General features: G+C 47.5%; 65 protein-coding genes, 10 tRNA genes and 1 rRNA gene (1 of these 76 only partly in view). 6 read left to right on the top strand and 70 right to left on the bottom strand.

The window, feature by feature from the left end:
- From ABCW45_RS14650 to ABCW45_RS14635, 4 genes are all read left to right on the top strand, one after another.
- Positions 1-716 carry the 3' portion of an Nramp family divalent metal transporter gene (locus ABCW45_RS14650; RefSeq protein ID WP_015553811.1) on the top strand. 526 nt of this gene lie to the left of the window's left edge, so 716 of the gene's 1242 nt are visible here — the last part of the coding sequence; its start codon lies off the left edge, out of view; it ends in the stop codon at positions 714-716.
- A gap of 39 nt (positions 717-755) precedes the next feature.
- The gene (locus tag ABCW45_RS14645) at positions 756-944 is read left to right on the top strand and encodes a glutaminase (RefSeq protein ID WP_117484627.1); all 189 of its coding nucleotides are present in this window, start codon (positions 756-758) and stop codon (positions 942-944) included.
- Positions 945-1022: 78 nt separating this feature from the next.
- Positions 1023-2015, top strand: coding sequence for an agmatinase family protein (locus ABCW45_RS14640; RefSeq protein ID WP_015553813.1), 993 nt, complete (start codon positions 1023-1025; stop codon positions 2013-2015).
- A 122-nt stretch (positions 2016-2137) separates the two neighbouring features.
- Positions 2138-2608 (top strand): L-2-amino-thiazoline-4-carboxylic acid hydrolase, encoded by a 471-nt coding sequence (locus ABCW45_RS14635; protein ID WP_117470163.1) that lies wholly within the window; start codon positions 2138-2140, stop codon positions 2606-2608.
- 256 nt (positions 2609-2864) lie between these two features.
- Here ABCW45_RS14635 and tsaB read toward each other — a convergent pair whose 3' ends face one another.
- From tsaB to ABCW45_RS14610, 5 genes are all read right to left on the bottom strand, one after another.
- Positions 2865-3578, bottom strand: a complete 714-nt coding sequence (gene tsaB, locus ABCW45_RS14630) for a tRNA (adenosine(37)-N6)-threonylcarbamoyltransferase complex dimerization subunit type 1 TsaB (protein WP_015553815.1) — start codon at positions 3576-3578, stop codon at positions 2865-2867.
- On the bottom strand, positions 3579-4004 hold the full coding sequence (tsaE, locus tag ABCW45_RS14625; protein WP_015553816.1) for a tRNA (adenosine(37)-N6)-threonylcarbamoyltransferase complex ATPase subunit type 1 TsaE: 426 nt from the start codon (positions 4002-4004) through the stop codon (positions 3579-3581).
- Positions 4001-4495 carry a YcxB family protein gene (locus ABCW45_RS14620; RefSeq protein ID WP_021905509.1) on the bottom strand — a complete coding sequence of 165 codons (495 nt, stop codon included), beginning with the start codon at positions 4493-4495 and terminating at the stop codon, positions 4001-4003. The genes tsaE and ABCW45_RS14620 overlap by 4 nt, the downstream gene beginning before the upstream one ends.
- The gene (locus ABCW45_RS14615; RefSeq protein ID WP_343221063.1) at positions 4492-5682 is read right to left on the bottom strand and encodes a MalY/PatB family protein; all 1191 of its coding nucleotides are present in this window, start codon (positions 5680-5682) and stop codon (positions 4492-4494) included. The genes ABCW45_RS14620 and ABCW45_RS14615 overlap by 4 nt, the downstream gene beginning before the upstream one ends.
- Positions 5683-5778: 96 nt before the next feature.
- Positions 5779-7929, bottom strand: a complete 2151-nt coding sequence (locus ABCW45_RS14610) for a Tex family protein (RefSeq protein WP_343221062.1) — start codon at positions 7927-7929, stop codon at positions 5779-5781.
- A gap of 250 nt (positions 7930-8179) precedes the next feature.
- On the opposite strand from ABCW45_RS14610, the gene ABCW45_RS14605 reads away from it, so the two are divergent.
- Complete coding sequence (locus ABCW45_RS14605) at positions 8180-8899, top strand: DUF4190 domain-containing protein (protein WP_117552444.1); 720 nt, start codon at positions 8180-8182, stop codon at positions 8897-8899.
- A 338-nt stretch (positions 8900-9237) separates the two neighbouring features.
- Here ABCW45_RS14605 and ABCW45_RS14600 read toward each other — a convergent pair whose 3' ends face one another.
- From ABCW45_RS14600 to ABCW45_RS14285, 64 genes are all read right to left on the bottom strand, one after another.
- Positions 9238-9774, bottom strand: a complete 537-nt coding sequence (locus ABCW45_RS14600) for a bL17 family ribosomal protein (RefSeq protein WP_015553821.1) — start codon at positions 9772-9774, stop codon at positions 9238-9240.
- A 144-nt stretch (positions 9775-9918) separates the two neighbouring features.
- Positions 9919-10881 carry a DNA-directed RNA polymerase subunit alpha gene (locus ABCW45_RS14595; RefSeq protein WP_117470158.1) on the bottom strand — a complete coding sequence of 321 codons (963 nt, stop codon included), beginning with the start codon at positions 10879-10881 and terminating at the stop codon, positions 9919-9921.
- A 112-nt stretch (positions 10882-10993) separates the two neighbouring features.
- Entirely contained in the window at positions 10994-11587 is a 594-nt protein-coding gene (rpsD, locus tag ABCW45_RS14590; RefSeq protein WP_015553822.1) for a 30S ribosomal protein S4, read from the bottom strand.
- 15 nt (positions 11588-11602) lie between these two features.
- On the bottom strand, positions 11603-12004 hold the full coding sequence (rpsK, locus tag ABCW45_RS14585; RefSeq protein WP_015553823.1) for a 30S ribosomal protein S11: 402 nt from the start codon (positions 12002-12004) through the stop codon (positions 11603-11605).
- Positions 12005-12091: 87 nt separating this feature from the next.
- Positions 12092-12460 (bottom strand): 30S ribosomal protein S13, encoded by a 369-nt coding sequence (gene rpsM, locus ABCW45_RS14580; RefSeq protein WP_015553824.1) that lies wholly within the window; start codon positions 12458-12460, stop codon positions 12092-12094.
- Positions 12461-12568: 108 nt separating this feature from the next.
- On the bottom strand, positions 12569-12682 hold the full coding sequence (gene rpmJ / locus ABCW45_RS14575) for a 50S ribosomal protein L36 (RefSeq protein ID WP_003022746.1): 114 nt from the start codon (positions 12680-12682) through the stop codon (positions 12569-12571).
- 232 nt (positions 12683-12914) lie between these two features.
- Positions 12915-13133, bottom strand: a complete 219-nt coding sequence (gene infA, locus ABCW45_RS14570; RefSeq protein ID WP_015553825.1) for a translation initiation factor IF-1 — start codon at positions 13131-13133, stop codon at positions 12915-12917.
- 5 nt (positions 13134-13138) lie between these two features.
- Positions 13139-13312, bottom strand: a complete 174-nt coding sequence (locus ABCW45_RS14565; protein ID WP_015553826.1) for a KOW domain-containing RNA-binding protein — start codon at positions 13310-13312, stop codon at positions 13139-13141.
- Entirely contained in the window at positions 13303-14088 is a 786-nt protein-coding gene (gene map, locus ABCW45_RS14560; protein ID WP_343221061.1) for a type I methionyl aminopeptidase, read from the bottom strand. Before map ends, ABCW45_RS14565 begins: the two co-directional genes overlap by 10 nt.
- A gap of 4 nt (positions 14089-14092) precedes the next feature.
- A complete protein-coding gene (locus tag ABCW45_RS14555) occupies positions 14093-14737 on the bottom strand; it encodes an adenylate kinase (protein ID WP_117470223.1) in 645 nt (214 codons plus the stop codon).
- A gap of 107 nt (positions 14738-14844) precedes the next feature.
- A complete protein-coding gene (gene secY / locus ABCW45_RS14550) occupies positions 14845-16167 on the bottom strand; it encodes a preprotein translocase subunit SecY (RefSeq protein ID WP_117470157.1) in 1323 nt (440 codons plus the stop codon).
- A 1-nt stretch (position 16168) separates the two neighbouring features.
- Positions 16169-16609 carry a 50S ribosomal protein L15 gene (gene rplO / locus ABCW45_RS14545; protein WP_015553829.1) on the bottom strand — a complete coding sequence of 147 codons (441 nt, stop codon included), beginning with the start codon at positions 16607-16609 and terminating at the stop codon, positions 16169-16171.
- Between the two features lie 26 nt (positions 16610-16635).
- A complete protein-coding gene (rpmD, locus tag ABCW45_RS14540) occupies positions 16636-16818 on the bottom strand; it encodes a 50S ribosomal protein L30 (protein WP_015553830.1) in 183 nt (60 codons plus the stop codon).
- Between the two features lie 15 nt (positions 16819-16833).
- Entirely contained in the window at positions 16834-17343 is a 510-nt protein-coding gene (gene rpsE, locus ABCW45_RS14535) for a 30S ribosomal protein S5 (protein ID WP_015553831.1), read from the bottom strand.
- Between the two features lie 18 nt (positions 17344-17361).
- Positions 17362-17730, bottom strand: a complete 369-nt coding sequence (gene rplR, locus ABCW45_RS14530) for a 50S ribosomal protein L18 (protein WP_015553832.1) — start codon at positions 17728-17730, stop codon at positions 17362-17364.
- Between the two features lie 18 nt (positions 17731-17748).
- Positions 17749-18291, bottom strand: coding sequence for a 50S ribosomal protein L6 (gene rplF / locus ABCW45_RS14525; protein WP_015553833.1), 543 nt, complete (start codon positions 18289-18291; stop codon positions 17749-17751).
- 165 nt (positions 18292-18456) lie between these two features.
- The gene (rpsH, locus tag ABCW45_RS14520) at positions 18457-18858 is read right to left on the bottom strand and encodes a 30S ribosomal protein S8 (protein ID WP_117470156.1); all 402 of its coding nucleotides are present in this window, start codon (positions 18856-18858) and stop codon (positions 18457-18459) included.
- Positions 18859-19109: 251 nt separating this feature from the next.
- Positions 19110-19295, bottom strand: coding sequence for a type Z 30S ribosomal protein S14 (locus ABCW45_RS14515; protein WP_008396318.1), 186 nt, complete (start codon positions 19293-19295; stop codon positions 19110-19112).
- A gap of 16 nt (positions 19296-19311) precedes the next feature.
- Entirely contained in the window at positions 19312-19851 is a 540-nt protein-coding gene (rplE, locus tag ABCW45_RS14510) for a 50S ribosomal protein L5 (RefSeq protein ID WP_021905519.1), read from the bottom strand.
- Between the two features lie 23 nt (positions 19852-19874).
- Entirely contained in the window at positions 19875-20180 is a 306-nt protein-coding gene (gene rplX, locus ABCW45_RS14505) for a 50S ribosomal protein L24 (RefSeq protein WP_015553835.1), read from the bottom strand.
- A 14-nt stretch (positions 20181-20194) separates the two neighbouring features.
- Complete coding sequence (rplN, locus tag ABCW45_RS14500) at positions 20195-20563, bottom strand: 50S ribosomal protein L14 (protein ID WP_015553836.1); 369 nt, start codon at positions 20561-20563, stop codon at positions 20195-20197.
- 25 nt (positions 20564-20588) lie between these two features.
- Positions 20589-20870 (bottom strand): 30S ribosomal protein S17, encoded by a 282-nt coding sequence (gene rpsQ / locus ABCW45_RS14495; protein WP_330579573.1) that lies wholly within the window; start codon positions 20868-20870, stop codon positions 20589-20591.
- 80 nt (positions 20871-20950) lie between these two features.
- A complete protein-coding gene (rpmC, locus tag ABCW45_RS14490) occupies positions 20951-21160 on the bottom strand; it encodes a 50S ribosomal protein L29 (RefSeq protein WP_021905521.1) in 210 nt (69 codons plus the stop codon).
- A complete protein-coding gene (gene rplP / locus ABCW45_RS14485) occupies positions 21150-21587 on the bottom strand; it encodes a 50S ribosomal protein L16 (RefSeq protein ID WP_015553837.1) in 438 nt (145 codons plus the stop codon). Before rplP ends, rpmC begins: the two co-directional genes overlap by 11 nt.
- Entirely contained in the window at positions 21587-22243 is a 657-nt protein-coding gene (rpsC, locus tag ABCW45_RS14480; protein WP_015553838.1) for a 30S ribosomal protein S3, read from the bottom strand. Before rpsC ends, rplP begins: the two co-directional genes overlap by 1 nt.
- A gap of 12 nt (positions 22244-22255) precedes the next feature.
- The gene (gene rplV, locus ABCW45_RS14475; RefSeq protein ID WP_015553839.1) at positions 22256-22642 is read right to left on the bottom strand and encodes a 50S ribosomal protein L22; all 387 of its coding nucleotides are present in this window, start codon (positions 22640-22642) and stop codon (positions 22256-22258) included.
- Positions 22643-22671: 29 nt separating this feature from the next.
- The gene (gene rpsS, locus ABCW45_RS14470; RefSeq protein WP_015553840.1) at positions 22672-22953 is read right to left on the bottom strand and encodes a 30S ribosomal protein S19; all 282 of its coding nucleotides are present in this window, start codon (positions 22951-22953) and stop codon (positions 22672-22674) included.
- An 18-nt stretch (positions 22954-22971) separates the two neighbouring features.
- A complete protein-coding gene (rplB, locus tag ABCW45_RS14465) occupies positions 22972-23817 on the bottom strand; it encodes a 50S ribosomal protein L2 (RefSeq protein ID WP_015553841.1) in 846 nt (281 codons plus the stop codon).
- Between the two features lie 75 nt (positions 23818-23892).
- Positions 23893-24192 carry a 50S ribosomal protein L23 gene (gene rplW / locus ABCW45_RS14460; protein ID WP_117470153.1) on the bottom strand — a complete coding sequence of 100 codons (300 nt, stop codon included), beginning with the start codon at positions 24190-24192 and terminating at the stop codon, positions 23893-23895.
- On the bottom strand, positions 24192-24812 hold the full coding sequence (gene rplD / locus ABCW45_RS14455; RefSeq protein ID WP_015553843.1) for a 50S ribosomal protein L4: 621 nt from the start codon (positions 24810-24812) through the stop codon (positions 24192-24194). The genes rplW and rplD overlap by 1 nt, the downstream gene beginning before the upstream one ends.
- Before the next feature lie 27 nt (positions 24813-24839).
- On the bottom strand, positions 24840-25475 hold the full coding sequence (gene rplC, locus ABCW45_RS14450; RefSeq protein ID WP_117470151.1) for a 50S ribosomal protein L3: 636 nt from the start codon (positions 25473-25475) through the stop codon (positions 24840-24842).
- A gap of 222 nt (positions 25476-25697) precedes the next feature.
- Complete coding sequence (gene rpsJ / locus ABCW45_RS14445; protein WP_015553845.1) at positions 25698-26015, bottom strand: 30S ribosomal protein S10; 318 nt, start codon at positions 26013-26015, stop codon at positions 25698-25700.
- 485 nt (positions 26016-26500) lie between these two features.
- Positions 26501-27898, bottom strand: coding sequence for a S41 family peptidase (locus ABCW45_RS14440; RefSeq protein WP_117552442.1), 1398 nt, complete (start codon positions 27896-27898; stop codon positions 26501-26503).
- Positions 27899-28032: 134 nt separating this feature from the next.
- Positions 28033-29265, bottom strand: coding sequence for a murein hydrolase activator EnvC family protein (locus ABCW45_RS14435; RefSeq protein ID WP_117567030.1), 1233 nt, complete (start codon positions 29263-29265; stop codon positions 28033-28035).
- 13 nt (positions 29266-29278) lie between these two features.
- Positions 29279-30193, bottom strand: a complete 915-nt coding sequence (locus ABCW45_RS14430; protein ID WP_117514248.1) for a cell division protein FtsX — start codon at positions 30191-30193, stop codon at positions 29279-29281.
- Positions 30183-30869, bottom strand: coding sequence for a cell division ATP-binding protein FtsE (gene ftsE, locus ABCW45_RS14425; RefSeq protein ID WP_015553848.1), 687 nt, complete (start codon positions 30867-30869; stop codon positions 30183-30185). Before ftsE ends, ABCW45_RS14430 begins: the two co-directional genes overlap by 11 nt.
- A 3-nt stretch (positions 30870-30872) precedes the next feature.
- Complete coding sequence (locus ABCW45_RS14420; RefSeq protein ID WP_015553849.1) at positions 30873-31961, bottom strand: PucR family transcriptional regulator; 1089 nt, start codon at positions 31959-31961, stop codon at positions 30873-30875.
- A gap of 369 nt (positions 31962-32330) precedes the next feature.
- Positions 32331-33431, bottom strand: a complete 1101-nt coding sequence (locus ABCW45_RS14415; protein WP_343221060.1) for an ABC transporter ATP-binding protein — start codon at positions 33429-33431, stop codon at positions 32331-32333.
- 341 nt (positions 33432-33772) lie between these two features.
- Entirely contained in the window at positions 33773-34147 is a 375-nt protein-coding gene (locus ABCW45_RS14410; RefSeq protein ID WP_015553851.1) for a RidA family protein, read from the bottom strand.
- A gap of 22 nt (positions 34148-34169) precedes the next feature.
- The gene (locus ABCW45_RS14405; RefSeq protein ID WP_343221059.1) at positions 34170-35012 is read right to left on the bottom strand and encodes a CvfB family protein; all 843 of its coding nucleotides are present in this window, start codon (positions 35010-35012) and stop codon (positions 34170-34172) included.
- A complete protein-coding gene (locus tag ABCW45_RS14400; RefSeq protein ID WP_343221058.1) occupies positions 35009-35761 on the bottom strand; it encodes an acyl-[acyl-carrier-protein] thioesterase in 753 nt (250 codons plus the stop codon). The genes ABCW45_RS14405 and ABCW45_RS14400 overlap by 4 nt, the downstream gene beginning before the upstream one ends.
- A 189-nt stretch (positions 35762-35950) precedes the next feature.
- Positions 35951-36023 (bottom strand) — tRNA-Gln (locus ABCW45_RS14395).
- 43 nt (positions 36024-36066) lie between these two features.
- Positions 36067-36139 (bottom strand) — tRNA-Gln (locus ABCW45_RS14390).
- Positions 36140-36211: 72 nt separating this feature from the next.
- Entirely contained in the window at positions 36212-37504 is a 1293-nt protein-coding gene (locus ABCW45_RS14385; protein WP_343221057.1) for an anti-sigma-I factor RsgI family protein, read from the bottom strand.
- A complete protein-coding gene (truA, locus tag ABCW45_RS14380; RefSeq protein ID WP_343221056.1) occupies positions 37501-38268 on the bottom strand; it encodes a tRNA pseudouridine(38-40) synthase TruA in 768 nt (255 codons plus the stop codon). Before truA ends, ABCW45_RS14385 begins: the two co-directional genes overlap by 4 nt.
- Positions 38269-38422: 154 nt before the next feature.
- Complete coding sequence (gene mscL, locus ABCW45_RS14375; RefSeq protein ID WP_343221066.1) at positions 38423-38872, bottom strand: large conductance mechanosensitive channel protein MscL; 450 nt, start codon at positions 38870-38872, stop codon at positions 38423-38425.
- A gap of 121 nt (positions 38873-38993) precedes the next feature.
- Entirely contained in the window at positions 38994-41648 is a 2655-nt protein-coding gene (locus ABCW45_RS14370; protein WP_343221055.1) for a cation-translocating P-type ATPase, read from the bottom strand.
- A 91-nt stretch (positions 41649-41739) separates the two neighbouring features.
- Positions 41740-43461 (bottom strand): single-stranded-DNA-specific exonuclease RecJ, encoded by a 1722-nt coding sequence (gene recJ / locus ABCW45_RS14365; RefSeq protein ID WP_117552433.1) that lies wholly within the window; start codon positions 43459-43461, stop codon positions 41740-41742.
- A 39-nt stretch (positions 43462-43500) separates the two neighbouring features.
- Positions 43501-44049, bottom strand: coding sequence for a M48 family metallopeptidase (locus tag ABCW45_RS14360; protein WP_117567023.1), 549 nt, complete (start codon positions 44047-44049; stop codon positions 43501-43503).
- 113 nt (positions 44050-44162) lie between these two features.
- Positions 44163-44236: transfer RNA gene (locus tag ABCW45_RS14355), tRNA-Arg, on the bottom strand.
- Between the two features lie 177 nt (positions 44237-44413).
- The gene (locus ABCW45_RS14350) at positions 44414-46021 is read right to left on the bottom strand and encodes an ABC transporter substrate-binding protein (RefSeq protein WP_181968019.1); all 1608 of its coding nucleotides are present in this window, start codon (positions 46019-46021) and stop codon (positions 44414-44416) included.
- Between the two features lie 51 nt (positions 46022-46072).
- Positions 46073-47791 (bottom strand): M28 family peptidase, encoded by a 1719-nt coding sequence (locus ABCW45_RS14345; protein ID WP_343221054.1) that lies wholly within the window; start codon positions 47789-47791, stop codon positions 46073-46075.
- A 299-nt stretch (positions 47792-48090) separates the two neighbouring features.
- Positions 48091-49527, bottom strand: a complete 1437-nt coding sequence (locus ABCW45_RS14340; RefSeq protein ID WP_343221053.1) for a M20 family metallopeptidase — start codon at positions 49525-49527, stop codon at positions 48091-48093.
- Between the two features lie 170 nt (positions 49528-49697).
- A complete protein-coding gene (locus tag ABCW45_RS14335; protein WP_343221052.1) occupies positions 49698-51134 on the bottom strand; it encodes a M20 family metallopeptidase in 1437 nt (478 codons plus the stop codon).
- A gap of 119 nt (positions 51135-51253) precedes the next feature.
- On the bottom strand, positions 51254-51736 hold the full coding sequence (locus ABCW45_RS14330) for a pyridoxamine 5'-phosphate oxidase family protein (RefSeq protein WP_181968018.1): 483 nt from the start codon (positions 51734-51736) through the stop codon (positions 51254-51256).
- Between the two features lie 281 nt (positions 51737-52017).
- On the bottom strand, positions 52018-52341 hold the full coding sequence (locus ABCW45_RS14325; RefSeq protein ID WP_015553864.1) for a branched-chain amino acid transporter permease: 324 nt from the start codon (positions 52339-52341) through the stop codon (positions 52018-52020).
- A 143-nt stretch (positions 52342-52484) separates the two neighbouring features.
- The gene (locus tag ABCW45_RS14320; RefSeq protein ID WP_015553865.1) at positions 52485-53177 is read right to left on the bottom strand and encodes an AzlC family ABC transporter permease; all 693 of its coding nucleotides are present in this window, start codon (positions 53175-53177) and stop codon (positions 52485-52487) included.
- 114 nt (positions 53178-53291) lie between these two features.
- Positions 53292-53375: transfer RNA gene (locus tag ABCW45_RS14315), tRNA-Leu, on the bottom strand.
- A 37-nt stretch (positions 53376-53412) separates the two neighbouring features.
- Positions 53413-53485, bottom strand: a tRNA-Val gene (locus ABCW45_RS14310).
- 35 nt (positions 53486-53520) lie between these two features.
- Positions 53521-53594: transfer RNA gene (locus ABCW45_RS14305), tRNA-Asp, on the bottom strand.
- A gap of 40 nt (positions 53595-53634) precedes the next feature.
- Positions 53635-53708, bottom strand: a tRNA-Ile gene (locus ABCW45_RS14300).
- A gap of 17 nt (positions 53709-53725) precedes the next feature.
- A tRNA-Thr gene (locus tag ABCW45_RS14295) sits at positions 53726-53798 on the bottom strand.
- Between the two features lie 7 nt (positions 53799-53805).
- Positions 53806-53877 (bottom strand) — tRNA-Glu (locus ABCW45_RS14290).
- Between the two features lie 53 nt (positions 53878-53930).
- Positions 53931-54003, bottom strand: a tRNA-Asn gene (locus ABCW45_RS14285).
- Between the two features lie 433 nt (positions 54004-54436).
- Between ABCW45_RS14285 and ABCW45_RS14280 the strand changes: the two genes are divergently transcribed.
- Entirely contained in the window at positions 54437-55024 is a 588-nt protein-coding gene (locus ABCW45_RS14280; RefSeq protein WP_015553866.1) for an HD domain-containing protein, read from the top strand.
- A gap of 179 nt (positions 55025-55203) precedes the next feature.
- Here the strand turns inward: ABCW45_RS14280 and ABCW45_RS14275 are convergent.
- A 23S ribosomal RNA gene (locus ABCW45_RS14275) occupies positions 55204-55299 on the bottom strand; the annotation flags it as partial.

Below are 55299 nucleotides of genomic sequence, written 5' to 3'. Positions count from 1 at the left end.
TGCTCATTGTTCGCCCCGATTTTGGCGAACTGCTCCGAGGCTGCATCCCGACAGTCCCGAAGGGCGGACTGATGACATGTCTTTCCCTCATCGGAACGACCGTTGTTCCGTACAACATGTTCCTGCATGCTGCAAGTGCCCAGAGAACATGGCATACAAAGGAAGAACTTCCGCTCTGTATGTTTGGCACAACCGTACCGATGATCATCGGCGGTGTTATCACAGGTTCCATTATGATCACATCCGCAGTGGTTATGCGCGGCATGAGCGTTAACAACGCAATGGATATGGCTGTACAGCTTGAAGGTACACTCGGACGTTTCGCTCAGCCTTTCATGGCATTAGGACTTCTCTCCGCAGGTATTTCCAGTGCGCTCTGCTCTCCGATCAGTGTCTCTTACGTATTAGCCGGACTTTTTGACTGGAAGACAGACGGCTCCGATAAACGTTTCTTAGGAACAAGCGCAATCATTCTGATCGTCGGAATTATTATTTCCGCAATTGGCACCAACCCGTTAGCACTGATCATGACTGCTCAGGCTGTAAATGGAATCGCACTCCCGGTCGTTGTAGGTGTTACTCTTTACCTTGCAAGCCGTCAGAGAATTATGGGTGAATATAAGAACTCCATGCTCCAGAACATTATTGGCCTGATGATCTTTGCAATCTCCCTGATCCTTGGTATTTCAAGTTTTATTGGTGTTTTTGCCGGTTAAAGCATTAACACATACATGCACATGAGAAGAGGTGAATATATGCTGGAGGAAGTTGCGAAAGATGCCTGGGAGTATGGGCGAAAATTCCTGCTGCAGGGAAAAGTCGCAGATTATATCCCTGAGCTTGGGAAAGCAAATCCAGTACATTTTGGACTATGTATTAAAACAGAAGAGCAAAAGAAACATAAAATTAAGTCTTTTAATGCGACATATACAGTTTTCATGTAACTGTTGACTGCTTCACAACCACAAATAAAAAATTGCCCTCAACAATGGGGCAATTGAGTAAAGAAAGGAAATAACATTATGAAAAACAGCAAACCAACGATTTATGATCCGGCGTTTTTACCCAACAACATTTACAGCGGAGTTCCGTCCTGGCTGAATCTTCCGGTTCTTGAAAAAGAAAGTGAACTTTCCTCCATGGATGCCGTTGTCACCGGTGTTCCGTGGGAAGGCGGATGCACGATCGGCGGATACTCTTCCTGCACAGAAGGACCGAAAGCAATCCGTTCTGTATCGATCCGCTATACCGGCTATCTTCCGGACTTTGACCTTGATGCATTCGATTACTTAAAAGTCGGTGATTTCGGCGATGTCGCATGCAGAAACGGCGACTATCCGCTCACCTTTGAAGCGATCAGAGAGAGGATCGGCCAGATTGAAGATGCCCACGCACTCCCGATCACATTCGGTGGTGACCATGGAATCGCTTATCCGATCATCAGTGAGATTGCAAAGCGTCATCCGAAACGCGTAGGTGTTCTCCACATTGACGCTCATCTCGACAACTACTCCATCTTCGGCGACGATGAATACTCCAGATGCTCTCCATTCTATCAGCTTTACAACGATCCAAACATGGACTCCACAAAGATTGTCCATATCGGTATCCGTGGTCCGCGTAACCATAAGGAAGAATTCGCAAACGCAAAGAAATACGGTGCAACTGTCATTCTTGCAAGAGAAATTAAAGAGAATGGCTGGAAAGAGTCCATCCGTAAAGCAATCGAGATTGCATCAAAAGATACCGATCTGATGTATATCACTGTTTGCGCTGACTGTCTTGACGCAGCAAGCATGCCGCAGGGACCGCAGGATATGTGCGGATTAACATCTTATGAATTGTGCATGATGCTTCACGAGGCCGGACTCGCAGGTGCAAAGGGCATGGATTTCGTGGAGATCTATCCAGATACTCTGAGCTACCAGACCGCCGCACACGATGCATGCTGGGCAACTCTCTATTACCTGAATGGACTTGCAGAGAGAAAGAAAAACGAGGGCGAACAGAAATAACTTCTGAAAGACGCAGCAGTTCAGCCAATCCGTGGTCGGACTGCTGCTTTTTTATAAAAAGAATCAATTTTCTTACCGGTCTGTAGCAGCCGGGACTTTGTACACATGAAGGAGGAAACCACATGAAGACAATTTACGATGTACCGATCATTTTGAGAAGAGAAATTGAAGCGCTTATGGTCAAGCCATTTATCGACGCGTTTGAAAAGGAACTCGGACATGAAAAAACATATGAGATCGTAAAAAAAGTCATCTTCGACATCGCCTTTAAAGAAGGCCAGGAATATGCGGAGCTCTTCGGAAGAAATGACCTGCAGGCAATCCGTATGCAGATGGAACCCTGGTCATCGAACGGTGCCTTAAACCTTGCATGGAGCGGAGACGGAAAAAAACATCTTTGTGAAGACGTTCTGGAATGTCAGTATGTTGCCATGTATGAACGTATCGGGATGAAGGATCTCGGAGCTGTCTTATCCTGCGGACGCGATGAACCGTTTTATAAAGGCATGAATTCCAAGATCAAAATGACAAGAACAAGAACTCTGATGCAGGACGGTAAATGCTGTGATTTTGTATTTGATCTGGAGGAATAGCTGTGGACGTTCTGAAATTCGTAAAAGCGAAAAATGACTATCTCGGCAAGATCGAGGGCGGTGGACTTTCTTGAAAATTCAAATAACGAATGACATCATATTCCCCTATATACCCCATTCCTTGCTGGGGAAATTTTCAGAATTCCATGACAGTTAAAAAGTGGGACTACTCACCGACGCTTTGCTCGCCGGACAGCAATCCCACTTTTTATTTATTGATTTCTCTGTATATGATTTTTATTATTTTTGCGAAATATCAGGCGTTCTTTTCCTTCTCTTCTCTCTCCTCGCGCTCCCGCTCCGCCTGGGACTTTCTCAGATAGTCCGGCTTATGCTCCATGGCGGTCTCCGTCTTTCCTTCCGCAAAGTAGACAGCACCCAGAGCGGCCACAGAAGCGGCTCTCTGTCGGTTTACATGGGCTGGGGCAAGATCGTAGGGCACGGTCATTTTCTCCGCGATCTGCTTCTCGTAGACCGGCACACCGTCACCTAAGAAGATCACGCGCTCGCCCATCGCGTTCAGTTTTTCGATCAGCTCACCCATATCCATCGCATCCTGATCCATCACGGTCTCAAATTTCTTCTCAAAGCGATAGATTCCCGTGTAGACCTGGTTTCTTCTCGCATCCATGATCGGACAGATCAGTCCGGATGCACCGAACAGGTTGTACGCTGTCGCGTCAAGCGTCGGAACATGGATCAACGGTTTATTTAATGCCAGTCCAAGTCCCTTCGCCGTCGCAGACCCGATTCTGAGGCCCGTAAAGGATCCCGGACCGCCGGATACTGCGATGGCGTCGATCGTATTCAGATCGATCCCCACAAGTTTTACCATCTCATCGATCATCGGCAGCAGGGTCTGCGAATGGGTCATCTTAAAATCCACCGTATATTCCGCCATCGTGATCCCGTCCTCATAGATGGCCGCCGATGCCACCAGTGAGGAACTTTCAATTCCTAAAATCCGCATCTATTTTTCCTCCACCGTGATCTTTCTGTAATCGAAGCCCTTTTCCAGGTTCTTCTCGATGGTGACAGTCTTCACATGCTCCGGCAGGATCTCCTCGATCATGTTGGACCACTCAATAAGAGTCACGCCTTCCCCGTAAAAGCAGTCTTCATATCCGACTTCATCCATCTCGCTGATGTCACCGATCCGGTACACATCAAAATGGTACAACGGCATTCTTCCGCTGTCATACTGCTGGACGATCGTGAAGGTAGGGCTGTTTACCGGCTCCGTGATCCCGAGTCCCTCAGCAAAGCCCTTCGTAAAAACTGTTTTTCCGACGCCGAGATCGCCGTTCAGACAGATCACTTCGCCTGGCTTTGCCTGTTCCCCAAGCATTTTTCCAAAGGCGAAGGTCTCCTCCGGTGCGTTTGTTTCCTTTATCATGCCTTTAATCCTTTCGTCTTCTTCGGCGGAAGATTCCGCTTGCAGAAATCGACAAACTCCTGTTTTCTCCCTTCAATAGACCGGAATGGCACAAGATATCCGTTTGTCGGTCCGACCTTGATGATATACATGTTCGGGATCCGAACGACTTTCCAGATCTGATCCCATTTCAATTCTCCGGTCACACCGGCCTGTTCGACCCCGATCTGCTCATCCGAAACGTCAAGATTGATCGGCGTTGAGTATCCGGTCGTTTTCGCATGCGCCTTTGCCTTCATCCAGATCATGATCGGCTGGACAAACACAAAAAGGATGATACAGCCCAAAAGCATGACTCTCTGCATCACTGCCACTGAGCTCCATGCGTATCCGAGGATCCCGATGACCAGGATCAGGAACACGAATGTAAAGATCCCGGCAAATCCCGAATACGCGCTGTACATGGAGAAATCAAAAATATCTCTCGCTGTCATTTTTACCTGAATTTTCATACCAGTTTTTCCTCTTCAAATGCCGTCCGGATCCGGTTCATACACTCCTCGATGACGCTGCGCGGGGAAGCGACGTTGATACGCTCAAATCCGCGTCCCTCCTCACCGAAGATATATCCCTCATCCAGAGCGACCTTTGCTTTCTTCTGCATCAGTTCTTCCAGTTTTTTCTCATCCCGGTCAACGTATCCGTTGAGATCAAGCCACGCGAGGTAGGTTCCCTCCGCCTTGACGAGATGAGCCTTCGGAAGATTTTTCTTTAAATATTCGTCGATATACGCGAAGTTTCCATCCAGATAGTCCTTCAGCTGCTCCAGCCACTCTTCCCCTTCTGTGTAGGCCGCGATCATCGCCGTCATGCCCAGAGCGGAAGCGCCATCCATGGACAGGCTGCCATTCACATAGTCTTTCCATTTTTTCTGAAGTTCCTTATTGTGGATCACGATGTTGGAGGTCTTCATTCCGGCAAGGTTAAAGGTCTTGCTCGGTGCCGTGCAGACAACGATCCGGTCCGCATACTCCGGAGCCACATTCATGATCGGTATGAATGTCACGCCACGGCGGATCAGGTCGCAGTGGATCTCATCGCAGATGATCCATTTGTCGTACTTTTTACAGATCTCTACCGTCTTTTTAAGCTCGTCCTCCGTCCAGACACGGCCTGTCGGGTTATGCGGGCTGCACACCACGAGAACCTTGTTTGACGGGTCCGCCATCTTCTTATCGAGATCCTCAAAGTCGATCCGGTAAGCACCGTTCTCATAGATCAGCGCGTTGTCCACCGGAACACGGCCATTGCTGTTGGCTTTATTTGTAAATGGATAGTAGATTGGCCGCTGGAGAACGATCCCGTCTCCCGGCTCCGTGAGGAGGTTGATGAGCGCCGCATAGGCAGCCACAATGCCCGGACAGAAGAACAGGTTCTCTCTGCTCTCATTCCAGCCGTAGCGCTTTTTCATCCAGCCTGTCACCGCATCCATGCACTCGTCCGCATCGTACATGGTGTATCCGAAGATTTTCCGGTCGATCCGCTCATGGAGAGCCTTTAAGATCGGTTCTGCGCAGGCAAAATCCATATCCGCGATCCAGAGGGAGAGTGAATCCTTGTCCGCTCCCTTTGGCAGGCGCTCAACCTTCACTGCATGGGTTCCTTTACGGTCGATCACTTCATCAAAATTATACTTCATGAATGACTCCTCCATTTCTTCGGCTCGCCGGAATATTCTCCGTCTGGCCCGTGTATTCCGTCAACTAAACGTTCCTTCGTATCGATAGTTTAAAATTTATTCCTCATCCAATATCATAGATAAGGAAATCCTCTTCTTCGCCATATCCACTCCGAGAACCTTCACCTCAACGATATCCCCAACGCTGACCGCCTCAAGCGGATGCTTGATATACTTCCTGGACATCTGGGAAATATGCACCAGACCGTCCTGATGGACACCGATATCTACGAAAGCGCCAAAATCGATGACATTTCTGACGGTTCCCTTTAAGATCATTCCCGGCTTTAAGTCCTTCATATCAAGGACATCGGTCCTTAAGACCGGCTTCTGCATCTCCTCACGCGGGTCGCGGGCCGGTTTTTCCAACTCTTTCACAATATCCTTTAAGGTCTCCTCACCGACTTCAAGCTCCTCGGAAAGTTTCTTGTAATCTGTGATCTTTTTGCTGATTCCAGCTGCGCCGCCCTTAGCGATCTCCTCCGGTTCAATCTTTGCACGCTTTAATAACTCCAGCGCTGCCTTGTAAGACTCCGGATGTACGGAGGTTCCGTCAAGTGGATTATCCCCACCGGCAATTCTCATAAATCCGGCGCACTGTTCGAATGCCTTTGGTCCAAGCTTTGCAACCTTTAAGAGCTGGCGGCGGTTCGTAAACGCGCCGTTCTCCTCACGGTAAACGACGATGTTCTTCGCGATCACCTTGGAGATACCGGAAATGTACTCTAAAAGGGAGGCGGACGCCGTATTTAAGTCGACACCAACCTTATTTACGCAGTCTTCAACAACATTTCCAAGAGCCTCGCTCAGATGTTTCTGATTCATATCATGCTGATACTGGCCGACACCGATGGACTTCGGATCGATCTTTACAAGCTCCGCAAGCGGGTCCTGGAGACGTCGTGCGATGGAAACGGCACTTCTCTGTCCCACGTCGAATTTCGGGAATTCCTCTGTGGCAAGCTTGCTGGCAGAATATACGGAAGCTCCTGCTTCATTTACGATCACGTACTGGACGTATTCCGGGATCTCCTTGATAAACTCCGCGATGATCTGCTCGGACTCTCTGGAAGCCGTTCCATTTCCGACGGAGATCAGGGAGATCTTGTATTTCTCGATGAGCTTTTTTAAGGTCTTCTTCGCGTCCTCCACCTTGTTCTGCGGTGCGGTCGGGTAGATGACCACGGTATCCAGGACTTTTCCTGTGGCGTCAACGACTGCTAACTTACAGCCGGTACGGAACGCCGGATCCCATCCCAATACCACGCGGCCTGCGATCGGAGGCTGCATGAGAAGCTGCTCTAAGTTCTTTCCGAAGATCTTGATGGCACCGTCCTCCGCCTTCTCGGTCATGAGATTTCTCACCTCACGCTCAATTGCCGGGGCGATGAGACGGTTGTAGCTGTCTGCGATCACTTCCTGTAAGACCGGAGTTGTCACCGGGTTCTCTCTGGTGATGACCATCTTATTTAAGTAGCGTAAGATCTTCTCCTCCGGAGCCGCGATCTTTACAGTCAGGATCTTTTCCTTCTCACCGCGGTTTAAGGCGAGAATCCTGTGTCCAGCGCACTTTCTTACAAGCTCCTCGTGATGATAGTACATCTCGTAAACGGACTCTGTCTTCTCGTCCTTCACCGCGGAGACGATAGAACCTTCCTCTTTTGTCACATTGCGGATGTAGGCACGGTATTTTGCCACCTCGGAGATGCGCTCCGCAAGGATATCCTTTGCGCCGTCAATGGCCTCTTTCGCGTTTGCAACGCCTTTCACCTCGGAGACATACTGGGCAGCCAGTGTCTCCATCGGTTCTTTTGTCATCTGCAGCAGGATCGTATCAGCCAGCGGCTCCAGACCTCTCTCCTTCGCCATGCTGGCTCTTGTCTTTCTCTTCGGGCGGAACGGCAGGTATAAGTCCTCTACCGCCACCATAGTCTCGGCTTCCTCGATCTTCTTCTTTAAATCAGCCGTCAGTTTTCCCTGATCCTCGATCGATGCGAGAATCTGAGTCTTGCGGTCTTCAAGACCTCTCAGATATTTTAATCGTTCATCCAGGTTTCTTAATACCTCATCGTTTAAGGAACCGGTTACTTCCTTCCGGTATCTGGCAATAAACGGAATCGTGTTTCCCTCGTCAATGAGCTTCACAGCCGCCTCGACCTGGCTCATTTTCACTCCCAATTCCGCAGTCAGTACGCCTAAAATGTCCATGTTCTTTCTCCTTCTAGTTCTACCCCGGAAAGCATAAAGCCGCCGGAGATGTCATTCTCCATTATAATTCAATCCATGCTCTTATGCAACTTAAATGTGGACATGGACGGCGTTTCATGTTAAACTATACGATAACTGTTCCGTATTATTTTTCTTAACCATCGAAGGGCTGACCGGCCTTTTTTATCAGGGAACAGTGCTATGAGCATTTTGGCGGCAGCGCCGCAGAATTACAACAGGAGGAATTTTCATGGCAGATTACGAAGATCAGAATTCATCTGAATATAAAGATATGAACCAGGAAACACAGGCTGCTGATCCGAATCCGCACAGCGCCGGAAACGTTCCGCAGGCTCCAGATCCGGCACAGCCGGACCAGCAGAATCCACCCCAGAATAACGGACAGGATCCGTATTGGCATAATCCACAGAACGGACAGCCGATCCCGCCTCAGAATAACGGACAGGATCCATACTGGCAGAGTCCGCACAACGGTCAGCAAGTCCCGCCTCAGAATCCTGGACAGGATCCATACTGGCAGAATCAGCAGAACAGCGGGCAGTTCCCGCATCAGAACGGTCAGCCACCATATTGGCAGAATCAGTACAATAACGGACAGCCGCCCTGCTGGCAGAACCAGCCGCAGCGCCCGAGACGCGAGAAAAACTCCTTCGCAACGATCTCTCTGATCAGCGGAATCTTCGCCCTCTTAACGCTCTGCTGCTTCGCCTTCCCGGTCGCTATCATCTGCGGCGTCGGCGCAGTCTGCTTCGCCATTATTTCAAAAAAAGGCCAGCCCTTCAGAGGCACTGCAGTAGCCGGAATCATCCTTGGCGTCATCGCCGTTCTTCTCGGCATCGGCGAGTTCTTCTATGTGCTGACTATCACAAACCTAATGAAAGACCCGGCAAATGCTGCTGCATTCAACGAGTTCTTTGAGCAGTTCCAGAGACAGCTCGGAATAAACTAAACACGAAAGTCACAAAGACCATAGACACATTATTTATCAGATAGTGTCTATGGTCTTATTTTGTACTATGAGTCCGCTCAACCTGGGCACCCCCCACTGGCAAACTCGCGCTGCACGCTCTGCTGCCTGCGAAGTTCGTTGGCCACCCGCTCACTCGCAAACTCGCGATTACGCGCTCTATTGCCTGCTTCGCAGGCTGTTTGCACGTTAGTAGCGCAGGGAAAGTAAATCTCTGCTTCGCAGCCGCTTGTATTTCCTCTGCGCTCACTAAAAGAAGACCGACAGAACACGCTCACACGTATTCTACCGGTCTTCAGCGATTTCGTATTAAATTAGAATTAAACGAGCTCGATCAGAACTGCCATAGCACCGTCGCCCTTACGCTGACCGATCTTGATGATTCTTGTGTAACCACCGTTACGGGAAGCGTACTTCGGAGCGATCTCGTTGAACAGCTTGTTTGTAAGATCAACTTTCTTTGTGTTTTTCTTCTTACCAGCTGCTGCTGTCGGAACCTCTGTTACGTCATAAAGAGCTTTTACCATCTGTCTTCTTGCATGAAGTCTGGACGGCATGTCCTTCTTGATTTCCTTCTCAACTTCGTCGTATACAGTAACTTTCTTACCGTCAACAACTTCTTTTACTCTCTTGCCGTCAGCGTCCTTGCGGGCAACCTTAGCTGTAACTTTAACAGTCTCGAAGTTATCTTTCTCTTTTACTGCAAGAGCGATCAGGCTCTCAACGATCTTTCTTACTTCTTTAGCTCTTGCCTCAGTTGTAACGATCTTTCCATGATATAAAAGGTTTGTAGCCTGAATTCTAAGTAATGCTTTTCTCTGACTGGAAGTTCTTCCGAGTTTTCTATAACCTGCCATGATTTAATTTCCTCCATTTGTGGAACAGCCGCCCACGCTTCTTTGGACTTACTGGACCGCCGCCTTTTTTTCCATAATGAGTCGCTCTACGCCCTTCTGCGCCCTTCGGACTTACCTTCCGGGTGAATGTATCACAACCAAAATTTACTGTTCGTCGCTGGAATTGAGCTGTAAGCCCAGTTCTTTTAACTTTGCAAGTACTTCCTCGAGGGACTTGCGACCAAGGTTTCTAACCTTCATCATGTCCTCAGAAGTGCGGCTGCAAAGCTCTTCAACGGTATTGATACCTGCTCTCTTGAGACAGTTGTAGGAACGAACGGATAACTCCAGCTCGTCGATGTTCATCTCAAGAACTTTTTCTTTCTCGTTGTTCTCCTTTTCAACCATAACCTCTGCAGTCTTTGCATTCTCAGAGAGGTCGATGAAGAGATTCAGATGCTCGCTTAAAACTTTAGCAGCAAGGCTGACTGCCTCGTCCGGATCCAGTGTTCCGTTTGTGTAGATCTCAAGTGTGAGCTTATCGTAGTCTGTCTGCTGACCAACACGGGTGTTCTCAACAGACATATTGACACGCTCAACCGGTGTATAAATGGAATCTACAGCGAGAACTCCGATCGGAAGATCGTCGCTCTTGTTCTTATCAGCGCTTACGTAGCCACGGCCGTTGGTGATCGTAAGTTCCATGTAGAACTTGCTGTCTGCGCCGCCGCTTAAGGTTGCGATAACCTGATCCGGATTCAGGATCTCGATATCAGCATCTGTCTGAATGTCAGAAGCGTGGATCACACCCTCACCCTCGAACTCGATGTACGCAGTCTTCGGCTCGTTTGTATCACTGTTGTTCTTAATTGCTAAGCTCTTGATGTTCATGATGATCTCAGTTACATCTTCCTTAACGCCGGCGATGGAACTGAACTCATGAAGTACACCATCAATTTTCACCTGGCTGACAGCAGAACCCGGTAAAGAAGAAAGCATGATTCTTCTCAGGGAATTTCCCAGAGTTGTGCCGTAACCCCTCTCAAGCGGTTCTACGACAAACTTTCCGTATCTTTTATCTTCGGAAATCTCAGCAATCTCAATGTTTGGTTTCTCAAAATCGAACACAAAAAGCCCCTCCTTTTGGGTATGCTTTGACAAATGCCACGAAGCGTTCTTTTAGAACACAAAGCATCCGGCCGGAAATGGCCAGATACTTTGTAAAAACCGCTCCGGTGAATTATTTGGAGTATAACTCGACGATGAGCATCTCGTTTACAGGAACGTCGATCTCTTCTCTTGTCGGAAGAGTTTTGATCTCGCCCTTTAAGTTCTCATGGTCAGACTCTAACCATGCCGGAACAAGACGGCCAGCTGTGGTCTCGAGAACCAGCTTGTAGTGGTTGTCGCCTTTGTTCTTTTCTCTGATCTCAACAACATCGCCAGCCTTTACAAGGTAAGACGGGATGTTTACGCACTTGCCGTTTACAAGAACATGCTTGTGGTCAACGATCTGTCTAGCTTCCTTTCTTGTTCTTGCGAAACCAAGACGGAAGATAACGTTGTCAAGTCTGCGCTCAAGAAGGATCATAAGGTTTTCACCTGTCTGTCCGTTTAAACGCTCAGCCTTATCGTAGTAGTTACGGAACGGCTTCTCCAGAACGCCATAGATGAACTTAGCTTTCTGTTTTTCTCTTAACTGAAGACCATACTCACTGATCTTCTTGTTTGCTCTTTTAGATTCTCTGTTGGATTTTTTATCTATTCCTAAATAAATGGGATCAAGGTCAAGGGATCTGCATCTTTTAAGAACAGGAACTCTATCAACTGCCATTTTACTTCCTCCTAATTAGACTCTTCTACGCTTTGGCGGACGGCATCCGTTGTGCGGAACCGGTGTTACGTCCTTAATGCTTGTTACTTCAAGACCACATGCCTGAAGGGCACGGATAGCAGCCTCACGGCCAGATCCCGGTCCTTTAACCATAACGTCTACGGATTTTAAACCATGTACAAGAGCTGCCTTAGTTGCAGTTTCTGCAGCCATCTGTGCTGCATATGGAGTAGATTTCCTTGAACCTCTAAATCCCAGACCGCCTGCACTTGCCCAAGATAAGGCATTACCCTGTGCATCTGTTAATGTCACGATTGTGTTGTTAAAAGATGACTGGATGTGCGCCTGTCCGCGTTCAACGTTTTTCTTTACACGCTTTTTTGTCACTTTTTTAGCAGTGGACACTTTTTTAGCCATTTTAAACTAACCTACTTTCTCATTTACTGAACCCTGTTTCCTGTCTTTAAAACATGCAACGTGATTCAAAACATTTGTTACTGATAATTATTTCTTCTTGTTTGCAACAGTCTTTCTCGGACCCTTGCATGTTCTTGCGTTTGTCTTGGTCTTCTGACCACGGCAAGGAAGACTCTTTCTGTGACGAATACCTCTGTAGCATCCGATCTCCTGAAGTCTCTTGATGTTTAAAGCGATCTCACGACGTAAGTCACCTTCAACAGTCTGAGTCTCAGCGATTACTGCTGCAATGTTCTTTACTTCGTCATCGGTTAAATCCTTTACACGTGTGTCAGGATTTACACCAGCCGCAGCAAGAATACGGTCTGCACTTGCTCTACCGATACCGTAGATATAAGTTAAGCCGATTTCGACACGTTTTTCCCTTGGTAAATCAACACCTGAAATACGAGCCATGAGTGGTACCTCCATTTAAATATTGTAGAAATAGTTATTGCCGACACAACAACGCACTCTCGCGTTTCATGTCAAAGCCGCGCGAAAAAATACAGGCAAATTGCGGCATCAGCCCTGTCTCTGTTTGTGCTTAGGATTTTCACAGATAATTCTGATACTGCCTTTTCTCTTAATAACCTTGCACTTCTCGCAAATCGGTTTTACTGATGATCTTACTTTCACAGTAATTCTCCTTTCCTTCGTAGTCCGCTTCCCTTTACTGCCGGAAACACACCGATTCCGTGCCATCTGGGAACGGCATTACGGGTTGCTATACCTGTATAAAAAGCACCTGAAAATGGGCATAATACAAGCGTTCCAACAAAGTTCGCTTGAGCATTATAACACTTCCTTGCCGGAAAATCAAGCGTTTTTATTGGTTTTCTTCAACTTTTTTAGCCCTTTGTCAAGGATACTATTTATCTCTCCAAATAATACGTCCCTTGGATAAATCGTAAGGGGACATCTCTAATGTTACCTTATCACCCGGAAGAATACGGATGTAGTTCATACGCAGTTTTCCACTGATGGTAGCTAATACCTTGTGACCATTCTCAAGTTCAACCTGGAACATAGCGTTCGGCAGCTTCTCAACAACGACGCCTTCGATTTCGATTACGTCAGCCTTAGACATAAAATTTACCTCCTGTTTCGTTTCTTAATGATCTGGACATGCTTTTTATTTTTCCGGAGGACCCGGCCGTTTTCTGCAAGCAGAGAAACGTATGTTCCAAGATCCTCCGATATGACATAAATTTTATCCTTGTCATTTCCGGCAATCGATCTTGCCAGGAATCCCGGGGTCATTTCCATGCTGGACCCTCCAATTCAAGGCCCGGGCGCAGGGAAAGGATCTCCGGCTCGCCCTCAGTGATGAGGATCGTATTCTCATAGTGAGCGGACAGGGCATGATCTGCTGTAACAACGGTCCAGTCATCGTCCATCCAGATTACATCCGGTGTGCCGGCATTGATCATCGGTTCAATGGCCAGAGTCATACCCGGCTGTAAAAGGATTCCCCTTCTCTTTGTCGCAAAGTTCGGGACCTCCGGATCTTCATGAAGGTGGGTACCAATTCCATGTCCAACCAACTCGCGGACAACGCCATAGCCGAATTTTTCGGCGTATGCCTGGATTGCCGTGGAGATATCATTCAGATGATTGCCTGCTTTCGCAAATTTAATACCTTCGTAAAAGCACTGTTTTGTGACATCCATCAGTTTCTGTGCTTCCGGGGAGACGTTTCCTACTGCCCAGGTGCGGGCTGCGTCGGAATGGTATCCCTTATAGATCGTCCCCGCATCAAGGCTGACGATATCGCCATCCTTTAAAATACGGTGCTTATTCGGGATTCCATGTACGATCTCATCATTTACGGACACGCAGATGGATGCAGGATATCCATTGTAATTTTTAAAGGAAGGAATACATCCATGGCTGCGGATCAGACGCTCTCCCAGCTTATCGATGTCCAGAGTGGACATTCCCGGGTGAACAGCTGCATGCAGCTCCTCGTGCACCTGCGCCAGAATTTCTCCGGCTTTTCGCATCAGTTCGATCTCTCTCGGCGATTTAATTGTTACTGCCATTATTTTAAGCTCCTAAAATCTTTGTGATAGCCTCAAATACCTGTTCCATATTCTGCGTTCCGTCTACGGTGTAGAGGACGTGCTTATCCGCATAGAAGCTGATGAGCGGGCGCGTCTGCTCATGATAAACAGAAAGACGTTTTGTAACAGTCTCCGGCTTATCATCGTCTCTTAAAATGAGTTCAGCGCCGCACTTGTCGCAGATGCCTTCCTTCTTCGGAGCAGCATATACGATGTGATAAGTCATTCCGCACTTTACGCATGCACGGCGGCCTGCCATACGGGTAACGATCTTTTCGTCCGGTACGTCAACATCGATCGCGAAATCGATCGCCTCTCCCTTTTTGGCAAGAGCCTCTGTGAGGGCCTCTGCCTGCGGGATCGTACGCGGGAAACCATCGAGAATGTATCCCTTTTCGCAGTCCGGCTGGCTGATTCTGTCCATAACAAGATCAACCGTCAGTTCGTCCGGAACAAGAAGTCCCTGGTCCATGAATGCTTTTGCCTTCTTGCCAAGCTCTGTTCCGTTCTTAATGTTTGCCCGGAAGATGTCTCCGGTGGAAATGTGCGGGATTCCGTACTTTTCCGCGATTCTCTGTGCCTGGGTGCCTTTTCCGGCTCCCGGCGCGCCCAACATAATGATTTTCATAATTGTAATTTCCTCCACTCGTCCTAAAAAACCGAAAAAGCGGGCGAAAAGCATCTTTCCGCCCGCTCCGATTTTCAGCACGCAGCTGCTGCTATTTCTCTATTTGATCAATCATTTAAGAATCCCTTGTAATTTCTTACAAGCATCATAGACTCCACAGCCTTGATCGTCTCGAGGATTACACCTGCAATAATGATCAGGGATGTGCCGCCGAAGGAAAGATTGCCGACAGAGAAGAGACCGGATGCGATGATCGGGATAATGCACACGATCACCAATCCGCAGGCACCGATAAATACAATATAGTTTAAGATATTGTTGAGGTAGTCTGAGGTTGGCTTACCTGGGCGGATGCCCGGGATAAAGCCGCCGGACTTCTTCATATTATTAGCAACTTCCAGCGGGTTAAACGTAATGGACGTATAGAAATACGCGAACAGTACGACTAATACGATATATACGAGCATACCAATGGAGTAAGCCGGAGCTTCCGGTTTAAACCAGTTGGATGAGCTCAACGCTAACAGGATCTTTCCACCGATGGTTGAATAATCAACGTGGAAGAACTGAGCGATCATAACCGGCATTGACATGATGGAAGAAGCGAAGATGACCGGAATAACGTTCGCGGTGTTTACCTTCAACGGAATGTAGGTAGACTGTCCGCCGATCATTCTGCGGCCCTGCATCTTCTTGCTGTACTGCACCGGGATCCGGCGCTCTGCATCGTTTAAAACGAGGACAAAGACAACGATCGCAACGATAATTGCCAGTACGATGATGCCCGATACAGTTGCGACTGCAACTGATCTGCCTGCCATAAAGCGCTCATATAATGTCATCATATCCTGCGGAGTACCAGATACGATATTGATCAGAAGTACGATGGAAATACCGTTTCCTACTCCATTGTCTGTAATCCTCTCGCCAATCCACATCAGAAGAGCGGAACCTGCGGTCATAGCGGCTACGACCGTAAGATATCCCCAGATGTTACGGTGGTCTTCGAGAAGAAGTCCCTTTCCGCCAAGGCCAACTGCCATTGCGCAGGACTCAAAGAGAGCCAGGCCGACGGTAAGATATCTGGTGTACTCTGCAATCTTCTTTCTTCCATCCTCACCGTCCTTCTGCATTTCCTCAAGCTTCGGAATTGCAATTGTGAGTAACTGCATAATGATGGAAGATGTGATATACGGGGTGATACTCAATGCGAAGATAGACATGGAGGAGAAAGATCCTCCTGTGATCGCATTAAAGAATCCCATTCCAGAGTTCTGCAGATTTGAAAAGAAATCATGCAGATAGCTCGGATCAACGCCCGGTATCGGAAGACAGCAGCCGATTCGGATGACTACAAGCATCATAAAGGTGTAAAGAAGTCTGTCGCGGACTTCTTTCACCTTAAATGCTTTCTGTAAGGATTTTAACATATTAGATCACCTCGCAGGTTCCACCTACTGCCTCAATTTTAGCTTTTGCGCCTTCACTGAAAGCATTGGCTTTAACGACAAGTTTCTTTGTTAACTCTCCGTTACCAAGAATCTTAACGCCGTCCTGCGGGTTTTTGATCACACCTGTCTCCAGTAATGTCTCAACGGATACTACGGAGTCATTCTCAAATCTCTCTAATACACTTACATTAATTCCAACGATCTCCTTGGAGTTGATGTTTGTAAATCCTCTCTTCGGAAGACGTCTGTATAACGGCATCTGGCCGCCCTCGAAACCAGGTCTCGGTGCGCCGGAACGTGCCTTCTGGCCCTTATGTCCCTTACCAGCTGTCTTACCATTTCCAGAAGCGTGGCCACGACCTCTTCTGAAACTATCACTATGCTTAGATCCTTCAGCAGGATGTAAATTAGATAAGTTCATCACTGCACCTCCTTACTTTATATCAATTAGATTTCTTCAACTTTAACCAGATGTCTGACATTCTGGATCATGCCTCTAACTGCACCATTATCCGGCATCTCGACAGTCTTGTGCATCTTCTTTAAACCAAGTGCTTCGATTGTCGCTCTCTGCTTCGGAACAGCGCCGATAGGGGATTTTACTAATGTGATTTTTAACTTCTCTGCCATTTTATTATCCTCCTATTAGCAAACAACGTCTTCAACAGATTTGCCGCGGTTCTTAGCAACCTCTTCTGGAGTCTTTAACTTTGTAAGACCTTCGATTGTTGCGAGAACTACGTTTGTCTTGTTGTTGGAACCTAAAGACTTTGTACGGATGTTCTTGATGCCTGCAAGCTCTACTACGGAACGAACCGGACCACCAGCGATGATACCAGTACCTTCCGGAGCTCTCTTGATCAGTACGGAAGCGCTTCCGAACTCGCCAAGGAAGTCGTGCGGGATGCTCTTGTTCTCATCCATCGGGATCTCTACAAGGTTCTTCATAGCAGCTTCTTTACCTTTACGGATAGCTTCCGGAACCTCACCTGCTTTACCAAGGCCTGCGCCTACGTGACCATTGCCGTCTCCTACTACTACCAGAGCGGAAAATCTCATGGTACGTCCACCTTTAACAGTCTTGGATACGCGCTTAATGGCAACAACTTTGTCATTTAACTCTAACTGACTTGCGTCAATGATTGTACGCTTCATGCTGTTTTCTCCTCTCTATTAGAATACGAGACCAGCCTCACGGGCTGCATCTGCTAATGCCTGAATCTTACCCTGATAAATGAAACCGCCTCTATCGAAAACGACCTCTTTGATGCCTTTCTCGATTGCTCTCTTAGCTACTACGGTTCCGATATATGCAGCTGCATCAACGGTATCTGTGTTCTCTAACTCTGCTTTGATCTCTTTCTCAAGAGTGGAAGCAGATACTAAAGTATGTCCAACGGAATCGTCGATGATCTGAGCATACATATGATTATTGCTTCTGAACACTGCTAAACGCGGTCTCTCTGCTGTACCAGCAAAGCGATTGCGTAATCTATAGTGTTTTTTTCTGCGGATTTCGCTTCTTGACTGCTTGCTAACCATTTTTACACTCTCCTTAAATTATTTCTTACCAGTCTTACCAACTTTGCGTCTGATAACCTCATCAGCGTACTTGATACCTTTGCCCTTATACGGCTCCGGTCTTCTCTTCTCTCTGATTTCAGCTGCATACTGGCCGACTTTCTCTTTGCTGATGCCCTTAACGATGATGATGTTCTGTCCATCAAGAACAGTCTCGATACCTTCCGGATCTTCCATCTCTACCGGATGGGAGTAACCAAGGGAAAGTGTGAGCTTCTTGCCCTGCTTCTGAGCTCTGTAACCAACACCGTTTACCTCAAGCTTCTTCTCGTAGCCTTCAGTAACACCCTGGATCATGTTATGGATTAGCGTTCTTGTAAGACCGTGTAAAGATTTCATCTTCTTTAAATCGTTCGGTCTTGTTACGACGATGTGTCCATCTTCTTCTTTGATTTCCATCTCTACCGGTAAATCTCTTACCAGTGTTCCCTTCGGACCTTTAACGGTCACATTGTTGTTCTCTGCGATTGTTACAGTTACGCCTGCTGGAATCGCTACCGGCATTCTACCAATACGTGACATGCCTTTTACCTCCTACTTAGATTCTCGGAAAGTGCTTTTACACTTTCTGTTTTCAGTTTCTATGTTATATCTGGTCTGAAGTTGCCTCCAGACGCACGCAAACTCCGCCCTGCTGGATCAATGTTCAGCTTTGCAGGCGGGGTGCGATAACATCAATGGGAATAATTACCAAACAAATGCAAGAACTTCGCCGCCGACACCAAGCTGTCTAGCCTGCTTGTCAGTGATTACGCCCTGGTTTGTGGATACGATAGCGATACCAAGTCCGCCAAGTACCTTCGGCATATCTTCCTTGCCAGCGTATACACGTAAGCCCGGCTTGGAGATCTTCTTGATTCCGGAGATGATCTTCTCGTTCTTGTCAGCGCCATACTTTAAGGAGATGCGGATTGTCTGGAATGCACCGTCCTCAACGATGTCATATTTCTTGATGTAGCCTTCTCTTACAAGGATATCAGCGATAGCTAATTTCATCTTGGAAGCCGGAACATCTACTGTATCATGTTTAGCAGTGTTTGCGTTACGAATTCTTGTAAGCATATCTGCAATCGGATCGCTCATTGTCATGATTATATTTCCTCCTAATGGATTGTTGGTTTGTCACTGTGGTTCGCGAATCATTCGCGCTGCACAGGAGTGTTGTTCGGCCTGGGGAAAACAAGTTTTCCTTATAGGCGTTGTTACGATGTATAGGGAAGTTCTTTTCCCTGTGGTCGAAGAACGGGACCAGTCAGCCTATTAAGCGCTTCTCTGCACGGCCAGGCGGGGAAACACGATGTTCCCACCTGACTTCTGACGCTTTTCTAAGCAGCTAAATCCTACCAGCTTGCCTTCTTTACGCCCGGGATCTCGCCCTTGTAAGCGAGCTCACGGAAGCAGATACGGCAAATGCCATATTTTCTCAGATATGCATGTGGACGACCACAGATTCTGCAGCGGTTGTATTCTCTTGTGGAGAACTTTGCCGGACGCTGCTGTTTAATCTTCATTGAAGTTTTAGCCATGGATAAATCCTCCTAATTACTTTGCAAACGGCATGTTGAATAATGTTAACAGTTCACGAGCTTCCTCGTCAGTCTTAGCGGTTGTAACGAAGATGATGTCCATACCTCTGACCTTGTCAACTTTATCATATTCAATTTCCGGGAAAATTAACTGTTCCTTGATGCCGAGTGCGTAGTTACCTCTGCCGTCGAATGCGTTAGCGTTAACGCCGCGGAAGTCACGTACACGCGGAAGAGCGAGGTTGATCAGACGATCAGCGAACTCATACATCTTCTCGCCGCGAAGGGTAACTTTGCATCCAATAGCCATGCCCTCTCTGAGTTTGAAGTTTGCGACAGACTTCTTAGCCTTTGTAAGGACTGCCTTCTGACCTGTGATGATCTCAAGGTCACGAACTGCAGAGTCAAGGACTTTCGCGTTGTCTTTTGCTTCGCCTACGCCCATGTTGATAACGATCTTATCGAGCTTCGGCACTTCCATGATATTCTTATAACCAAATTTCTTGATCATTGCTTCAACGATCTCGTTCTGGTACATTTCTTTTAATCTAGCCAACTTGTGTTTCCTCCTCTCTGCTATTAGTCAATTACTTTACCGGTTGCCTTAGCAACGCGGACTTTCTTACCGTCTTTAACTTCAAAGCCAACTCTTGTAGCTTTTCCGTCAACGAACAACATTACGTTGGAGATGTCGATCGGAGCTTCCTGATGAACAATTCCGCCGTTCTGGTTTGTCTGGCTCGGTTTGGTATGCTTTGTTACCATGTTGCAGCCTTCAACGACAACTTCGTTCTTCTTGGTGTCTACGCTCAGAACTTTACCAGTTTTATCTTTATCTTTACCTGCGATGATCTTTACCATATCATCTTTTTTGATTTTATGCATTACCTGGCACCTCCTTATAATACTTCCGGAGCCAGAGATACGATCTTCATGAACTGTTTCTCACGAAGCTCTCTTGCGACCGGCCCAAAAATACGGGTTCCTCTTGGAGTCTTGTCATCTTTGATGATAACTGCTGCGTTCTCATCAAATTTAATATAAGAACCGTCTTTACGACGTGCGCCTTTTACAGAACGAACTACAACGGCTTTGACTACATCGCCCTTCTTAACAACGCCGCCTGGTGTTGCTTCTTTAACGGAGGCTACGATTACATCACCGATGTTAGCATATCTTCTTGTAGAACCGCCCATAACGCGGATACAAAGCAGTTCTCTTGCACCTGTATTATCGGCAACCTTTAATCTGGATTCCTGCTGAATCATGCCTGATACTCCTTCCTCGAATCAATTATCTTGCTTTCTCGACGATTTCAACAAGTCTCCATCTCTTATCCTTGGATAACGGTCTTGTCTCCATCACTTTAACTGTATCGCCGATATTGCACTCATTCTTCTCATCATGAGCTTTTAACTTATATGTCTTCTTAACGATCTTTCCGATTAACGGATGTTTTACGTGGTTCTCGATAGCAACGACGATTGTCTTGTCCATCTTGTTGCTAACTACCTTACCAGTACGTGTTTTTCTAAGATTTCTTTCCACGACGGATAATCTCCTTTCAAAATCGATTTGTTACACGCATCGGCGTGTGTCATAATGACAACTAATCAACCCGCAAGCATGCCTTGGGGTTCTTCACCGATACGGGATTAGTTAGCAACTCTTGCCTTCTCTGTGATAACAGTCTGAATTCTTGCGATGTTCTTGCGAACCTCTTTGATTCTACTTGTGTTATCTAACTGGTTGGTTGCGTTCTGGAATCTCAGGTTGAAGAGCTCCTTCTTTGCTGCAACTAATTCTTCATTTAACTCTGCAGCGGTTTTCGCTTTTAATTCTTCTACATACTTATTAGTTTTCACTGTTATCACCGCCTTCTAAATCTGCCTTGGAAGCAATTTTACACTTACACGGGAGTTTGTGCATAGCAAGACGAAGAGCTTCCTTTGCTGTTTCCTCCGGAACGCCAGCGATTTCGAACATAACACGGCCCGGTTTAACTACTGCTACCCAGTACTCAAGAGCGCCCTTACCGGAACCCATACGAGTCTCAGCCGGTTTAGCTGTTACCGGTTTGTCCGGGAAAATCTTGATCCAAACTTTACCACCACGTTTGATGTAACGAGTCATGGCAACACGGGCTGCCTCGATCTGATTAGATTTGATCCAGCACGGCTCAAGGGCAACAAGGCCATATTCACCGTTGGAGATTGTATTTCCTCTTAAAGCTTTACCGGCCATAGTTCCACGGAACTGTTTGCGGCGCTTTACTCTTTTCGGCATTAACATTATTTATCGCTCCCTTCCTTATTTCCCTTAGTCGGAAGAACCTCGCCTTTGTAGATCCAAACTTTAACGCCAAGCTTGCCGTAAGTTGTATCTGCCTCTGCGAAACCATAGTCAATATCTGCTCTTAATGTCTGAAGCGGGATTGTTCCCTCGCTGTAAAACTCTGTACGTGCGATATCAGCACCGCCAAGACGTCCGCCAACAGCTGTCTTGATACCAAGAACGCCAGCCTTCATGGATCTGGACATTGTGGACTTCATAGCACGACGGAAGGAAACACGGTTCTCAAGCTGCTGAGCGATGGACTCTGCAACAAGCTGAGCTTCACGGTCCGGTCTCTTAACTTCCTTGATGTCTACAAATACCTTCTTAGCAGTCATCTTCTGAACTTCAGCTTTGACCTTCTCGATCTCAGATCCGCCCTTACCGATAACTACGCCCGGTTTTGCTGTGAAAACGATAATTTTAACTCTATCAGATGCGCGCTCGATCTCGATCTTGGAAACGCCAGCGCTGTATAATCTCTTCTTAAGGTAAGTTCTGATTTTATGATCCTCGATGAGGTTGTCAGCGAAATCAGCTTCAGCGTACCATCTGGAATCCCAGTCTTTGATAACGCCGACTCTCATGCCGTGTGGATTAACTTTCTGTCCCATAACTGCCTCCTATTATTTCTCGTTCAGCACGATGGTGATGTGGCTCATTCTCTTTTCGATTCTGTAAGCTCTACCCTGTGCTCTCGGTTTTACTCTCTTCATAATCGGTCCCTGAGATGCGTAGCACTCCTCCACATACAGGTTCTCTGCGTTCATGCCGTTGTTGTTCTCAGCATTTGCGATTGCAGATTTTAATAATTTCTCGATTAAGCTGGAAGCATATCTAGGATTGTAAGTTACAATACCAAGTGCTGTCTGAACATCTTTGCCTCTGATGGCATCTAATACGAAACAAGCCTTCTGAACGGATACTCTTGCGTAAGACAGCTTTGCAGACGGTCTTGTATCCTTCTGGGCATTTCTCTCTCTCTTAATCTGACTTCTATGTCCCTTAGCCATTACTGGAACCTCCTTTCAAAGCGTATCTATTATTTACGTCCGGACTTTTTCTCGTCTTTGCCGTGGCCTCTGTAAGTTCTTGTAGCAACGAACTCACCAAGTTTGTGACCAACCATATCTTCTGTTACGTATACCGGTACATGCTTTCTGCCGTCATGTACTGCGATTGTATGACCAACCATCTGCGGGAAGATTGTAGAACGGCGGGACCAGGTCTTGATAACCTGTTTCTGTCCTGCCTCGTTCATAGCGTCTACCTTCTTCAGTAAGCTAGCGTCTGCAAATGGTCCTTTTTTAAGTGAACGAGCCATCGTTTTACCTCCTATCGATTATGAAATCGCCTTACCATTTCTTCTTCTTACGATTAACTTGTTAGACTGTTTGTTTTTCTTTCTAGTCTTAAGACCAAGAGCAGGCTTGCCCCACGGTGTGCACGGACCCGGACGGCCGATACCAGTCTTACCTTCACCACCACCATGCGGATGGTCATTCGGGTTCATAACGGAACCACGGACTGTCGGGCGGATACCCATGTGACGTTTTCTACCTGCTTTACCAATCTTAACAAGGTTGTGGTCGCCGTTGCCTACAACACCGATTGTTGCGCGGCACTCGATCGGAACCATTCTCATCTCGCCGGACGGTAAACGAAGTGTAGCGTATTTTCCTTCTTTAGCCATTAACTGTGCAGCGTTTCCTGCAGAACGAACCATCTGGCCGCCCTTGCCCGGGAAAAGCTCGATATTGTGAACCTGTGCACCAACCGGAATTAAGGATAACGGTAAGCAGTTGCCGACCTTAGCCTCTGCGTGCTCGCCGCTCATAACCTTCATGCCGTTTGTAAGGCCCTGCGGTGCAAGGATATAGGACTTCTCACCATCTGCGTAGCAGATTAAAGCGATGTTAGCGCTTCTGTTCGGATCGTACTCGATACCGATTACAGTTGCCTGAATTCCGTCTTTGGAATTTCTCTTGAAGTCAACGATTCTGTATTTCTGTCTGTTTCCACCGCCCTGATGTCTAACGGTGATCTTACCCTGGTTATTACGACCAGCGTTCTTCTTTAAAGAAACTACTAAGGACTTCTCCGGAGTTGTCTTTGTGATCTCGGAGAAATCAGAACCTGTCATATTTCTTCTGGAAGGTGTATATGGGTTATAGGTTTTGATTCCCATTTCTGACTCCTTTCAACGCCTTCTGGCGTTTCTATTTTTCGTATCGCGGCTTTGGTTGCCGCATAGTTTCAAAAATTACAGACCCTGGAAGATTTCGATATCTTTGCTGTCTGCTGTAAGCTTAACGATTGCTTTCTTAGTCTTAGCAGTCTTGCCTACTACCATGCCACGTCTGCGGTTCTTACCGTCAGCGTTCATTGTGTTTACGCTGTCAACCTTTGTTCCTGGGAACATTTTCTCAACAGCTTCTTTGATCATGGTCTTGTTTGCTTCCGGATGTACGAGGAATGTGTATTTCTTCTCGCTCATAGCGTTCATGCTCTTCTCAGTTACAACCGGTTTGAGGATTACGTCGTAGTACTGTACGTTTGCCATTATGCGTATACCTCCTCGATAGATGCTACAGCAGCCTTAGTAGCTACTACAGTGTTGTATTTCAGAATGTCGAATACATTGATTGTATTAACAAGGGAAGTCTTAACTTCCGGGATATTTCTTGCGGAAAGAACTGTGTTCTGATCGTTGTCAGCAAGAACTACGAGAGCCTTGGAAACTTTGAGGTTGTTCATAACAGCCTTGAAGTTCTTTGTCTTAACTTCGTCGAACTTTAACTCGTCAACAACTACGAACTTGTTCTCGTTTACTCTGCTTGTAAGAGCGGACTTGAGAGCAGCTCTCTTCTCTTTCTTGTTAAGAGTGATTGTGTAATCTCTCGGAGTCGGAGCGAATACCATTCCGCCGCCTGTCCACTGCGGAGATCTTGTGGAACCCTGTCTAGCGTGACCTGTTCCTTTCTGTCTCCACGGTTTTCTGCCGCCACCGGAAACCTCAGAACGTGTTTTTGCTTTCTGTGTTCCCTGACGTTTATTTGCAAGCTGTGCAACAACAGCCATGTGTACGAGATGCTCGTTCACTTCAACGCCGAATACAGCGTCGTTCAGCTCGATTGTGCCAACTTCTTTACCTTCCATATTGTATACGGATACGTTTGCCATTTCTGTTTCCTCCTTTCCTGTAAAAGCTTATTTGTTAGCCTTTACTGTTTCCTTTAATGTTACTAAGGACTTCTTCGGTCCCGGTACAGCGCCTTTAACAAGGATCAGGTTGTTCTCAACGTCAACCTTGACAATCTCGAGGTTCTGAGTGGTAATCTTCTTGTTACCCATCTGACCCGGCATGCCTTTGCCCTTGAATACGCGGCCCGGAGTTGTTGCGGAACCATTGGAACCCTGATGACGATGGAATTTAGAACCATGAGCCATCGGTCCTCTGCTCTGTCCAAGTCTCTTAATAGCGCCCTGGAAACCTTTACCTTTGGAGATAGCAGTTGCATCAACCTTATCGCCAGTAGCGAAGATATCAGCTTTGATTTCGTCTTTTACGTTATACTCTTCAGAATTCTCAAAACGGAACTCTCTAACGAATCTCTTGTAAGATACGCCAGCCTTGTCGAAGTGACCCTTTACCGGCTTGTTTACAAGTTTCTCTCTCTTATCTACAAAGCCAACCTGTACAGCTTTGTATCCATCGTTCTCCTCTGTCTTAACCTGTGTTACTACACACGGACCAGCCTGAAGAACAGTTACCGGAACAAGAACGCCTTCATCGTTGAAGATCTGAGTCATTCCGACTTTTGTAGCTAAAATCGCTTTCTTCATTGTTTTTACCTCCTGTTACTAATCTACAGCGGAACGCAAAACAGAATTTACTGTGCGTTCATCCTAGAGCAGCCCAACATAGGTGGAACACTATGACATTACATATTGTAATGATGTTGATTCCCTTTCAGGATGAGTAGTGTTGCTTTTATATCAGAACCATTCAGGATTTCTAATTTTAGTGGCTACATTTCAGTAGCATGAAAAGTAAATATTTTTCAATTATTTATTTTTCATTTTGATGTCGATATAAACACCAGCCGGCATTTCCAGTCTGGACAGTGCATCTACTGTCTTCTGGCTCGGGCTTGCGATATCGATGAGTCTCTTATGAGTTCTCTGCTCGAACTGCTCTCTGGAATCTTTGTACTTATGAACAGCTCTTAAGATTGTTACAACCTCTTTCTTTGTCGGCAGCGGAACCGGACCACTCACCTGTGCTCCTGTTTTCTTTACTGTCTCGATGATCTTTCCAGCGGACTGGTCGATCAGCTGATGGTCGTAAGCCTTTAATGTGATTCTCATAACCTGACTTGCCATAAAAAAAGTCGCCTCCTTTTCGCACTTTTAATCGAAGTACGACAAGCGGTGACTGTACACGGTCTCGTGTGTATCATGCCGATTCACACGTTGTTACTGCCCCTTACCCTGAGCAGCTGTTAATTTGGTACAGTGACTTGTCGCCAGTTTCCTAACTTGACATTCGCTCCACGGAACACCTGCCATTCTCAGGCAGCAACCTCTCGTTTCAACGCTATCATGTCACAGCCAGATAAGAATAACACATCGAAATCGAAAAATCAAGCTTTTTTTGCTTATTTTTCAAGGGTTTTTTCAATTTGTGGATAACCGGCAGGAGCATGTTCAAATCATGGTTTTCCATGCACAGATTGAAACGAAAAAGAGGAAAAAGTACACTTCATATTAATTTTCAAGTGTCTTTTTCCTCTTTGATGAGCTGTATAATGCACTGTTTCTTCTATATATAATATAGTAGAAACGCAAATTTATCTGCCGGGCAGATTCTACTGCGCAGCCCCTGCTTCTTTCTCGATCTCCAGATTCTCCTTCACCTTCGCCTCAAAATCATCGTCCGCGGTCGCTGTCTCCCCGTTCTCTGCGGAGATCTTTTCATTTACGGCATCCACGCCTTCATCGAAGACCTCCAGAGCTGTCTGAAGCTGGTTGTCCTCATCCTTCGGGATCTCGATCTTTGACTTTAAGTCTTCGTCGAGAGCTACGGTCACATCCGGCTCAATGCCAAGTTTGTGGATGCACTCGCCTGACGGGGTGTAGTAGTATGCCGTTGTGAGCTTCAGACCGCTGCCGTCCGGCAGGTTGAAGATGCCCTGAGCGATTCCTTTTCCGAAGGTCTTCTCGCCTACAATCGTTGCCCAGGCATTGTCCTTTAAGGCACCTGTCAGAACCTCGGACGCACTGGCGCTTTCACCGTTTACAAGAAGAATGATCGGGACATCTACCTCATGTCCGTCATCGGAAGTATAGACGCTGTCATCGATTCCTTTTCCCTTGAAGCTTACAATGGTCTTTCCATCCGGAAGCAGGTAGTCCGCAATATCCTTCGCCGCCTGAACAACGCCGCCGCCGTTGTTTCGAAGATCGATGATCAGCTTGTCCATTCCCTTGGATGCCAGATCATCCACAGCGCTCTTAAACTGTTCAGAGCTTACCTCCTCAAAGGAAGAAAGTGAAATGTAGCCGGCATGATTATCCAGCAGTTCATACTCTACTGTTGGGTTCTCCACCATACGGCGCTCCACGTCCATCTCTACATACTCATCCGTGGACTGGCGGTACACAGTCAGATGAACCTTCGTCCCCTCCTCACCTCGGATGTGGTCACTGACGAGAAGAGACAGATCCTCTCCGGTAGCCTCGATATCTTCCACTTTATAGAGGATATCTCCCGGCAGCATTCCGGCTTCCTGGGCCGGGGAGTTCTTGAACACCTTGACCGCTGTGATGATTCCTGTGTATACATTCTGGCTCACTTGTACACCAATTCCGCAGTAAGTTCCGGAAGTCTCCTCATTCAGGCTTGTGTACTCGTCCTTATCGTAATATACGGAATACGGATCGTTCAACGAGGACATGTAACCGCGGTAGATCCAGTCTTCCGCCGTTCCGTTCTTTGCCTGTTCTTCCTCCGTCATGTTCTCATCGAACAGGAAGTACTTATCGATCAGTGCCTCCATATACTGAAGCTTCGGCGTGATCTTGTTCATATCCAGCTGAGTGCCGGATGTCTCCGCGGTCTGTGTGCTCTGGCTCTCAGATGCACGCCTTCCTACGGTCCAGATCCCCGTTGCAACACCTACGACTGCAAGTCCGGAGAATGCTGTCACAAGGACTCCGACAAGGACGCCTTTCCAAAATTTATTTTTTGTCTCTTTCTCTTCCAATGTCTTTTCTCCTTCATCCCAGGGCAGCCAGATCTCATCCGATAAAAACTGTGCCAGGATCTTTATGTAAAAAGTCTACAGGTCATATTTCCCTGCATTCAGCACCGCAGGCTCTCTTTTCTGCCTGTCAGTCCCTACGGGCTCACATATTTCGTCGGATTCACATAGGACCCGTTCACCCGGACTCCGAAGTGGAGATGGGACCCGGTGGAGTATCCCGTCGAACCGACCTTCGCGATGGTCTGTCCCTTTTTCACACTCTGCCCCTGTGATACAAGCAGGCTCGATGCATGCATATAAACTGTATACACGCCGCCGCCATGGCTTATCATCACATAATTTCCTGCAGAAGAACTGTAAGTCGCGATCACGACCTCACCCGCAGCAGCAGCCACGATCGATGTTCCCGTCGGCGCGCTGATATCAATTCCCTGATGGTTCGAGGACGCGCCCTTCGTCGGGGATTTTCGCCCTCCAAAGCCGGAAGTAATCCGCCCGCTGGCAGGACACGGCCATGTAAAGCTAATGTCCCCAAGACTCACGGTTTTATACGTCTGTGCCGCCTTGTTTGCCGCTGCGGCCTTTTTCTTTTCTTCCTCGGCTTTCTTTCTCGCTTCCTCTTCCTTCCGCTTGATCTCTGCCTCGATGGACTTGATCTGGTTCTCCTGGGCCGCGATGGACTTCGCGTACTCGGAGATCTGTCCCTCCGCGGAGGCGATCTTCGTCTCGTAGTTCTGAAGCTCCGTCTGTTTTGCAGCCAGAAGCTTCTCCACGGACGCCTGTTTTGCCTCCGTCTCGTCCTGAAGCATCAGGAGCTCGGCATGTTCACTCTCTAAACTCTTTTCCTTCTCCGCGATTTTCTCCTTCGTAGCGGCATATTCATCGAGCTTCTGCCGGTCGTAGGACGAGATCTTTGTGATGTACTCCGCCTTGCTCAAGAGCTCCGAGAGGGAGCCGGACTCCATGAGTAGGTCCACATAGGTGCTGTCGCCCTTCTCATACATATATTTTATCCGCAGCTTCATGGATTCATACTGGCTTTTCTCTGTCTCCTTCGCCTCGGATAATTCCTGTTTCGTCGTATCGATCTGTTTTTCCTTCGCGTCTATGTCATCGCCAAGCTTTGAAAGCTCATTTCCGATGGACTCCAGGCTGGAATCCAGCTTTTTGACATAGGCCGTCGTATCGCTTTTAAGGTCTTCCAGGTTCTTTAGCTCCTGTTCCGTCTTCTTTTTTTCCGCCTCCAGCGCCGTCTTTTTGCTCTTCGCGTCACTCAATCCGCTCTTTGTCGCCTGGGCAGAAAGCGGTGTCGCAAGAACCAGGGCAAAGGACAGGACCGCAGCCAGAAATCTTCCTGATTTTCTCATATGCTGTCCCCTCCTACACGCGCAGCTCTTTGCGGATCGTAAAGAAGCTTACAAAAAATCCAAGTCCGCCGCCCAGCGCCAGGGCGATCGCCGCCATCATCGGATAGAAGGTTCCAAGCGGCAGGAACTGGATGATTCCGGAGAGAAGTTCAAACCGGTTCATCACATACTCCACCGTCTGTCGGTAGACAAAAAGCATGACCCCCAGCGGGATCGCCGCTCCGACAAGCCCCAGGATCGTTCCTTCTACCACAAATGGGGCCCGGATCATAAAGTTCGTCGCTCCGATAAGACGCATGATCCTGTTCTCGTTCTTCCGGAATTCAGCCGCAACGGAGATCGTATTGCTGATCAGGAATACCGCAACAGCCAACAGCATGGCGATCAGGACGCCGAACAGCAGGCCCAGGATCTTATTGAAGCTTGCAAGTCCCGTAGCCGCACTGTTGGAATAGTTTACTTTCCGCACACCATCAATACTTTCCAGGTATGCCACCATTCCATCCTGATCCGTAATATTGTTCAGGCGGATCTCGTAGGAAGAGGAGCCTGCAAGCGGGTTGTCATCCGCAAAACCTTCCGCTAAGGCTTCATCCTCACCGAAATACTCTGTCTTAAAGCCGTCCCACGCCTCCTCAGCGGAGACGAATTTTATCTCTTTTATCATTCCCGACTTGTCCGACTCGATCTTCGCGCCGATGTCTTTGATCTCGTCCTCCGTCAGGTTCTCATCAAAAAATACCGTGATTCCCATTGTGGTCTCCGCCGTGCGGACCATATATTCGATGTTGGTGATCACGGAGAAAAATACGCAGAATAAAAAAATACATGCAGAAATGATCGCGGTCGACGCAAGGGAAAACCAGATATTTCTGCATATATTTACCAGTCCCTGCTTCATGCAGAACCAGAATGTACTAATCCTCATAACGGTACCCACTTTCCTCCTCATCACAGACCACCATTCCGCGGTCGATCGTGATGACGCGTTTCTTCATCAGGTCCACGATCTCATGGCTGTGTGTGACAACGATCACCGTTGTTCCACGCCGGTTGATCTTCTCCAGGAGTCCCATGATCTCCATCGCATTGTGGGGATCCAGGTTTCCTGTGGGCTCATCGGCAAGCAGGATCTCCGGGCGATTGATCAGTGCCCGGGCAATCGCCACGCGCTGCTGTTCTCCGCCGGAGAGCTGATGCGGGAAAAACTTATACTTGGAAGAAAGGCCTACCATCTTTAACATCTGCGGAACCGATTCCCGGATCGTCCGGCTGGACTCCCCGATCACCCGCTGGGCAAATGCCACATTCTCATAGACCGTCTTGTCCTTTAAAAGACGGAAATCCTGGAATACGACACCGAGACGTCGGCGATACTTCGGAACATATCTTCGCGGCATCTTTCTGAGGTCCATGTCATTAACGACAACACGACCGGAGGTCGGCTCCACTTCCTTCAAGAGGATCTTGATCAGTGTAGATTTTCCGGAACCGCTCCGGCCGGTTATGAAGACAAATTCCCCGTCATCGATGGTGATGTTCACGTCCTTCAGGGCTTTCGTACCCCTGTCATAGGTCTTTGTCAGTTTTGAAATTTCTATCATAATTTAGTAGTCCAGATTCTCCATGTACTTCATGTACTTTACAACCATCAGGGCAATTTTGAAGGTGATCGCATCCTCAAATACTCGCAGATCCAGTCCGGTGCTCTTCTGGAGCTTATCCAGACGATAAACAAGCGTATTTCTATGGATGTAGAGCTGTCTTGATGTCTCGGAGACATTCAGGCTGTTCTCAAAGAATTTGTTGATCGTTGTGAGTGTTTCCTCGTCGAACTCATCCGGGTTCTTTCCATCAAAAATTTCTTTGATAAACATCCGGCAGAGTGGAAGCGGAAGCTGATAGATCAGACGGCCAATACCGAGGTTGGAGTACGCTACAACGTTCTTGCTGCTGTAGAAGATCTTTCCGACATCGAGAGCCATCTTTGCTTCCTTGTAGGAACGGGAAACATCCTTGATCTCGCCAACGATGGTACCGAACGCGATGCGCACTTTGGACATCGCCTCTGTGTTCAGCATATCTAAAATCGTATTTGCTGTCTTCTCGAGATCTTCATAGGTCTCACCCGGTTTCACCTCACGGACAAGAATGATATTCTTCTCGTCGACTGCGGTGATAAAGTCTTTTGTCTTTGTGGAGAACAGGCTGCGCATGGTCTCCAGGGCATTCGTATCTTTCTCATTCTTTGTCTCGATCAGGAATACGACACGTTTTACATTTGTCTCGATATGAAGTTTCTTCGCCCGGTTGTAGATATCAACGAGCAGAAGATTATCAAGAAGCAGGTTCTTGATGAAATTATCTTTATCGAATCTTTCTTTGTAGGCCACCAGAAGATTCTGGATCTGGAATGCTGCCAGTTTGCCTACCATATACACGTCATCGCTGCCGCCTTTTGCAAGCAGGATGTACTCAAGCTGATGTTCATCAAATACTTTAAAGAACTGATAACCGGAAATCACCTGGCTGTCCGCCGGAGAATCCACAAACGCAAGTATGGAACTTTCATACTCTTCCGCATGCTCGAATGTGGAAGCCAGGACCTTTCCCTCCACATCACAGACGCACAGGTCAATTCTTGTAATCTCTTTCAGTCCTTCGATATTCGACTGTAAAATCTGATTTGAAATCATAGCGCCCTCTCCTTTTCGCAGTATGGACATATCCACATTTATTCTAATGCAAAATCACAAAAAAGAAAAGATTTTTTTTTGTATTTTTTACTAAAAAACATGGAAAAAGGCAGACCGGATTTCCCATCTGGAACCGGTCTGCCTGATATTTTGGTTATTCGTAACTATTCAGTACCTTCATATGTTTCCTTACAGTCAGCGCAACAAGTGCGCAGACCTACTGAACAGTTATGGTTATTCTTTAATAATTTGTAACTATTCAGTACCTTCATAGTTACGTGCAAAAATCCATTCCAGATCAGCTTCGCTGATGGGATTTTTGCCTTCCAGCCTATGTTTTCTTACGGTCAGCGCAGCAAGTGCGCAGACCTACTGAACAGTTACAATAATTTTTTCTGTTTCTTTGTCGAAAAGGTACACATCATCTCCGGAGACCGCAAAGGACATTTTCTTTTCGGACGGCTTTTCACCGTCGGATGCTTTTGCAAGAAATTCGTTTTCTCCAACATGGAAACGGATGTATGTGGCATCCTCAATCTCCTCGCTGCCAAGAATGTCTCCGGTGATCTCACCCTTTCCATCTTCCGCCGGAACGATCTTTTCCGGTCGTACGCCTGTGAAGACTTCTTTTCCGACATAGCCGAGTTTTTTTAAAAGTTCAGCCTTTTCTCCGGAAAGCCGGATCTTTCCTGACGCAAACTTCAGAATAATATTTCCGTTCTCCTCCAACACCTTGGCAATGGAAAGATCCATTCTCGGTGTTCCGAAGAATCCTGCCACAAACAGACTCTCCGGATGGTCATAGATATTCTGCGCGGAGTCTTCCTGGCAGATCTCGCCCTCGTTCATGACGATCATTCTCGTTCCTAATGCCATAGCGGTCTTCTGGTTGTCCGTCGCGTAGATCACGGTAATTCCAAGCTCACGGTTGATATTTGCGAACTCTTTTCTCATCAGTTCCTGGACATCCGGGTCTGCCTCCGCGATGGTGCGGTCCAAGAGCAGGATCCCCGGGCGGCGCATCAGGGCGCGTCCGAGAAGAACACGGTATGTATCCGCTGCCGAAAGTTCCTCCGGCATTTTTTCAAGGATTCCATCGATTTTCAGGATCCCCACAGTCTCATCCACTCTTTTCGCGATCTCTGCAGCCGGCATCTTTGCCATTCTGAGGGAGAATGTAAGGTTGTCCTCCACACTCATTCCAGGATAGAGCACGCTGTTCTTGAAAAGCATTGCGACGTTTCTCTCTTTCGGGTCCGCATCCGTCATATCCATTCCATCGATCATCAGACTGCCGGAGGTAATCTCCTCCAGGCCGCCGATCATCCGAAGCAGCGTCGATTTTCCGCATGCCGTCGGTCCCACCAGGATCAAAAATTCCCTGTCCTTCACTTCCAGATTGAAATCCCGGATTGCCTGCTGGTCACCCGGGAATGTCTTGTTGATATTCTTTAACGTTAAACCGGACATTGACTTCCTCCTGATCTGTATTCTTCATGGTTAACTGGAAAATTGCAGACTTAACCTATTTTTATATCGGTTGTATTCATCATACACAAATAACACTTGTTTTTCCATATGGTTATTCCACAAAAAAATTCCGTTTTTTCCATGCATATTCCATATAGTGAATTTAAGTTTTTGACAAATATACTCTTTTTTCATAAAAACAGGCAGGAAGATAGTTAAATCATTATCAAAATTGCCAAAAAGTGGCGGCTGTCCTTTTCTGACAGCCGCCGCTTAGGTTCCAAAAATTTCATAACTGCTAATTCCATTCACAGTCACACACAAATCCATTCCAGCCCCGCTTATTTTACAGCAATTGCCTCCATCTCAAGCAGAACATCCTTCGGAAGTCTTGCAATCTCCACGCAGGAACGTGCCGGGCAGTCTTTTTCGAAATATTTCGCGTAGATGCCGTTGATAGTTGCGAAATCATCCATATTTTTGATAAATACACTTGTCTTTACGACCTGGTCGATGGATGTTCCTGCTGCCTCAAGAAGATTCTTCATGTTCTTCATAACCTGCTCCGCCTGTGCTTCGATTCCCTCCGGGATCACACCTGTCTCCGGATCTACCGGGATCTGTCCTGACGCGAATACGAAGCCGTTTGCCTCAATTGCCTGAGAATACGGTCCGATTGCTGCCGGTGCTTTTGTTGTGCTGATTACTTTCTTCATGTGATTGTCCTCCATATTTTCCTTATTTATCGATTTTTCGGATGCTCTTCTCCGTGATCTCGATCTTTCCTTCTTTTAATAAGTGACCTACCGCGCGCTTGAACGCATTCTTACTGAGTTTAAATTCTCTCGCGATAACTTCCGGTGATGCCTTATCGTTGAACGGTAAAACTCCGTCAAACTCTTCGATGACCTTCATGACAAGATCGGAGTCAGAAAAGATCTGGCTGCCTGCCTTGTCGCGTGTTGTGAGGTCAAGCTTTCCATCCCCACGGACTCTCGTCACACGGACGCTGACCTCATCGCCCACCCGGTATCCGGAAAAGAGTTCCTTTTTCGGAATCAGGCCGTGATAGATGCCATCGACTGCAACAAAGGCACCGATATCCGGATTGATCTCAAATACGAAGCCGTCCGCCTCGTCACCGGTGTGATACGGGGAGTCGCTTCTCAAATACTGGTATGCCTTCATAGTTGCGGCAAGGCGCTTGCTCTTATCGACGTAAAGAGCCACAAGGCACTTCTCACCTTTACGCACCTGATGGGTCTGCTCCTTAAACGGGAGAAGAAGGTCCTTTTCCAGTCCCATATCGAGAAACGCACCGATCTTGGAAACTTCCTTGACCTCAAGGACAGCCGTCTCACCGAGAGTCACCTTCGGTTTTGATGTGGTGGCGATCAGGCGGTCCTCAGAGTCCTTGTAGAGGAATACCTCCAGCTCATCACCGATCTTTGTTCCTTCCGGCACCTGTTTTTTGGGGAGAAGAACACCCTGGGCGTCCGCCTTGTCCCCGTCAGAAAGGTAAATTCCGAAGTCTTTCTCCTTGATCACCTTTAGTTTCTGAATTTTTCCAATTTCCATCATGTCTTTCGTCCTCCCGCAGCCGGATACTTTTGCGGCTGCGTCCTCTCTTTTAACTCAACATTCGCGAACACATCACCATTTGCATTGCAAAGAGATACGAGATGCGACATCCCCTCTCTTGCGCGCTTGACAACGATCTCGTCCCCGAGCACCGCCGCCTTCCGGTACTCTGCCCTGATCTCGCCGATCTCGGTTCCCGAAGGGACAAGCTCTCTCGCGATATCCACATACTGGGCGTTATTTACATGGAGATTTGTATCCAGAAGATGTTTCATGACCACCAGACGTCCAGTCTCTTCCATCTCCTTCGGCACGGCGATCTTTCGTCCCGCGTCCTCCATCTCGATCTTCGGATTAAATTCGCCGTACGGATCAGTATCCGCATCCGTAATCCTCATAGGCCGGCCAGTCTCCGTATTCATCAGGAACCAGTAGGAATTGGCTTTTACCAGATATTCTCCTTTTTCATCGAGGATTGCGAAATTTCTCAGCGCGTAAAGTCCCTTGACTGCATAGGGCCATGTCAGAACCTTGATCCGTTCCCCGAGGACCGGACGGCGTCCGATCACGATCTGCCAGGAGGATAAAAGCCACGCCTTCTTTTCCCGTCCAAGATATCCGATCCCGACGCCGGCATCCTCCGACTGCATCGTCGAGCAGTCCTGCATATAATTCATAATTCCGGTCAGGGACAGCTTCGCGTCAATATCCGTCTCGCTGTACCGGACCCGGCTGTTTAATTCGTACATAGTCTAACCTCATGTTGTTGTCTCAATCTGTCTCGAACTTCCCGCTCATAAACACGGGCCTTCAATGCTCAGATGTCTGTCAATGCAAACCGTCCTTTCGCACCACTACCTTAACACAAATGCCTGCCAAGCGCAAGAAAAAAAGACCATTAAGCCTTGCATTCACAAAGATTAACAGCCTTTCGTTAGCTGGGCTACAAGGATTCGAACCTTGAAAATGACGGAGTCAGAGTCCGTTGCCTTACCATTTGGCGATAGCCCAATAATATGTGTCTGAAACACTTGGACAATATTTAGTTTTTAAACTGGGCTACAAGGATTCGAACCTTGAAAATGACGGAGTCAGAGTCCGTTGCCTTACCATTTGGCGATAGCCCAATGCATCAACAGGTTGTATTATAACGCAACGACTCTGATCCGTCAACTGTTTTTTTCAATTTTTTTACTTTTTTAATTCTGATTTTTCGGATTATCCGGATCTTCAAATCCCGGTCCCCTTAAATACGCCGGTGTTTTCGTCTCCGGCGTCAGCATTCCGGACGCGGCGGTAGTCTCTGTAACCGCTGCTGTTGTCTCCGGGGCTGTCGGCGGTGCAGTTTCCGGCGGCACGGTTTCCGATGCTGTAGTTCCCGGTTCCTCAGTTTTCGGTTCCTCAGTTTTCGGTTCCTCAGTTTTCGGCTCCGTAGTTTTCGGCTCCGCAGTTTTCTGCGGCACAGTCTCTGTCGGAGAGGTCCGGGAATTCGACGAATGCCGGTCTTTCTCATCCGGATCGCCCAGCTCCCTGTTCGTCTCCTGATCCACCCAGTCCACGCTCTCCCCGGCCTCCAGAGCTTTTCTCCGTCTCTGCATCTCGGAAAGTCCGTCATTTTTCGTGGATTCTCTCTCGTCACCCGTATCCAAAGCCGCAGATTTCTGTTCTGACACAGCTTCTGTTGTCTCTAAAGCTGCTGTCTCCTCCGTGGTCTCTTCGCTTGCTTTTTCGAAAGTTGTCTTTACGACCACCGGTTTTAAGGATATCTGATATTCCTGCTCATTGATCTCCCGGATCAGGCGTTTTGAGGAATACCCGGCAAGTTCTTCCTGCTTTCCTATCGTGATCCCCGGATTTTCCGAAAAAAGATGCTTTAAAAATTCTGCCTTCGTCACCGTGATCCCATATTTTTCCGCAATCTCCCGGGTTTTTGTGTCCTCTTCTGACTCAAACACATAGACCGTCGCCCTGGACTCCTTTTTCTGAAGTTCGGATTCCGTCTGCTTTTGCAGCTCTTTTACGATCTTTTCCGGTGACGCTTTTACTTCCGCGCCGGACTTCCGGACGGAGATCAGGATTCCCCCATCCTCTCCGAGACTGTTGTTATCCGCAAGCCTGTCAAAGATCTTCCCCACTGCGATTCCAAGGCTTTTCCCCTCAAACACGGTCATGGAGACTGCCTCATTTGATCTGGCTATCATTCCCTTTGCAGATAACACGGATCCCCGCCGGTTCATGGTAAATTCCATCATAATATCCGAATTTACTTCCATGATCAGTGACTCCTTCCGGTTCTTCCCCATCATCAGCACCGCCATCAGGCATACTGCTGCCGCGCAGATTGACAGAGCTCCTCCGGCCCGTCTGAACCACTTTTTCAGGGAGTCCATGGAGAATTCACCGTTTACGTCCATCCCGGCTTCCCGTAACTCCTGCTTCTTTTTCTTTTCCTCAACTGGCATATCCTCATATTCTTCGTTCTGATTCATCATACCGTTTCCCTTTCGCCCTCATAACCCACGTGGAGAAGGAATAATCCCTCGGGCGGAGCTGTTCTTCCCGCCATATCACGGTTTTTCGCCGCAATGATCTCTTTCATTTTCTCCGGTCTCCGCATTCCACTGCCGACCTCCAAAAGCGTTCCCGTTAAGATCCGCACCATGTTATAGAGAAAGCCGTTTCCTGTATACAGGAATTCGAGCTTCGTTCCATGTTCCACGATCCGGATCTCATCGATCCGGCGCACCGTGCTTTTTTTCATTCTGCGGTTCGCGCAGAAGCTTTTGAAGTCATGTTCGCCGATAAGAAATTCCGCCGCCTGTCTCATCGCTTTCACATCCAGCTTCTTCCCGCAGCCATAGACATATTTTCGTTCGAATACGTTTTTCTTATCCCCGGTCTCCACATAATATCCATATGTCTTTGATGTGGCAGACAGGCGGCTGTGAAACCGTTCCGGCACGATCTTCGCAGAGAGGACCCTGATATCATCCGGAAGATACCGGTTCAGATATTCCCGTGCTGACTCTCCGTCCGGACAGATTTCCGCATTAATATGGAAATTAGCTACCTGACCTCTCGCATGGACCCCCGCATCCGTTCTTCCGGATCCATGGACCTCTATCTCTTCTCCAGCCATTCTGAAAAGCACATTTTCCAGTTTTCCCTGAATCGTATTGTCGGTATTTCCCTGTTTCTGCCACCCATCATACCGGCTTCCGTCGTATTCCAGAGTAATGCGGATATTCTTCTTCATGATTGTTCCTTCCTGATCTCCAACTGAATGCGGCCCGTCACATTCAGATGTCCCCGCGGTCGCTTATTTTCTTTTAAACCAAAATTCCCGGCAGAAATTTCTCCTTATCCGCCGGGAATGTCTGGCTCATCTGCCTGTTACCGTCTGAAAAAGACTACTGATCTTCCAGAACCGATGTACAATGCGGACAGCGTGTCGCATGAATATTGATTTTCGTTTTGCAGTACGGGCATTCTTTTTCCGTAGCTGCTGCCGGAGCCGCCGGTTTATCGAATATTTTTTTAGCCCGGTTCAGTTGTTTTACCACCATAAAGATCACAAACGCCATAATAACAAAGTTGATGATCTCTGTGATAAACAGACCGTAGTTTACGGTCGGAGCTGCCGCTGCCTGTGCCTCAGCTAAAGTCGCGTAATGTTCTCCGTTCAGCGAAATAAACATATTGCTGAAATCCAACTTGCCCGTGAAACGTCCGATCACAGGCATCACCATATCACTGACTAAGGAGTTTACAAGATCCTTAAATGCAGCACCGATGATCATGCCGACTGCCATGTCGATCATATTGCCCTGTACGGCAAATTCACGGAATTCTTTCAGTATCTTTTTCATTGAAAGACCTCCTGATATTCGTTTTCCGCAGATTTCACCATTATTTTACCAATTTTTTTCTCTGTTGGGAATACCCGGAGACCGTTTTTTTATCTCTGTGCCTGTTTTTTTATCATTCCGCCGTTTTAGACGGGTTGAATATATGTGTCAGGAAAATAAACATCTCATGGGCGAACAGCGGCATGGCCGCAAGCACGAGCAAAGTTTTCCATTCCCCGGCATTCAAACGCACCGTCTGAAATGCCGCAACCAGAGCCGGCTGTTCCGTCACCATAAGCTGCAGAGCAAATCCAATGAATACTGCAGCGATCATCAGAGGGTTCCCTCCATGATCCATCCGAAATACAGATTTTTCCACATCACGCATTCCGATCGCATGAAAAAGCTGTGACAATCCAAGAACCGTAAATGCGTATGTCTGGCAGCATGCAAGAAGCTTTGGAGACTGTAAGACGTCCGCCACCGCTGCCGGGGTCAGCTGCCGTCCGCTGCTTACAAGAAGCTTTGCAGGAACGATCAGAAACGCGGTCAGACTGATCAATGCGATCAGGAAACCGTAAAACAACGTACAGACTCCGCCGCCATGCGCAAACAGGCTCTCTCCTTGCTTTCTCGGTTTTTCTTTCATCAGTTCTCTCCCGTCACATACATCTGTCCCCAGGGCCAGAGCCGGCAACGAATCCGTGATCAAATTGATCCACAGGATATGACTTGCCTTAAGAGGTGCCGGAAAGGAAAAAAGGATCGCAAAAAACATGGTCATGATCTCACCAAAATTCGATGATAAAAGAAAAATGACTGTCTTTTTAATATTGGCATAGATCTCTCTTCCTTCCCGGACAGCTTCCCGGATCGTTGCAAAATTGTCATCTGTCAATACTATATCTGCTGCCTGCTTTGCCACATCCGTTCCGCTCATTCCCATCGCGATCCCGACATCCGCCGCTTTTAAAGATGGGGCATCATTAACTCCATCCCCGGTCATCGCCACGATTCCGCCGTTTTTTTTCAATGCCCGGACGATCCGTACCTTATGATCCGGAGAAACTCGTGCAAATACCCGGATCTCCAAAATCTTATCAGCAAGCTCCCCATCGCCCAGGCAATCCAACTCTGACCCTGTCATGCACTGAGAGGGAGAATCCGCGATCTTAAGCGTTCTTGCGGTCGCAAGTGCCGTATCCTTATGATCCCCTGTAATCATGACGGTCGTAACACCTGCATGGCGGAATTCTTCCACTGTTCCGGAAACCTCCGGACGGACCGGGTCCTCAAGCACTGCCATTCCCAGAAAGGTCATTCCCTTCTCGGAAAGATCCTTTCCCTCCTTTACCGCCGCCCCAAGAACACGCCCACCGGACGCAGACATTTTTTCTGCCCACCTCATGTACCATGTTCGTTTCGATACTCCCATCGGATGAACTCCCATTTCGTCTCGGTAGGAGGTGCAATTTTCAAGGATTATGTCCGGTGCACCTTTCGTGAACGAAACTGTCCGCATTCCGTTTTGATGCACCGTTGTCATACACTTTCTCTCCGAGTCAAACGGACGCTCCGCAATTCTTTTCCACGCATCCCGGATCTGTTCGGACTGTTTTTCCCCATTCCTTGCATTTTTATCCGCATATAAAAGAAAAGCTGCTTCTGTAGGATCTCCGATGATTCCGTGCTTTCCCCATCTTGCATCATTGCAGAGTAAAAATGTTCGTAAAAGCCACTCTCTGTCCCCATCCAGATTCCGCACCGTCATCTGATTTTTTGTCAATGTCCCCGTTTTGTCCGAGCAAACCACATTAACCGCTCCAAGAGTTTCCACAGAAGGAAGACGTCTCACGATCGTATGTACCTTCGCCATCCTCGAAACAGAAAGCGCAAGGACGATCGTCACCACAGCCGGAAGTCCTTCCGGAACTGCTGCCACAGCCAAAGAGATCGCTGTCAGAAACATCTCCCCAACATCCCGCTTCTGCCAGACTGCCGCCAGAAAAAGGATCGTACAGAGACCCACAGCCAGAATACTAAGAAATGTTCCCAACTCTCCCAACCGTTTCTGAAGCGGTGTAATCTCTTCCGGTGTTTCATGGATCATTTTCGCGATTCGTCCGATCTCAGTTTGCATCCCGGTATCTGTAACAATCCCTTCACCGCGTCCGGCAGTCACAAAGGTTGACATATATGCCATATTTTTTCGATCACCGAGAGGTGTTCCGGTCGAAGCCACATACTGCGCATCCTTTTCCACCGGTACAGACTCTCCGGTAAGTGATGCCTCCTGTACCTTCATATTTTCCGAACGGATCAGTCGGAGATCCGCCGGTACCTGCTGCCCGGCATTTAAAAGCACCCTGTCGCCCGGCACCAGCTCCGCCGCGTCCATCTCCAAAAGCTTTCCGTCCCGCCGGACAAGCGCCTTCCTTGTTGTCAGCTTTTTTAATGACTCCAGCGCTTTCTGGGCCTTTCCCTCCTGAATCACACCAACCGTTGCATTGAGCAGCACAACTGCTGCAATGATCACCGCATCTCCTCGTTCTCCAAGAAATACAGAAATTCCTCCTGCCGCCAAAAGTACATAGATCAGCGGATCCATCAATTGCGAAAGCATCCGTTCTGCCACAGACGGAGGACTTTTCTCCTCCAGCTCGTTCCGCCCATACTCCCGAAGCCGCTTTGTCGCTTCCTTCCCACTCAATCCCCCGTCATCCGACGATCCCAGCAGCATTTTTGTCTCAAAAACAGAGCACCGTTCAAAATCCCCCGGCTTTTCCATAAAAAAATTCTCTCCATCCTCTTTTGCTCAAAGCAAGTTTATGAGGATGGAGAGGAAATCATGCCTGCATTCCCATTCTTCGACTGACCGATCAACGAAATTTATAATTTTTTATGATCGCCTGCAAGGTACGTGTCCCATTATATTCATTTACATCCGGATAATAGATCATGTCGATCGTATTCTGCCCTGTCTGCTCTTCCAAAAAACGATCTCCATCTGCAAACAGCAGACCATCGAACGGATGTCCAGTGTTCGTCACCAGATTCATTTTCACGACATTTCGATTTTTTCCAAGAACACGTACATTTCGAATCGTCAGACTTTTCTGGGCAAACAACGGTTTTTCATTTCCCTGCCCGAATGGTTCCAGACCTTTGAGCTCATCCACGATTTTTTCATTCACATACTCAAACGGCATCGGAACATCGATCCAGATCTGCGGAACGAAATCATCTTCCGTAAGCTTTGCATTTTCATTCAGTCTTCTCCGGAACTCATCAATATCACTTTCCTCAATGGAAAGTCCCGCTGCCATTGGATGACCGCCAAATTTCACCAGCAGATCCGACACCTCGCAAAGCCCCTGGTACATATGGTATGCCTCTATGGAACGTCCGGATCCCTTCGCACTCTGCTCGCCTCTCGTCAGCACAAAGGATGGCTTATGGAAATGCTCCCGGAGTCTTCCGGCTATGATCCCGGCAAGTGATTCATGGCACTCCGGCAAGAACACCACCAGCACCTTATCCGACATATAGAACCGTTCTACCTGTTCGATAGCCTCTGTTTCTCCCTTTGCTGTCATATCCTTTCTCACATCATTGAGTTCCTTTAATTCATCCGCCAGCCCACTGACCCGGTCCGGATCCTGTTCTAACAACATCCGGAGCGCAACCTTCGCACTTTTCAACCGTCCACCTGCATTTAAGCACGGTCCGATCACAAAACCAATGTGATATGCGCTCAGATTGTTTATATCCAGATTATTTTTCTCTACAAGCATTCTGAGACCGGTGTTCTTCGTCGAACCGATCTTTTTCAGTCCATATTTGACGATCAGACGGTTTTCATCCTGCAGCTTCATGACATCTCCCACGGTCGCAATGGCCGCAAACTCCAGAAGCTCCATCCACTCATGCTCCGGAATTCCAAGATCCTCATAGATCACGTTTATAAGCTTCCATGCTACGACCGCACCGCAAATTTCATGGTACGGATACGTCTCCCCGTCCTGCTTCGGATCAACCACTGCATCTGCCGGCGGCAGAATCTGTCCATAAGCATCTACCGGTACTTCATGATGATCGGTCACCACAACCGTCATGCCAAGCTGCTTTGCGATGCTGATCTCCTTTAATGCCGCGATTCCATTATCACAGGTCACAAGTGTATCGATCCCGTCCTCTGCTGCCTGACGGATGATGGATTCATTGATCCCGTAGCCATCCCGGATCCGGTCCGGTATCTCATAATCAATCTGCCCATTTCCGGCAGCACGGTGAAAGCCCTTGAGAAGAATATATGTTGAACAAACACCATCAATATCGTAGTCGCCGATGATCCGGATTTTTTTCCCTTCTATCAACTTCTTTTCAATGATCCCCGCAGCGGTCTCCATTCCCTTCATCTGTCGCGGATCATAAAGATCATCCAGTGTCCCGTAAAGATACTTTCTCATCTCACGTTCATCCAAAAGACCTCGGTTTCGCATGATCCGAACAGCCACCGGACTCACCCCCAGACGCATCGCAAGCCCGTTAAAATCTGCCCGTTTTGTCTGAAGCATCCAGATTTCTTTCTTTTTCTGCATCGTTTCTCTCCCTCTTTGCACTTCCTCATTCCGGCACGTTCAATACTTCTGGCCATTTTCCTTCAGCCATTGCCGCCGTTTTCGATAATCCGGCAGAATCTTCTCCACTTCATCCCAGAATTCCGTGCTATGGTTCATCTGGAGCCGATGGGCAAGCTCATGGACCACAACATAGTCCAGAATCTCCTCCGGCATCAGAACCAGCTTCCAATTAAAATTCAGGTTTCCCTTTGCACTGCAGCTCCCCCAGCGCGTCTTTTGCTCCCGGACCGTGATCGATCCATAGGAAACGCCCATGAGCCCTGCGTAATAACAGCATCGTTCTTTTAACACGTTTTCCGCTCGTTTTTTTCCTTCAAGACGTTCCGTTTCTGTGTAGGACGGACGCACTGCAAGGATCTGTTCTCCGGCACGGAGCCTCACCTCGATCCAATCCCGATGACTCTCCACAAACCAATCCGCAGTCTCCGGCGGTGTCCGGAAAGGAGCACGCACCGTAATCGTTCCGTCAAGCTCCACCTTCAAAGACATGGAACGGCGCCTGGACCGGAGCAGCTCATATGTAAAATGTTCCGTTCTTCTTTTCATGATTTCCTCCAGAAGCTTCTTCCTTTTTCACTGCACAAGTTTCACAGAAAGTTCCATCAAAAGTTCCCATGAAATCGAAAAAAGGCATCTGCAATTGCAGATGCCTTAATCAGCGCGCCAGAGAAGATTCGAACTCCCGACACTACGGTCCGTAGCCGTATGCTCTATCCAGCTGAGCTACTGACGCACGCTCTCTGAGTTTCAGATGTCTGTCACTCAACGAAGAATATTCTACTATATATTTTCTTCTTTGTCAACACTTTTTAAATTTTTTAAATTTTTTTTCTTTTCCCTTACACCAATATCATAAGCCGCAAAAAAGCTTTGGGGCCATCACGCCAAAGCGTAACAGCCCCGTCTTTTTTTACTTCTCGTAATAGCAATCTCCCAAATAATGGAAGGACGTATTTTTGTTAAATTTGAATCCCTTAAGGTCTGATCTTCTTCCTACCATGCTATATTTGTAATACAGAGGTACCCACGGACAGAGCTCATTTAAGCGAACCTGAAGGTCTTTATATATCTGGAGGCGTTTTTCTTGATTTGTTTCCACCGCTGCAGCATCGATCATTTCATCTACCTTATCATCTTTGAGATATGCACGATTGCCGCTCATTCCACAGTTTCTTGAATGGAATAACTGAGTTACACTATATGCCGGATCACAAGTAGTATTTACCCAGCCAAGAATCAGGAGATCATGTTCTCCGGCATTGATCGCATCCTGAAATGCTCCCCATTCATACACATTGATGTCTACATTAATGCCAACCTGAGCTAACTGAGCCTGAACTACCTGTGCAGCACGACTTCTTACTTCTCCGGATACGTACATCTTAAGATCCAGTCCATTTTCATATCCTGCTTCTGCAAGAAGTTCTTTGGCTTTTTCCAGATCCTGAGGATATGGCTTTACGTCCTCATTCCACCCAGGCACAGTCTTTGCAACAACGGAGGTGGCTACTTCGCCGCGACCTTCTACAATCGTATCTACGAATTCCTGACGATTCGTGGCATAATTGATCGCCTGACGTACCCGGACATCATCCAATCCTTTTTTAGTTGTGTTCATAGCCATAAATTCTACAGAAGGTGCCGGCCAGCTTTCCAGAACAAGATCTTTACAGTTCTCAATATTGACAGCATCCACCGGATCTACGGCTAAGATCACATCAATCTCCCCTGTTTCCAGTGCGATTGTACGAGCACTTCCTTCCGGAATGATCCGGGTTGTAATCGAAGTGGCTGTAGCAGGTCCATCAAAGTAGTCATCAAACCGGACCAACGTCCAGTGGTCATTCGGAACCCACTCTTTAAACATAAACGGACCTGTTCCGATCGGAGCTTCTCCATATGTATCGCCAGCCTCTGTTACTGCCTTCTCTGATAAGATCTTCATACTGGTATCATTAAGGATATACAGGAATGCTGGACACGGATTTGAAAGATGGATCGTCACCTCGTAATCCCCGTCAACAGAAACATGATCAATGGCTGATGCATTAGACATTGCTTTTGGCATGGTCTTGGCACGCTCTAAACTGAATTTCACATCGCTGGCCTTCAGTTCATCTCCATTGTGAAACTTTACGCCTTTCCGCAGTTTAAATTTGTACTTTGTGTCATCCACAATCTCAAAACTCTCTGCCAGATCCCCTACAGGCTCACGATTATCATCAATTTTGATCAAACCATTATAAATATGGAAATTCAGCGTTGCAGATGGTGAATCCACCCCCACCTGTGGATCCATAGACCGGATATCGCTGCTATTCGCCGAAATAATGTCTGTCCGTCCAATGGACTCTGGTTTTTTCTCTGACGATGTTTCCGCACCGGATGAAGCTGATGTCTCCGCCTTTGAATCCGCTGTCGATGTACCGGAGTTTCCCCCACTCTGTCCGCAGCCCGACAATACCATAGCCCCGGCCAATGCCAATGCCGTCAGTTTTCCATACATCCTTTTTCTCATGCACATGTCCTCCTTGTTATTATATTGTTACATAATTTTTTCCTTCTCACTTTATTTCCCCCATCCAGAGATCCATTTCCGGCAATTCTCCGCAACTACGTTCATCTGTCCTGTAAGCCGGTTTCTCTGACGCACAAATCTTGTCTGGACTGCCAAATAATAATCTGCTTCTGTATTTTCCCTTGTCAGACCCTCTGCCATAGCAAGTCCGGCAAACACCGTTCCCTTTACCGCCGGATCCTGATGGTATGGGCTGGATGTCGTGTACATGATCCTTGCCAATTCTCCCGCTATTTCCATGATGACATCGTCTGTATGTTTCTGATTCTCCATAGCGTTTTCAAGATCTGCAACCGCTTCCTTCAGGCTGCCGATCGCCCTCCAGACCGGAGAAAGATCAAATTCCGCACTAAGCTTCTGTTCTATAGAACGAAGCTCGTTTTCCATAAAGCTGACAAACCCGCTCATCTCTGCAGGAAGCTTCTCACAATTAGCGAAAATGGCGGTCAACTTTGCAATGACTCTTGTATCTCGCAGTGTCACCTCCGGATCTACCTTATCAAAGGTATCCTCTTTCGTATGCCACCAGGAAAATATTTTATGATCCTGTTTTATAAACTGCGGCATCATAGCAAACGGAATATCCGCTCCCCAGAAGGTCTGATCTGCGAATCGTACCATCGGCGTCGGTGCCTCCGGTTCTTTATCATTAAACTCCCTTAAAAACTCTCGGTCAAAGGCTTCGCCCTCCAGCATAGATGTCCGCATTCCAACCACATCCGAACCTTTACAGCCGCAAATATCCATATTAATGTGGGCCACACAATTTTCTTTCAGATCTTCCCAATGGTGATCATAATACCAGGTCGATCCGGAATAACGGGCATCTGAATGACCGGACCACCAGGCAAGCACTACAGACCGCTCCAGATGTTCCTGATTTTCTTGAAATACCCTGGCAATCTCCATCATAGCAGCATTGGCAACGCCATTATCCGTTATCCCCTCATACCAGGAATCATAATGACCGGAAACCAACACATACTTATCCGATCTTCCCTGAATACGTGCTACCGGCATGGTACTGGAAACGATTGACTGACACATTTCAACGTTAAGGCATGCCGTCAGTGGACCTTCTTCCAGTTTTTTCTGCAATTCCTTTCCTGCACTTTTTGTGATTTCCACAAACGGAATTCTCGGATAATGACAAGCCAGATCCTCCGGCTCAGGTGTTCCCCATACACCTCCAAGCGTTCCATGGTGTGCCAGATCCGCATGCCAGATTGTGATCACGCCCAAAACTCCGGCACGTTTTGCCTCACATGCAAACGCAAAGCTGTTCTCATATGTCAGAACGATCTTTCCGGCAAATTCTGCCATTCTCGCTCTCTGCTCCTTCTGGCTGCAGCCTCCGGTTGCGCTGATCCGGTCGAAAACCAGTTCAGCTTCCAGATTTTCCGCTGTTCCACTATACACATACGGAGTCAGAGGCACGATTGCTTCCGAAGAATCCCCTTGGATCCGTATGGATGCTTCTCCCGGAAGGCTTCTATATACCTGATAAATTTCCCGCTCTACCGGGATTCCCAGTTCTTCCATTCGTTTTGCGATTCGTTCTGCCGCTTTCTCTCCATCCTCAGAACCTGTATAGCGGTCCAGGTGACTGAAACACTCTACATCCTTCATGATTCTGGATGTTTCTAAGGCTTTATCAATTTTTTCAATAAGCTTATTTCCTTCCGATGAACAAAGCCTCATACCCTGCATGTTCTAATTTTCCCTTCTTCTTTCCCCATTCATTTGGGCACGATCCATTTCTTGTGCATTTATCTATTTTGTTGTAAAATAATTATTTTCGTCCTCAGTATTTAAGCGTATTATACAATGTCGATTCTTATATCGTCTAATGCTTAATTCGAATATTATATATAATTTTTGCGAATACGATATAATATACTGAAATTATATTCAATTTGTACTATATGCAAAAAGCCCCCGGAGAATCCATATCTGATTCTCCTGGAGCTTTTCCCTAACGCTAAAATATCTAAAAAATGACTATGTTTTTACCACAGCCCCGGTTTTACTTCTGGTGGAAGCGGATTCGGATACGTCTCTCCGTCCAGTTCTTCCAACCAGTCCTTATGAGCCTTTTTGATGAGCTCCGGATTTTCCAGAAGATCCGCTCCTGTGCATGCCATGACTTTTGCCGCCGTCAGCATGCCCTTATGGGCAATACTTGCCTTTCCCTGAGCAACAGCCTGCCAGGAATGAAGTGCTGTTCCTGCCGCATAGCAGCACACATTTGTCTGCACCGTCGGAACCACCCAGCTCACATCACCGACATCGGTAGAGCCACCACCGCCATATGATTCGCTCCGGTCCAGTTTAAAATCCAACAGTGGCATATCCAGGACTTCCTTCCGCTTGTCCTTTTCAACGACATGAGCGATCATGTCCTTTAAGCCCTCTTTGTCTAACTCCGTAACGACCTCTTTGAATTTTCCCGCGTACGCCAGCTCCTCTTCCGTATATCCGATCGGAATAAAATGGTCAAGATTTTTGTCCATGACCTCTTCCAGAACATCATTTCCGATCACGTTGGAATAAGCGGCAACCTGACGAATATCCACAGTCGTTCCCGTGATCAGCGCCGCGCCCTTCGCGATATCGCACATCCGCTCATAAAGCTTTTTGACCTGAGTTACCTTTGGTGCGCGGATCGCATAGAGTACCTGTGCCTCCGCTGGAATCACATTCGGGGCAATTCCACCGGTGTTTGTGATCGCACCATGAACTCTCGCTGCGTCGATCATATGCTCTCGCATATAATTCACGCCAATGTCCATGATCTCCACTGCATCCAGCGCAGAACGTCCAAGCTCCGGCGCTCCCGCCGCATGGGAGGAGATTCCATGGAAGGTAAAGAACACACGGAAATTGGCAAGGAATTTATCGTCTCCCATTGTTTTGTTCGTCGTGCTTGGATGCCAGGTGATAGCGATATCACAGTCATTGAAATATCCGTCCCGGACCAGATATGCCTTTCCGCCCGCATTCTCCTCCGCCGGACAGCCATAGTAGCGGATCGTTCCCTTCAGGTCTTTTTCTTCCATATAGGACTTTAGTGCATCGACAGCCGCCACAGAGGCCGTTCCGAGAAGATGGTGGCCACAGCCATGTCCATCTGTTTTTCCTGCGATCGGACGACGCTCCGTGCAGTCTGCTTCCTGCTGAAGACTGGAAAGAGCGTCAAACTCACCAAGAAATGCGAGGACCGGCTTTCCGCTTCCCCACTCGGCAATAAACGCTGTCTTCTCTCCGGCAAGGTCAGCCCGGATTGAAAATCCGCGAGACGCAAGGTATTCCTGTTGTACCCTCGAAGATTCATATTCCTGAAAACGAGGTTCCGCATATCCCCAGATCTCATCCGCCATAGATGTATATGTGTCCTTCTGTTTCTCCACCAGTTCAGAAATTCTATCTTGATTCTTTGTTTCCATGCTGTCCACTCCTTCCTGTGTAATCCTTGTTCCTGCCACACACATTTCCATCAACAGGCACTATGTGCAACACTTCCATAAGCAGAAGCTTGTTATACCTATTTTTTTAGGCAGTCTTCTGAAAACCATCGCCCTTGATGGTTCTCATTCCGACTGCCTGATCTATCCTATTACCAGATCGATGGTTTTAAATCTGCCGGAAGCGGATTCGGATATGTCTCTCCGTCGAGCTCTTCCTTCCAGTCTGCCTTTGCCTTCTCAATTAATTCCGGATTCAGAAGAAGTTCCGCGCCGACATACGCCATAACCTTCGCTGCCGCCAACATCCCTTTGTGAGCAATCGAAGATTTTCCCTGTGCAACAGCCTGCCAGGAATGAAGCGCTGTACCTGCTGCGTAACAGCTGGTATAGACCTGTGCTGTCGGAACGACCCAGCTGACATCTCCGACGTCCGTGGAGCCGCCACCGCCGTAAGCACTGTTTTTATCGACAATAAGATCCCACATCGGCTGCTCTAAGAGCTCCTGTTTATGCTCTTTTCCTCCGATCACTGCCGCCTGATCCTTCATTCCTTCTTTATCCAGCTCTGTGATCACACCCTGGAATTTCTTTGCATATGCAAGCTCTTCCTCCGTATAGCCGATCGGAACCACATGCTCCAGATTCTCCTGAACAAGATCCGCCAGTGTATCATTATTGATCAGGTTGGAATATGCTGCAACCTGCTTGATATCAACGGTCGTGCCTGTGATCAGAGCCGCGCCCTTTGCAATATCGCACATCCGCTCATAAAGCTTCTTGACCTGTGTTACCTTTGGTGCACGGATCGCATAGAGGATCTGTGCCTCAGCCGGGATCACGTTCGGAGCGGTTCCGCCGGAGTTTGTGATCGCGCCGTGAACTCTCGCTGCATCGATCATGTGCTCTCTCATATAGTTCACACCGATATCCATGATCTCAACGGCATCCAGCGCGGAACGTCCAAGCTCCGGCGCCCCCGCCGCATGGGATGAGATTCCGTGGAAGGTAAAGAATGCCCGGAAGTTTGCCAGATGGAATCCGCCCTTCATAACTTTATTCATTGTGTATGGATGCCAAGTAATCGCGATATCACAATCATCAAAATATCCATCCCGGACCAGATATGCCTTTCCACCCGCATTTTCCTCCGCCGGACAGCCATAGTAACGGATCGTTCCGCTCATGTGATTCTCTTCCATATAAGTTTTTAACGCATCAACAGCCGCTACCGACGCTGTTCCGAGAAGGTGATGACCACAGCCATGTCCGTTTGTCTTTCCCTCGATCGGGTGACGTTCTGTGCAGTCTGCCTCCTGCTGAAGGCTGGAAAGTGCGTCAAACTCACCTAAAAATGCGAGGATCGGCTTTCCGCTTCCCCATTCCGCGATAAATGCGGTCTCTTCTCCTGCGAGATCTGCCTTGACGGAAAATCCTCTCGCTTTTAAGAACTCCTGCTGAAGCTTCGTGGACTCGTACTCCTGAAATCTCGGCTCCGCAAAACCCCAGATCGCGTCACTGATTTTTGTATATTCATCGCGTCTCTGATCGATCGTCGTGCCGATCTCTTTTCTAAAATCTGTTCCCATATGTATATGCTCCTTTCTATGTTTCCCTTATCCATCAGAACCATACAGGCACGTTTCCGGCTCTCTTCACCTCTTTGTCCCACATGGGTTTCCGTTCGTGCACACACCCGTCCCTCATGTTATTCATGTCTTTTTCCGGTGACGTTCTCAGTTACGATCTTCCAGACCGTCACTGCGTTCACCATTGCCTCCGCGAACGAGTTCTCTTCGAATGCCTTCTTCTGACTCATCTGATTCATGAGGCTCGCCAAAGCTTTTTTCTTCGATGTGAGATCTTCCACGAAATATGCAGTTCCGTTTCCGCAGATGCTCTCAAAGCTTGTCGTCGACTTGCAGGCTGCGTCATAATCGATCTTCAGGCTATTTTTCCCGTAAATACAATATGAAACCTGAGGATTCTCTCTGATCTTATCGATCTTCGTCCCTTCCTTCGCTCCGTGAAAATACAGAACCAGCTTTCCTTCTTCCACTTCTGCACCATAATTCAATGGAATTAAATAAGGACATGACTCATCGTGGAACGCAACGGTGCACACAGTCTCCCGTTTCGCGATCGCCACAATATCAGCCATGTCCTTCAATTCTCTGTCACTTCGTCTCATCCAGACCTCCATTCCAGTCATAAAGATCCTACACTTTTGCCATTCTCCATTTCGATCCTTCAGGATTTTCATCGAAATTCCGCATTCAGTGCCATCCGCCAGACTTCCCGTAAGATGAGACTATCATATCATAATTTTTTTAATATCTCAAGTAATATACCGTTATCTTGTTCCTTCTGTCTGAAATTATCCCTCAATTCAGAATACTAAATTGCAGTTCCAGCACCACCGCAGACTGATCATGACCCATGATCACAATTCCAGAGCTTTCTCCTCTTATCCTAAAATACGGCCTGAATCAAAAACATATAAAGTACAGTTCCTGCCGCAATACTGAGCAGTGTATTCCTCTTCCATACATGCAGCCCGACAACCACTGCGGAAGCTGCAATCTCCGGAATTCCATGAGATCCCGCAAAAAAGCTCACATTTTTCAGGCAGTACACCACCAGCATCCCCATGATCGCATACGGAAGAACTCCCGATAAATATGTAATGTATCCGGGGATCTCCTTCTTCCTGCCGAATATCACAAACGGAAGAAATCTTAAAACTATCGTTACTGCAACGCATACCGCGATCAGTGTGACCGCCCTCAAATCCATCCTCTCTATTCCTCCTAAATCAAGCAAAATCCACTGCTACCGCTGTATTGTACGGAATTTTCAGTTTGAAAATTTCCTACCCGTGTGCAGCAACCTGGGCACTGTTTTCATACTATTTCCTGTCCTTCGGAAAATATCATGAATTATGCCGTCGTCTGGCTGCTCTCAGTTTTCTTACTCCCACGCATCAGCGTCAAAATCACCGTGATAGAGATCATCGACGGGATCAGAAAGGCTGATGCCCCAAAGATCAACAGACAAATCACGGATGCAGCAACACCTGCAACGGCGCTTCTGTGATCCTTCGTGCTCATCCACTGTTCCGTAAATACCACCAGAAACAGAGCTGTCATCGAGAAATCGATCCCTTCCGTATTGATATTCAATACACTCCCGAGCACCGATCCCATCACGCTTCCAATTACCCAGTAAATCTGGTTCAACAGCGAGACAAGGAAGAAATATTTCTTCTCCTCGACCCCCTCCGGTACATCTCCACTGCACACCAGCGAATACGTCTCATCCGTAAGCGCAAAGATCAAATACGGCTTATATGGTTTTGTGTCCTTATATCGTTCCAGCATGGAGATTCCATAAAATAAATGTCTTGCGTTGACCATCAGTGTCATAAGCGCCGCTGAGATCAGCGATGCGCCACCTGTTATCAGATCAATTGCCACATACTGCATTGACCCCGCATAAATGAACACACTCATCGCGAGCGCCCAGGTGATGCCGTAGCCCTTCGCTCCCAGCAGCATTCCAAATCCGATTCCCAGAACGATATATCCCGCCATTACCGGAATTGATCGTTTCAACGCATATCGAAATGTCATATCTGTTCTCCTATCCATATTATTTCGAGATCTCTCCTGTTCATCTCCATCACGCTCCCATAATTCGGGTTTTTCGTTAAACAAAAAAAGAGCTTGCAAAACAAGCTCTTTTCATGCCGGTGACCGGACTTGAACCGGTACGGGGTTGCCCCCGAGGGATTTTAAGTCCCTTGCGTCTGCCTATTCCGCCACACCGGCAGACATATAAATATGTCGATGATGGTTTCCCATCAAATGGGACCTATAGGGCTCGAACCTATGACCCTCTGCTTGTAAGGCAGATGCTCTCCCAGCTGAGCTAAGATCCCAGATATGAAATTAATAATCCTTATTTCCAAGGAAACGACCCGGATGGGATTCGAACCCACGACCTCCGCCGTGACAGGGCGGCGCTCTAACCAGCTGAGCCACCGGGCCAAATATTTTATCAGTTGTATGAACCTTTTACCAGGTAGAGTGGACCTTCAGGGACTTGAACCCGGGACCGACCGGTTATGAGCCGGTTGCTCTAACCAACTGAGCTAAAGGTCCATAAGTTTAGGACTAAAAGCCGATGATCGGACTCGAACCGATAACCTGCTGATTACAAATCAGCTGCTCTGCCAATTGAGCCACATCGGCACATCAATGACCCCAAGGGGATTCGGACCCCTGTTACCGCCGTGAAAGGGCGATGTCTTAACCGCTTGACCATGGGGCCGCGTTCATTATTTGTACCAGAAGCTCATATCCATGAAACTGGCAAAATAAAAACTCCCCGAGTAGGACTCGAACCTACGACAGCGCGGTTAACAGCCGCGTGCTCTACCGACTGAGCTATCGAGGAATATTTCCTTTGTTCTTAGCTGTTCCTTAAGAACAGTGCTATTATATAATATGTTTTCGCATCTGTCAACCCGTTTTTTATATTTTTTGAAAAATTTCTACACTTTATTTTCCGGTATGTTTTATCCTTATTTTATCAGTATTCTCACCCGTTCATGCCTTGCTTTGAATTTCCAGCAACTATTCAGTACCTTCATAGTTACAAGCAAAAATCCATTTCAGATCGGCTGCACCGATGGGATTTTTGTCTTCCAGATTATGTTTTCTTACGGTCTGCGCAGCAAGTGCGCAGATCTACGGAACAGTTACAATTCCCATTCTAAAAAACCGCTGTACTTTTCTCTCATAAATTGGTAGGATAAACTCATCAATCCTCTGGACTCATCAAAAAACACACCCTATAGGTCAATTTACATATCGGGAGGCAAACATTCATGGATAAACGTTTAAAACAACAGTTAGATTTTGTACTTGAGATTGATAAAGAAAAGAATATCCTGCGCCAGACACATCTCTCCGGCCATGGCCGCCGGGAAAATGACGCAGAACATGCCTGGCATATGGCCATCATGTCCTACCTTCTCCGTGAGTATTCCAATGAATCCGTAGATATCGCAAAGGTCATGCTGATGTGCCTGATCCACGATATCGTGGAGATTGATGCAGGTGACACCTTCGCCTACGACGAGGAAGGTCGCAAGACCCAAAAGGCCCGCGAAGACGCTGCTAAAGAGCGTATCTTCTCCATCCTACCGGAGGATCAGAAAAATGAGCTCATCGCTCTCTTCGACGAGTTTGAGGACTGCGAAACATCTGAATCCAAATATGCCCATGCCATGGACAATCTTCAACCGCTTCTCTTAAATCACAGCAATAACGGTGATGACTGGAAGCAGCACCAGATCACCTCCAAGCAGGTCTACGGCCGCCAGAGCAAGACGAAGCTCGGCTCCGAGCGTCTCTACGAAATTACGGATCATCTGATCCAGGATGCGATCAAGAAAGGTTTTGTGAAAGAATAATAAAAAGAGTCCTCATAATAACACTTCAAATCAATTTAAAGCTACTACTATGAGGACTCTTGCGTCAATCTGCGCTTTACAAAAAAAGACCAGACATCTCTGCCTGGTCTACTCACACATACCTTCAAAACCACATATTGAAATCCATCTTCACCGTTTCATCAACCAACCAGACCTTCCTGGATAAGCCCTCGACCGATTAGTAACAGTCAGCTCCGTACATTACTGCACTTCCACCTCTGCCCTATCTACCTCGTCGTCTTCAAGGGGTCTTA

The sequence above is a fragment of the Pilosibacter fragilis genome (genome assembly GCF_032490495.1).
Lineage (GTDB): Bacteria > Bacillota > Clostridia > Lachnospirales > Lachnospiraceae > Pilosibacter > Pilosibacter fragilis.
This window is presented reverse-complemented; position numbering and strand designations above follow the sequence as displayed.

What these genes read in the sequence shown, in the direction of transcription:
- ABCW45_RS14645 (WP_117484627.1), top strand. Translation starts at nt 756, where the DNA reads ATGCTGGAGGAAGTTGCGAAAGATGCCTGGGAGTATGGGCGAAAATTC.
- ABCW45_RS14640 (WP_015553813.1), top strand. Translation starts at nt 1,023, where the DNA reads ATGAAAAACAGCAAACCAACGATTTATGATCCGGCGTTTTTACCCAAC.
- ABCW45_RS14635 (WP_117470163.1), top strand. Translation starts at nt 2,138, where the DNA reads ATGAAGACAATTTACGATGTACCGATCATTTTGAGAAGAGAAATTGAA.
- tsaB (WP_015553815.1), bottom strand. Translation starts at nt 3,578, where the DNA reads ATGCGGATTTTAGGAATTGAAAGTTCCTCACTGGTGGCATCGGCGGCC.
- tsaE (WP_015553816.1), bottom strand. Translation starts at nt 4,004, where the DNA reads ATGATAAAGGAAACAAACGCACCGGAGGAGACCTTCGCCTTTGGAAAA.
- ABCW45_RS14620 (WP_021905509.1), bottom strand. Translation starts at nt 4,495, where the DNA reads ATGAAAATTCAGGTAAAAATGACAGCGAGAGATATTTTTGATTTCTCC.
- ABCW45_RS14615 (WP_343221063.1), bottom strand. Translation starts at nt 5,682, where the DNA reads ATGAAGTATAATTTTGATGAAGTGATCGACCGTAAAGGAACCCATGCA.
- ABCW45_RS14610 (WP_343221062.1), bottom strand. Translation starts at nt 7,929, where the DNA reads ATGGACATTTTAGGCGTACTGACTGCGGAATTGGGAGTGAAAATGAGC.
- ABCW45_RS14605 (WP_117552444.1), top strand. Translation starts at nt 8,180, where the DNA reads ATGGCAGATTACGAAGATCAGAATTCATCTGAATATAAAGATATGAAC.
- ABCW45_RS14600 (WP_015553821.1), bottom strand. Translation starts at nt 9,774, where the DNA reads ATGGCAGGTTATAGAAAACTCGGAAGAACTTCCAGTCAGAGAAAAGCA.
- rpsD (WP_015553822.1), bottom strand. Translation starts at nt 11,587, where the DNA reads ATGGCAGTTGATAGAGTTCCTGTTCTTAAAAGATGCAGATCCCTTGAC.
- rpsK (WP_015553823.1), bottom strand. Translation starts at nt 12,004, where the DNA reads ATGGCTAAAAAAGTGTCCACTGCTAAAAAAGTGACAAAAAAGCGTGTA.
- rpsM (WP_015553824.1), bottom strand. Translation starts at nt 12,460, where the DNA reads ATGGCTCGTATTTCAGGTGTTGATTTACCAAGGGAAAAACGTGTCGAA.
- infA (WP_015553825.1), bottom strand. Translation starts at nt 13,133, where the DNA reads ATGTCTAAGGCTGACGTAATCGAAATCGAAGGCGTCGTTGTTGAGAAG.
- ABCW45_RS14565 (WP_015553826.1), bottom strand. Translation starts at nt 13,312, where the DNA reads ATGGAAATGACCCCGGGATTCCTGGCAAGATCGATTGCCGGAAATGAC.
- map (WP_343221061.1), bottom strand. Translation starts at nt 14,088, where the DNA reads ATGGCAGTAACAATTAAATCGCCGAGAGAGATCGAACTGATGCGAAAA.
- ABCW45_RS14555 (WP_117470223.1), bottom strand. Translation starts at nt 14,737, where the DNA reads ATGAAAATCATTATGTTGGGCGCGCCGGGAGCCGGAAAAGGCACCCAG.
- secY (WP_117470157.1), bottom strand. Translation starts at nt 16,167, where the DNA reads ATGTTAAAATCCTTACAGAAAGCATTTAAGGTGAAAGAAGTCCGCGAC.
- rplO (WP_015553829.1), bottom strand. Translation starts at nt 16,609, where the DNA reads ATGAACTTATCTAATTTACATCCTGCTGAAGGATCTAAGCATAGTGAT.
- rpmD (WP_015553830.1), bottom strand. Translation starts at nt 16,818, where the DNA reads ATGGCAGAGAAGTTAAAAATCACATTAGTAAAATCCCCTATCGGCGCT.
- rpsE (WP_015553831.1), bottom strand. Translation starts at nt 17,343, where the DNA reads ATGAAGCGTACAATCATTGACGCAAGTCAGTTAGAGTTAAATGACAAA.
- rplR (WP_015553832.1), bottom strand. Translation starts at nt 17,730, where the DNA reads ATGGTTAGCAAGCAGTCAAGAAGCGAAATCCGCAGAAAAAAACACTAT.
- rplF (WP_015553833.1), bottom strand. Translation starts at nt 18,291, where the DNA reads ATGTCACGTATTGGTAGAATGCCGGTAGCGATTCCAGCAGGCGTAACT.
- rpsH (WP_117470156.1), bottom strand. Translation starts at nt 18,858, where the DNA reads ATGACAATGAGCGATCCGATTGCAGATATGCTTACAAGAATTCGTAAC.
- ABCW45_RS14515 (WP_008396318.1), bottom strand. Translation starts at nt 19,295, where the DNA reads ATGGCTAAAACTTCAATGAAGATTAAACAGCAGCGTCCGGCAAAGTTC.
- rplX (WP_015553835.1), bottom strand. Translation starts at nt 20,180, where the DNA reads ATGCATAAAATCAAAAAAGATGATATGGTAAAGATCATCGCAGGTAAA.
- rplN (WP_015553836.1), bottom strand. Translation starts at nt 20,563, where the DNA reads ATGATTCAGCAGGAATCCAGATTAAAGGTTGCCGATAATACAGGTGCA.
- rplP (WP_015553837.1), bottom strand. Translation starts at nt 21,587, where the DNA reads ATGTTAATGCCGAAAAGAGTAAAGCGCCGCAAACAGTTCCGTGGAACT.
- rpsC (WP_015553838.1), bottom strand. Translation starts at nt 22,243, where the DNA reads ATGGGACAGAAAGTTAATCCACACGGCATGAGAGTCGGCGTTATCAAA.
- rplV (WP_015553839.1), bottom strand. Translation starts at nt 22,642, where the DNA reads ATGGCTAAGGGACATAGAAGTCAGATTAAGAGAGAGAGAAATGCCCAG.
- rpsS (WP_015553840.1), bottom strand. Translation starts at nt 22,953, where the DNA reads ATGGCTCGTTCACTTAAAAAAGGACCATTTGCAGACGCTAGCTTACTG.
- rplB (WP_015553841.1), bottom strand. Translation starts at nt 23,817, where the DNA reads ATGGGAATCAAAACCTATAACCCATATACACCTTCCAGAAGAAATATG.
- rplW (WP_117470153.1), bottom strand. Translation starts at nt 24,192, where the DNA reads ATGGCAAACGTACAGTACTACGACGTAATCCTCAAACCGGTTGTAACT.
- rplD (WP_015553843.1), bottom strand. Translation starts at nt 24,812, where the DNA reads ATGGCAAACGTATCCGTATACAATATGGAAGGTAAAGAAGTTGGCACA.
- rplC (WP_117470151.1), bottom strand. Translation starts at nt 25,475, where the DNA reads ATGAAGAAAGCGATTTTAGCTACAAAAGTCGGAATGACTCAGATCTTC.
- rpsJ (WP_015553845.1), bottom strand. Translation starts at nt 26,015, where the DNA reads ATGGCAAGTCAGGTTATGAGAATCACATTAAAGGCTTACGACCATCAG.
- ABCW45_RS14435 (WP_117567030.1), bottom strand. Translation starts at nt 29,265, where the DNA reads ATGAGAAAATCAGGAAGATTTCTGGCTGCGGTCCTGTCCTTTGCCCTG.
- ABCW45_RS14430 (WP_117514248.1), bottom strand. Translation starts at nt 30,193, where the DNA reads ATGAGGATTAGTACATTCTGGTTCTGCATGAAGCAGGGACTGGTAAAT.
- ftsE (WP_015553848.1), bottom strand. Translation starts at nt 30,869, where the DNA reads ATGATAGAAATTTCAAAACTGACAAAGACCTATGACAGGGGTACGAAA.
- ABCW45_RS14420 (WP_015553849.1), bottom strand. Translation starts at nt 31,961, where the DNA reads ATGATTTCAAATCAGATTTTACAGTCGAATATCGAAGGACTGAAAGAG.
- ABCW45_RS14415 (WP_343221060.1), bottom strand. Translation starts at nt 33,431, where the DNA reads ATGTCCGGTTTAACGTTAAAGAATATCAACAAGACATTCCCGGGTGAC.
- ABCW45_RS14410 (WP_015553851.1), bottom strand. Translation starts at nt 34,147, where the DNA reads ATGAAGAAAGTAATCAGCACAACAAAAGCACCGGCAGCAATCGGACCG.
- ABCW45_RS14405 (WP_343221059.1), bottom strand. Translation starts at nt 35,012, where the DNA reads ATGATGGAAATTGGAAAAATTCAGAAACTAAAGGTGATCAAGGAGAAA.
- ABCW45_RS14400 (WP_343221058.1), bottom strand. Translation starts at nt 35,761, where the DNA reads ATGTACGAATTAAACAGCCGGGTCCGGTACAGCGAGACGGATATTGAC.
- ABCW45_RS14385 (WP_343221057.1), bottom strand. Translation starts at nt 37,504, where the DNA reads ATGATGAATCAGAACGAAGAATATGAGGATATGCCAGTTGAGGAAAAG.
- truA (WP_343221056.1), bottom strand. Translation starts at nt 38,268, where the DNA reads ATGAAGAAGAATATCCGCATTACTCTGGAATACGACGGAAGCCGGTAT.
- ABCW45_RS14370 (WP_343221055.1), bottom strand. Translation starts at nt 41,648, where the DNA reads ATGGAAAAGCCGGGGGATTTTGAACGGTGCTCTGTTTTTGAGACAAAA.
- recJ (WP_117552433.1), bottom strand. Translation starts at nt 43,461, where the DNA reads ATGCAGAAAAAGAAAGAAATCTGGATGCTTCAGACAAAACGGGCAGAT.
- ABCW45_RS14360 (WP_117567023.1), bottom strand. Translation starts at nt 44,049, where the DNA reads ATGAAAAGAAGAACGGAACATTTTACATATGAGCTGCTCCGGTCCAGG.
- ABCW45_RS14350 (WP_181968019.1), bottom strand. Translation starts at nt 46,021, where the DNA reads ATGAGAAAAAGGATGTATGGAAAACTGACGGCATTGGCATTGGCCGGG.
- ABCW45_RS14345 (WP_343221054.1), bottom strand. Translation starts at nt 47,791, where the DNA reads ATGCAGGGTATGAGGCTTTGTTCATCGGAAGGAAATAAGCTTATTGAA.
- ABCW45_RS14340 (WP_343221053.1), bottom strand. Translation starts at nt 49,527, where the DNA reads ATGGAAACAAAGAATCAAGATAGAATTTCTGAACTGGTGGAGAAACAG.
- ABCW45_RS14335 (WP_343221052.1), bottom strand. Translation starts at nt 51,134, where the DNA reads ATGGGAACAGATTTTAGAAAAGAGATCGGCACGACGATCGATCAGAGA.
- ABCW45_RS14330 (WP_181968018.1), bottom strand. Translation starts at nt 51,736, where the DNA reads ATGAGACGAAGTGACAGAGAATTGAAGGACATGGCTGATATTGTGGCG.
- ABCW45_RS14325 (WP_015553864.1), bottom strand. Translation starts at nt 52,341, where the DNA reads ATGGATTTGAGGGCGGTCACACTGATCGCGGTATGCGTTGCAGTAACG.
- ABCW45_RS14320 (WP_015553865.1), bottom strand. Translation starts at nt 53,177, where the DNA reads ATGACATTTCGATATGCGTTGAAACGATCAATTCCGGTAATGGCGGGA.
- ABCW45_RS14280 (WP_015553866.1), top strand. Translation starts at nt 54,437, where the DNA reads ATGGATAAACGTTTAAAACAACAGTTAGATTTTGTACTTGAGATTGAT.